The organism is Shewanella sp. SM87 (assembly GCF_025653705.1).
Taxonomy (GTDB): domain Bacteria; phylum Pseudomonadota; class Gammaproteobacteria; order Enterobacterales; family Shewanellaceae; genus Shewanella; species Shewanella oncorhynchi.
On the sequence record NZ_JAKKSC010000014.1, the window covers coordinates 1 to 57,671 of the forward strand.

46 protein-coding genes (1 of these 46 running past the window's edge) are annotated in these 57,671 nt (G+C 46.2%); 21 read left to right on the plus strand and 25 right to left on the minus strand.

Translation table 11 applies throughout. The features are described from left to right. The 4 genes from L5M11_RS12465 to cyaB form a co-directional block, all read left to right on the plus strand. Nucleotides 1-214 (plus strand): transposase (locus tag L5M11_RS12465; protein WP_263191153.1); only part of this gene is annotated, 214 nt, incomplete at its 5' end. 248 nt (nucleotides 215-462) lie between these two features. Beyond that, the gene (gene cydD, locus L5M11_RS12470; RefSeq protein ID WP_263192264.1) at nucleotides 463-2,412 is read left to right on the plus strand and encodes a heme ABC transporter permease/ATP-binding protein CydD; all 1,950 of its coding nucleotides are present in this window, start codon (nucleotides 463-465) and stop codon (nucleotides 2,410-2,412) included. Beyond that, entirely contained in the window at nucleotides 2,409-4,160 is a 1,752-nt protein-coding gene (gene cydC / locus L5M11_RS12475) for a heme ABC transporter ATP-binding protein/permease CydC (protein ID WP_263192267.1), read from the plus strand. Before cydD ends, cydC begins: the two co-directional genes overlap by 4 nt. A gap of 91 nt (nucleotides 4,161-4,251) precedes the next feature. Then, complete coding sequence (gene cyaB, locus L5M11_RS12480) at nucleotides 4,252-4,839, plus strand: class IV adenylate cyclase (protein WP_263175838.1); 588 nt, start codon at nucleotides 4,252-4,254, stop codon at nucleotides 4,837-4,839. Between the two features lie 312 nt (nucleotides 4,840-5,151). On the opposite strand, the gene L5M11_RS12485 is transcribed toward cyaB, so the two are convergent. Together L5M11_RS12485 and L5M11_RS12490 are read right to left on the minus strand one after the other, a co-directional pair. Further along, a complete protein-coding gene (locus tag L5M11_RS12485; RefSeq protein ID WP_006082937.1) occupies nucleotides 5,152-5,328 on the minus strand; it encodes a helix-turn-helix domain-containing protein in 177 nt (58 codons plus the stop codon). A gap of 93 nt (nucleotides 5,329-5,421) precedes the next feature. Further along, nucleotides 5,422-6,165 (minus strand): DUF599 domain-containing protein, encoded by a 744-nt coding sequence (locus tag L5M11_RS12490; RefSeq protein WP_131524297.1) that lies wholly within the window; start codon nucleotides 6,163-6,165, stop codon nucleotides 5,422-5,424. 348 nt (nucleotides 6,166-6,513) lie between these two features. Between L5M11_RS12490 and L5M11_RS12495 the strand changes: the two genes are divergently transcribed. From L5M11_RS12495 to L5M11_RS12505, 3 genes are read left to right on the plus strand one after another with little or no spacing between them, the layout of a single operon-like run. Beyond that, nucleotides 6,514-8,076, plus strand: coding sequence for an OmpA family protein (locus L5M11_RS12495; RefSeq protein WP_263146494.1), 1,563 nt, complete (start codon nucleotides 6,514-6,516; stop codon nucleotides 8,074-8,076). A 22-nt stretch (nucleotides 8,077-8,098) separates the two neighbouring features. Next, complete coding sequence (locus L5M11_RS12500) at nucleotides 8,099-9,709, plus strand: hypothetical protein (RefSeq protein ID WP_263142684.1); 1,611 nt, start codon at nucleotides 8,099-8,101, stop codon at nucleotides 9,707-9,709. Nucleotides 9,710-9,747: 38 nt separating this feature from the next. Beyond that, complete coding sequence (locus L5M11_RS12505) at nucleotides 9,748-10,560, plus strand: hypothetical protein (RefSeq protein ID WP_219251955.1); 813 nt, start codon at nucleotides 9,748-9,750, stop codon at nucleotides 10,558-10,560. Nucleotides 10,561-10,704: 144 nt separating this feature from the next. On the opposite strand, the gene putA is transcribed toward L5M11_RS12505, so the two are convergent. From putA to L5M11_RS12525, 4 genes are all read right to left on the minus strand, one after another. Continuing rightward, nucleotides 10,705-13,899, minus strand: a complete 3,195-nt coding sequence (gene putA / locus L5M11_RS12510) for a bifunctional proline dehydrogenase/L-glutamate gamma-semialdehyde dehydrogenase PutA (RefSeq protein ID WP_263192269.1) — start codon at nucleotides 13,897-13,899, stop codon at nucleotides 10,705-10,707. Between the two features lie 257 nt (nucleotides 13,900-14,156). Beyond that, the gene (locus L5M11_RS12515) at nucleotides 14,157-14,708 is read right to left on the minus strand and encodes a TIGR04211 family SH3 domain-containing protein (protein WP_105251551.1); all 552 of its coding nucleotides are present in this window, start codon (nucleotides 14,706-14,708) and stop codon (nucleotides 14,157-14,159) included. A gap of 224 nt (nucleotides 14,709-14,932) precedes the next feature. After that, nucleotides 14,933-16,222 carry an inorganic phosphate transporter gene (locus L5M11_RS12520; RefSeq protein WP_113939029.1) on the minus strand — a complete coding sequence of 430 codons (1,290 nt, stop codon included), beginning with the start codon at nucleotides 16,220-16,222 and terminating at the stop codon, nucleotides 14,933-14,935. A 26-nt stretch (nucleotides 16,223-16,248) separates the two neighbouring features. Continuing rightward, nucleotides 16,249-16,929, minus strand: coding sequence for a TIGR00153 family protein (locus L5M11_RS12525; RefSeq protein WP_105251552.1), 681 nt, complete (start codon nucleotides 16,927-16,929; stop codon nucleotides 16,249-16,251). 231 nt (nucleotides 16,930-17,160) lie between these two features. Here L5M11_RS12525 and L5M11_RS12530 point away from each other — a divergent pair, with 231 nt between their 5' ends. Then, complete coding sequence (locus L5M11_RS12530; RefSeq protein ID WP_263175832.1) at nucleotides 17,161-18,657, plus strand: inorganic triphosphatase; 1,497 nt, start codon at nucleotides 17,161-17,163, stop codon at nucleotides 18,655-18,657. Between the two features lie 83 nt (nucleotides 18,658-18,740). Here the strand turns inward: L5M11_RS12530 and L5M11_RS12535 are convergent, their stop codons facing one another. The 8 genes from L5M11_RS12535 to L5M11_RS12570 all read right to left on the minus strand — a co-directional run bounded on the left by L5M11_RS12535 (nucleotide 18,741) and on the right by L5M11_RS12570 (nucleotide 25,775). After that, complete coding sequence (locus tag L5M11_RS12535; protein ID WP_263192270.1) at nucleotides 18,741-19,565, minus strand: ion transporter; 825 nt, start codon at nucleotides 19,563-19,565, stop codon at nucleotides 18,741-18,743. 155 nt (nucleotides 19,566-19,720) lie between these two features. Further along, nucleotides 19,721-20,050, minus strand: coding sequence for a hypothetical protein (locus tag L5M11_RS12540; protein ID WP_028761837.1), 330 nt, complete (start codon nucleotides 20,048-20,050; stop codon nucleotides 19,721-19,723). A 101-nt stretch (nucleotides 20,051-20,151) separates the two neighbouring features. Next, entirely contained in the window at nucleotides 20,152-20,805 is a 654-nt protein-coding gene (locus L5M11_RS12545) for a DUF4178 domain-containing protein (protein ID WP_263142678.1), read from the minus strand. A 163-nt stretch (nucleotides 20,806-20,968) separates the two neighbouring features. Continuing rightward, on the minus strand, nucleotides 20,969-21,658 hold the full coding sequence (locus L5M11_RS12550) for a PspA/IM30 family protein (RefSeq protein ID WP_028761835.1): 690 nt from the start codon (nucleotides 21,656-21,658) through the stop codon (nucleotides 20,969-20,971). Nucleotides 21,659-21,669: 11 nt separating this feature from the next. Then, on the minus strand, nucleotides 21,670-22,083 hold the full coding sequence (locus L5M11_RS12555; RefSeq protein ID WP_105251554.1) for a YjfI family protein: 414 nt from the start codon (nucleotides 22,081-22,083) through the stop codon (nucleotides 21,670-21,672). 78 nt (nucleotides 22,084-22,161) lie between these two features. Continuing rightward, the gene (locus L5M11_RS12560; protein WP_219233820.1) at nucleotides 22,162-23,886 is read right to left on the minus strand and encodes a polyamine aminopropyltransferase; all 1,725 of its coding nucleotides are present in this window, start codon (nucleotides 23,884-23,886) and stop codon (nucleotides 22,162-22,164) included. A 4-nt stretch (nucleotides 23,887-23,890) separates the two neighbouring features. Beyond that, nucleotides 23,891-24,790 (minus strand): DUF350 domain-containing protein, encoded by a 900-nt coding sequence (locus L5M11_RS12565; RefSeq protein WP_113939026.1) that lies wholly within the window; start codon nucleotides 24,788-24,790, stop codon nucleotides 23,891-23,893. Between the two features lie 13 nt (nucleotides 24,791-24,803). Next, nucleotides 24,804-25,775, minus strand: a complete 972-nt coding sequence (locus L5M11_RS12570; protein WP_105251557.1) for a hypothetical protein — start codon at nucleotides 25,773-25,775, stop codon at nucleotides 24,804-24,806. A gap of 238 nt (nucleotides 25,776-26,013) precedes the next feature. Between L5M11_RS12570 and glnE the strand changes: the two genes are divergently transcribed. Together glnE and L5M11_RS12580 are read left to right on the plus strand one after the other, a co-directional pair. Next, on the plus strand, nucleotides 26,014-28,869 hold the full coding sequence (gene glnE, locus L5M11_RS12575) for a bifunctional [glutamate--ammonia ligase]-adenylyl-L-tyrosine phosphorylase/[glutamate--ammonia-ligase] adenylyltransferase (protein WP_263192272.1): 2,856 nt from the start codon (nucleotides 26,014-26,016) through the stop codon (nucleotides 28,867-28,869). Between the two features lie 104 nt (nucleotides 28,870-28,973). Continuing rightward, nucleotides 28,974-29,945: a sensor domain-containing diguanylate cyclase gene (locus tag L5M11_RS12580; RefSeq protein ID WP_263192274.1), complete on the plus strand. Its 972-nt coding sequence runs from the start codon at nucleotides 28,974-28,976 to the stop codon at nucleotides 29,943-29,945. A 76-nt stretch (nucleotides 29,946-30,021) separates the two neighbouring features. Here L5M11_RS12580 and L5M11_RS12585 read toward each other — a convergent pair whose 3' ends face one another. Beyond that, nucleotides 30,022-30,981 carry a sodium-dependent bicarbonate transport family permease gene (locus tag L5M11_RS12585; protein WP_263192276.1) on the minus strand — a complete coding sequence of 320 codons (960 nt, stop codon included), beginning with the start codon at nucleotides 30,979-30,981 and terminating at the stop codon, nucleotides 30,022-30,024. 138 nt (nucleotides 30,982-31,119) lie between these two features. On the opposite strand from L5M11_RS12585, the gene L5M11_RS12590 reads away from it, so the two are divergent. Further along, nucleotides 31,120-32,118 carry a LysR family transcriptional regulator gene (locus L5M11_RS12590; RefSeq protein WP_173242949.1) on the plus strand — a complete coding sequence of 333 codons (999 nt, stop codon included), beginning with the start codon at nucleotides 31,120-31,122 and terminating at the stop codon, nucleotides 32,116-32,118. A 124-nt stretch (nucleotides 32,119-32,242) separates the two neighbouring features. On the opposite strand, the gene L5M11_RS12595 is transcribed toward L5M11_RS12590, so the two are convergent. From L5M11_RS12595 to zapE, 3 genes are all read right to left on the minus strand, one after another. Further along, nucleotides 32,243-33,394, minus strand: coding sequence for a methyl-accepting chemotaxis protein (locus L5M11_RS12595; RefSeq protein WP_263192277.1), 1,152 nt, complete (start codon nucleotides 33,392-33,394; stop codon nucleotides 32,243-32,245). Next, nucleotides 33,391-33,867, minus strand: coding sequence for an MCP four helix bundle domain-containing protein (locus L5M11_RS12600; RefSeq protein WP_263185863.1), 477 nt, complete (start codon nucleotides 33,865-33,867; stop codon nucleotides 33,391-33,393). The genes L5M11_RS12595 and L5M11_RS12600 overlap by 4 nt, the downstream gene beginning before the upstream one ends. A gap of 586 nt (nucleotides 33,868-34,453) precedes the next feature. Beyond that, complete coding sequence (gene zapE / locus L5M11_RS12605) at nucleotides 34,454-35,740, minus strand: cell division protein ZapE (protein ID WP_263185864.1); 1,287 nt, start codon at nucleotides 35,738-35,740, stop codon at nucleotides 34,454-34,456. 281 nt (nucleotides 35,741-36,021) lie between these two features. On the opposite strand from zapE, the gene L5M11_RS12610 reads away from it, so the two are divergent. Continuing rightward, on the plus strand, nucleotides 36,022-36,819 hold the full coding sequence (locus L5M11_RS12610) for a polymer-forming cytoskeletal protein (RefSeq protein ID WP_263185895.1): 798 nt from the start codon (nucleotides 36,022-36,024) through the stop codon (nucleotides 36,817-36,819). A 44-nt stretch (nucleotides 36,820-36,863) separates the two neighbouring features. On the opposite strand, the gene L5M11_RS12615 is transcribed toward L5M11_RS12610, so the two are convergent. Both L5M11_RS12615 and L5M11_RS12620 read right to left on the minus strand, forming a co-directional pair. Continuing rightward, nucleotides 36,864-38,429 carry a M16 family metallopeptidase gene (locus tag L5M11_RS12615; RefSeq protein WP_263192279.1) on the minus strand — a complete coding sequence of 522 codons (1,566 nt, stop codon included), beginning with the start codon at nucleotides 38,427-38,429 and terminating at the stop codon, nucleotides 36,864-36,866. Then, the gene (locus L5M11_RS12620; protein WP_263192282.1) at nucleotides 38,426-39,844 is read right to left on the minus strand and encodes a M16 family metallopeptidase; all 1,419 of its coding nucleotides are present in this window, start codon (nucleotides 39,842-39,844) and stop codon (nucleotides 38,426-38,428) included. Before L5M11_RS12620 ends, L5M11_RS12615 begins: the two co-directional genes overlap by 4 nt. A gap of 216 nt (nucleotides 39,845-40,060) precedes the next feature. Here L5M11_RS12620 and L5M11_RS12625 point away from each other — a divergent pair, with 216 nt between their 5' ends. Next, a complete protein-coding gene (locus L5M11_RS12625) occupies nucleotides 40,061-40,888 on the plus strand; it encodes a M14 family metallocarboxypeptidase (protein ID WP_105251567.1) in 828 nt (275 codons plus the stop codon). 92 nt (nucleotides 40,889-40,980) lie between these two features. On the opposite strand, the gene L5M11_RS12630 is transcribed toward L5M11_RS12625, so the two are convergent. Then, nucleotides 40,981-41,895 carry a L,D-transpeptidase family protein gene (locus tag L5M11_RS12630; RefSeq protein ID WP_105251568.1) on the minus strand — a complete coding sequence of 305 codons (915 nt, stop codon included), beginning with the start codon at nucleotides 41,893-41,895 and terminating at the stop codon, nucleotides 40,981-40,983. Between the two features lie 885 nt (nucleotides 41,896-42,780). Here L5M11_RS12630 and L5M11_RS12635 point away from each other — a divergent pair. Then, a complete protein-coding gene (locus tag L5M11_RS12635) occupies nucleotides 42,781-44,511 on the plus strand; it encodes a potassium/proton antiporter (protein WP_105251569.1) in 1,731 nt (576 codons plus the stop codon). 90 nt (nucleotides 44,512-44,601) lie between these two features. On the opposite strand, the gene L5M11_RS12640 is transcribed toward L5M11_RS12635, so the two are convergent. Next, nucleotides 44,602-45,528 carry an LpxL/LpxP family Kdo(2)-lipid IV(A) lauroyl/palmitoleoyl acyltransferase gene (locus L5M11_RS12640; RefSeq protein WP_168822581.1) on the minus strand — a complete coding sequence of 309 codons (927 nt, stop codon included), beginning with the start codon at nucleotides 45,526-45,528 and terminating at the stop codon, nucleotides 44,602-44,604. Nucleotides 45,529-45,631: 103 nt separating this feature from the next. Here L5M11_RS12640 and hldE point away from each other — a divergent pair, with 103 nt between their 5' ends. The 4 genes from hldE (at nucleotide 45,632) to L5M11_RS12660 (ending at nucleotide 49,270) form a co-directional block, all read left to right on the plus strand. Beyond that, entirely contained in the window at nucleotides 45,632-47,062 is a 1,431-nt protein-coding gene (gene hldE / locus L5M11_RS12645; protein WP_028761811.1) for a bifunctional D-glycero-beta-D-manno-heptose-7-phosphate kinase/D-glycero-beta-D-manno-heptose 1-phosphate adenylyltransferase HldE, read from the plus strand. Beyond that, a complete protein-coding gene (locus L5M11_RS12650) occupies nucleotides 47,059-47,886 on the plus strand; it encodes a hypothetical protein (RefSeq protein WP_168822583.1) in 828 nt (275 codons plus the stop codon). The genes hldE and L5M11_RS12650 overlap by 4 nt, the downstream gene beginning before the upstream one ends. 151 nt (nucleotides 47,887-48,037) lie before the next feature. Further along, nucleotides 48,038-48,517, plus strand: coding sequence for a TetR family transcriptional regulator (locus tag L5M11_RS12655; RefSeq protein ID WP_263175820.1), 480 nt, complete (start codon nucleotides 48,038-48,040; stop codon nucleotides 48,515-48,517). A gap of 168 nt (nucleotides 48,518-48,685) precedes the next feature. Next, on the plus strand, nucleotides 48,686-49,270 hold the full coding sequence (locus L5M11_RS12660; protein ID WP_131524277.1) for a hypothetical protein: 585 nt from the start codon (nucleotides 48,686-48,688) through the stop codon (nucleotides 49,268-49,270). A 195-nt stretch (nucleotides 49,271-49,465) separates the two neighbouring features. On the opposite strand, the gene L5M11_RS12665 is transcribed toward L5M11_RS12660, so the two are convergent. The 3 genes from L5M11_RS12665 to L5M11_RS12675 all read right to left on the minus strand — a co-directional run bounded on the left by L5M11_RS12665 (nucleotide 49,466) and on the right by L5M11_RS12675 (nucleotide 53,090). After that, a complete protein-coding gene (locus L5M11_RS12665; RefSeq protein WP_173496775.1) occupies nucleotides 49,466-49,846 on the minus strand; it encodes a hypothetical protein in 381 nt (126 codons plus the stop codon). Between the two features lie 221 nt (nucleotides 49,847-50,067). Then, nucleotides 50,068-51,552 (minus strand): Re/Si-specific NAD(P)(+) transhydrogenase subunit beta, encoded by a 1,485-nt coding sequence (gene pntB / locus L5M11_RS12670; RefSeq protein WP_105251576.1) that lies wholly within the window; start codon nucleotides 51,550-51,552, stop codon nucleotides 50,068-50,070. Between the two features lie 11 nt (nucleotides 51,553-51,563). After that, complete coding sequence (locus tag L5M11_RS12675; protein WP_263192284.1) at nucleotides 51,564-53,090, minus strand: Re/Si-specific NAD(P)(+) transhydrogenase subunit alpha; 1,527 nt, start codon at nucleotides 53,088-53,090, stop codon at nucleotides 51,564-51,566. A gap of 419 nt (nucleotides 53,091-53,509) precedes the next feature. Here L5M11_RS12675 and L5M11_RS12680 point away from each other — a divergent pair, with 419 nt between their 5' ends. The 3 genes from L5M11_RS12680 to L5M11_RS12690 all read left to right on the plus strand — a co-directional run. Beyond that, a complete protein-coding gene (locus tag L5M11_RS12680; RefSeq protein ID WP_263192285.1) occupies nucleotides 53,510-55,309 on the plus strand; it encodes an assimilatory sulfite reductase (NADPH) flavoprotein subunit in 1,800 nt (599 codons plus the stop codon). Nucleotides 55,310-55,408: 99 nt separating this feature from the next. Further along, a complete protein-coding gene (gene cysI / locus L5M11_RS12685) occupies nucleotides 55,409-57,106 on the plus strand; it encodes an assimilatory sulfite reductase (NADPH) hemoprotein subunit (protein ID WP_263192286.1) in 1,698 nt (565 codons plus the stop codon). Further along, on the plus strand, nucleotides 57,099-57,671 hold the 5' portion of the coding sequence (locus tag L5M11_RS12690; RefSeq protein ID WP_263192287.1) for a phosphoadenylyl-sulfate reductase. Its footprint extends 210 nt past the window's final position; 573 of the gene's 783 nt are visible here — the first part of the coding sequence; it begins with the start codon at nucleotides 57,099-57,101; its stop codon lies beyond the right edge, outside the window. Before cysI ends, L5M11_RS12690 begins: the two co-directional genes overlap by 8 nt.

Here is a 57,671-nt window from a genome sequence, read left to right on the forward strand (position 1 = left end):
CGGGAAATCTGTTATTCCAAGGCGCCGCTATAAGAATACACCTCAAGAAAGAGTCGATTGGTGCTTATATCGGTATCGACATTTAGTGGAGAATGCTTTTGGAAGAATTAAGCACTATCGAGCAATATCAACAAGATATGACAAGCTAGCAAGAAATTACGCCAGTATGGTGTCACTGGCGTTTATGTTAATGTGGCTGCCGATATATTGCTGAACAACATTTGTACAGCAAAGATCAACAGACCCTAGGTAAAGTTCCGTTAACTCCTAGATTTATTTATCTTTAGCTCGTTTTTGTGAGTCCGCTAGCAAAAGTCTGTGATAGGGTTTCATCTGTTGTAGATGCCTGCGATACTGCGTCCCTATCGGAACTTTTTAGCTGTTGCAAGCCCCTTAAACTGAATTATTATCGATAGTCGATCCCCGCTACGAGTCGCTTAATTGTTTTCTTGTTGGAGCACCATGGATAAGTCGTTAGAAAAATCCCTTCTCGTTTGGCTTAAAGCCCAGAAAAAAGCCTGTGGCCTGTTCCTTAAATTGTTGTTATGGCTTGGGATGATAAGCGCCGTCGCTATGGTGGCGCAGGCTTATATTATCGCGACGATTCTGGATGGCGTGATCATAGGGCAAGTTATACCGCTAACTGACAATGCCCAAACGATCAGTTCCAGCGTGAATATTGATACCTATACACCTCATTTTATTGCGCTAATTGCCTTGATGTTACTGCGTGCTTTGCTGGCTTATGGGCGTGAACGCGCCAGTTTTGAGGCGGGTAAGCGTCTACGTGGCCATATTCGCGCGGCAGTGATGGACAAGTTGACTAAGCTAGGTCCGGCATTTATTAAAGGTAAACCCGCAGGGAGTTGGGCAAGCATAGTCTTAGAGCAAGTCGAAGATTTACAAGATTTTTATGCCAGATACCTTCCGCAAATCAGCCTTGCTGGTTTTATTCCCGTACTCATTTTAGCGGCGGTATTCCCGATTAACTGGGCGGCAGGCTTAATCCTGTTACTCACAGCGCCATTAATCCCTATGTTTATGATCTTAGTTGGCATGGGCGCTGCCGATGCTAACCGCAAAAACTTCAGTGCGCTTGCAAGATTGAGCGGCCATTTTATGGATAGATTAAAAGGCTTAAGCACGTTGAAACTTTTTCACCGTGGTGATGCCGAGCTTAAGGTGATCGCGAGTGCTTCAGAAGAGTTTCGTAGCCGCACTATGTCGGTGCTACGCATGGCATTTTTAAGCTCGGCAGTCTTAGAGTTTTTTGCCGCGGTATCGATTGCAGTATTGGCGGTTTACTTTGGTTTCAGTTACTTAGGTCACTTAGATTTTGGCTATTATGGCGCCCATGCCAATATTAGTTCAAGTACAGATCCTGACATGGGCGGTATTCCTTTCAGCTTATTTACTGGGCTATTTATTCTGATTTTAGCTCCTGAGTTTTATCAACCGCTGCGCGACATGGGGACTCATTACCATGCTAAGGCGCAGGCTATAGGCGCGGCAGAAGCTTTGATTACCTTGCTCGAACATCCGGAACCTGAATTTGCCGGCCACGTCCGTATCAATAGCATAGAGACGCTGAGTGCCGACAATCTTGAGGTGTTCAGTGTCGATGGCACGCGTTTACTTGGCCCGCTGAGTTTTGAGTTAAAAGAGGGTGAACGCTTAGCCTTAGTTGGCCCGAGTGGAGCGGGTAAAACCAGTTTACTCAATGCCTTATTGGGATTTTTACCCTACAAGGGCCATTTGTTGATTAATGGCCATGAGTTATCCGCATTAGACTTAGCCCATTGGCGACAGCACTTAGCTTGGCTTGGACAGGAACCGCAGTTATTTCACGGCACTGTGCGGGATAACGTGGCCTTAGCCGACCCCACTCTGCCCGACGATACGCTGTGGCACTTACTGGCAGAGGCCAATATCAGCGACTTCGTTAAGGCGCAGCCATTGGGTTTAGATGCCCCAGTCGGTGAACAATCCTCCGGTTTATCCGTTGGCCAAGCTCAACGTATTGCTTTAGCAAGGGTGCTTGGGCAGCAAGCGAGTTTGTTTGTCCTTGATGAACCCACAGCCAGTTTAGATAGCCAGAGTGAACAGGCGGTGAGTTCTGCGCTGAATCGGGCCATGACGGGTAAAATGTACATTATGGTGACCCATAGATTAGATCATTTAGATCAAATGGATACTATTCTTGTGCTCGATAAAGGCTTGATAGTACAGCGGGGCGACTTTACCACTTTGTCTAACACGCACGGCTTATTCCAAACCTTGCTGCGTGAGAATATTGAGTCCGTGGCGGATATTGAACTTGTACCGTTATCGGTCAGTGGCAGTGATACGCAGCTTGATAGTGACACTCCGGTCGATATTGCCGCCGAGCCAACTAAAGGAGAGGCCCAATGAAAGTGCTAATCCCCTTTATTCGATTGTTCTCGCGCCAATGGCTGATGATGTCCGTGGGCTTGCTGCTGACCATTATTACCTTGATGGCTGGCATAGGTTTACTGTCACTTTCGGGCTGGTTTCTTTCTGCTACTGCGGTCGCGGGTTTGACGATAATCACGGCGCAGTCCTTTAACTTTTTCACTCCCGCTGGCGGGGTACGTTTCTTATCAATTGCCCGTACTGCCAGTCGTTATGGCGAGCGTTTAGCGACCCATGAGGCGACCTTTAAGCTGCTGACAGAGCTTCGCGTTTGGGCGTGGCGTAAACTCTTGCCGCTCAGTGCTAAAAATCTGCAGGGGCTACGCCGTGGCGACATGCTTAATCGCTTAGTTGCCGATATCGATACCCTAGATCATCTATATCTGCGACTGCTCACGCCTATGGCTGCATCACTGCTGATGACTGGGCTCTTGTATCTATTTCTCGCTTGGTTCGATGCCAAACTTGCCCTCAGTCTTTGCCTGTTTTTAGTCGCCATTTGGCTGGTGATGCCACTGCTATTTTATCGCCTTGGACACGCGCCGAGCCGGACTATGCTCGAAACCAAGCGTCATTATCGGGTGCAGTTGTTAGATATGCTGCAAGGCCAAGCCGAACTCAGCCTATTTGGCGCCAACGACAGATTCAGGCAAAAACTGAATGATGCGCAGACAGAGCTGTTTCGCAGCCAAAGTGCGATGGCCAATATCACTGCGCTCAGCCAAGCCATGTTGATCCTCTCCACTGGTTCAGCCTTGATCATGATGCTGTATTTAGCCGCTCAAGGCGTGGGTGATGCGGTGCCGCCGGGCCCCATGTTTGCGCTTATGGTGTTTGCCACTATGGCCTGCGTTGAGATGATGATGCCGATTGCGGGCGCGTTTCAGCATTTGTCAGGCTGCGTATTGGCGGCGACACGGATTAATGAAATCACCGAACAAGAGGCCGATATTCAATTTGTTGCCGATACTGGCCTGAGGGCAAAATCTGGCGCCTTACAGATTGAAGATATCCACTTTGGTTATCGAGATGATCAACACGTGCTGCAAGGCTTGTCCCTTGAGATAAAAGCGGGGCAAAAAGTCGCGTTACTTGGGCCAACGGGTTGCGGTAAGTCGAGTTTACTGGCGCTGATTACCCGCGAATGGCAAGCGCAGCAAGGGCACATCAAGCTCGATGGTCTTCCTCTTTCAGATTACAGCGAGCGCGGCCTTAGGGATGCGATAACTGTGATTAGCCAACGCATCTATTTGTTTGCGGGCACCTTGCGGGAAAATTTAGTATTAGCGCTACCTGTTATCGAAGGTGAGAAACGCACGGCCCACGACGGACGCTTGATTGATGTGTTACAGCGGGTTGGACTTGGCGCTTTACTCACCGGTGATAAGCCGCTGGATATGTGGATTGGTGAAGGTGGACGTCAGCTTTCGGGTGGCGAGCAGCGCCGTATTGGTGTAGCAAGAGCACTGCTGCGTGATGCGCCGCTGCTATTGCTTGATGAGCCAACAGAAGGGCTAGATAAACGCACCGAGCGAGAGATTTTAAGTTTACTATTTGAGTTTGCTCAGGATAAAACCTTGCTGATGATTAGCCATCGTTTAACGGCTATGGCGAAGATGGATCAAATTCATTTACTCGGTCAGGGGAGGATTATTGCGTCTGGTACTCACCAGAGCTTAATTGAAGACAGTGTAGAGTATCAGGCCTTGTACCACAGACTTGCTTAAGGTTTTGGATTTAATCTTTTGGAATTAAGGCGTTGGCGCTTAATATTATAAATAGCGATATATTTTACCCATTAAAAGCGGATATGAATCTATGAACCCTGCGATGCCAGAAGCATTAGCCCCACAAATTAATGCTCATTTTAATGGTAAGTTTGAGGTCGAGCTTAAATATCGCTTATTGGATCGCCACGATTTTTTCGCTGCCTTACAAATGAGAAATCCCGAGGTCATGCTCGAAGATAACCTTGAGCATGACTGTTACTTTGATCTGCCATCACAGTCACTTAAAGGTGAGCACAAGAGCTTGTGTATCCGTGAGATGCAGCCATCGGGGATAATGCTGTGGATAGTGAAAGGGCCAGAAAAAGACCGCTGTGAAGCCGTGAATATCACTGAAGCAACAAAAGCAAAAAGTATGCTGCATACCTTAGGTTATGAGTGTGTACTGGAAATTAAAAAGCGCCGCAGTATCTATTTTCTGGGTGAATTTCATCTAACAATCGATCATATCGAAGGTTTAGGGGATTTTGCTGAACTCGCGATTATGACCAATGATGAAACCCTATTGCCTAAATATGAAGTGCAATTGCAACAACTCGCCGCCGATTTGGGTTTAAGTGAAACGCAGCGGGAGTGGTTATCCTATCGGCAGTTGCAGCAGGCTTTAAATAATAAGTAATGGATTGAATTTTTTGGATTAACAGCTTGAGGTTTAATAGCTTAAAGTTCCATAGCTTAAGTTTAATGGCTTGCACCGCTAAATTCGGCTAACCAATCCTTCGAAACAAACCGCTATAGCTCAGTTCAAATCCCTTTGAGCGTCACTGTCCATATCGCATTCACTGCCTGTTTTAACTTGCTATCGACGACTTAAACTTAAGCAGCATACTTAAATTCGAGTATCACATTTCAATTCAAGCCACCTTTACAAATTCAAACGGCTTAAATACTGATGACTCAGTTTTATTTGCCGTGAGTTACTTGATGCGTTTTAGCCTAAGCGTTGTGAAAAGGCGAGGTAGCGTTTAACTTCCGCTTCAGGGAATTTTAATTCGTCACCATCTTGAACACTTGAGAGTAAATTCTCCCGAGCGAAGCGTTTGATGGTCGCTGGTGTTTTATCTAGCATTTTGCACACTTCATCTAAGGTTAATAAGTTATCGCTCATGGCACTCTCCCAGTAATTCAATAGAAACATGACCCAAAGAGTATAGAACAATAATTCCAATCAAGATGACGCCAGCGGCCTAAACCGCCAAGGCTATGATTCTATTTTATGGTTGCGGGCGGTTTCTCGCACTTGGCTCTCTATTTGGAGATGGCCTTTCGCTGCCGTGATCGCCAGAACGGCACGGGACTTGAACTCGCGGCGATATAAGGTTGCTACCACAAATAAGCTGGCCGAGATAAAGAGTATCGGGTGTACAAACCAGCACAATACCGCCATTGAAAAGTAATAGGCGCGTAAACCATAGTTATAGGAGTGTGCCGCTTGATCTTGCACTGTCGCCATTTGTCTTGCATAGGCTTTGAGATTGTCATTTGAGCCATCGGTGTCCAGAGGACCCGCGCCTATCATCACGTTCACAAAGCCGTATTGACGCATTGACCAAGTAAACTGGAAGAAGGCCATCACAAAAATGCCGACTAGCAGAGCTAACTTGACTTGCACCAGCGCATGATTCGGTGGCGTAGCGAAGGGAATCGTCGCAATAACACTTTCTAGTCGTTCAACTTGCGCAAATAAGGTCAGTACACCCGCAAGCACAAACAGCGTGGTCGAGGCAAAAAAGGCAATATTGCGTTCTAAGTTGGCCAGTAGTGCCGCATCACCCACGCGCACACCGCGGGTCATCACCTCAAGCATCCAGTAAATTCTATGCTTATGCAGACCACGGGCAATACAGTCTGTATCTCTCGCCTTGCTACGGGCAAAGGCGGTGTAGCCAGCCCAAGAAACGATAAACCACACCAATGCAGAAATATCTAACAACGAAAATGTCATAGCCACCTTAGTAAAATGTAATATGGGGAGAAAGAGAGAGATTAGTCATGTGCAGATTATGAGGTCTATGAAAGATTTGGTGCAACTGAGAAACGATTCCCAGTAATGATTTTTTTGCATAGTGATTGTGATTTCACATTAGGATAAAACTGTTTTATGACAACTCCTGTGTCAGTCGCTTAAATATCTTCGATATAAAGTTGCTCACAAATTTCAGCCTTAATTAATATTTTGGTTACATCAGTATCAACTTTAGATTGACTTTTTAGGGCTAATTCCTTCTAATCCTTAACTTAATTTATTGCATCTAAAATTCAATTTTGAATTTTTAAAAAGTTAGGGATGACTATGAAGTCAAATTTGAAATCCATATCGCTCGCAGTTGCTGGCGTATTAGCGCTTAGCAGTTGTGCCATCACTCAATCTGTTGAAGATAATAAAGAAACTGTTATTGGTTGTGCTATTGGTACTGGTTTAGGTGTACTGATTGGGAATTATTTAGGTGGCAATGAAGGTATGCTTTATGGCGGTGCCGCTGGTGCTGCGATTGGTTGTACCGTTGGTTATGATTTTCAGCAAAAACGCGAAGCATTAGAACAGTTAGCGAAAACAGAAAATCTTGATATTCAATTTACTTCAATCAGCGCTTCAAAAGCATCAGATGAACAACAAAGTAGCTTACTGATCAGTTCAACCGAACAAACCATGTCGAAGGAAGATTCAGAAAAGTACGCTAATTATCAAGTTGTGGGTATGGCTGCGACAGTTTCGAGTAATAGTGAAGTGATGTTTGCTTCTGGAGCTTCAGAGGCGACGCCACAAGCTAAACAAAAATTTCAAAAACTCGCCGCTATCTATAAAGACTCTAAACAAAACATTTTGATTACAGGTCATACAGATGCCAGTGGTGCTGAATCGTTAAATCAAGAGCTTAGCGAAGCGAGAGCGCGTTATGTGGCAACCCTCTTTAATCAAGCTGGCATTCCGACTGAGCGATTATTCTTCCAAGGTGCAGGGGAGTCACAGCCTGTTGCAGCTAATAGTGATGACGCTGGCAAAGCAAAAAATCGTCGAGTAGAAATTATTGAAATTGACGGTAAACCGGATCAATTACTGGCTTATTCATACAAACAGAAGGCAAATTTGAGTTATTTATCCCGCCGATCGCAGGATAAAGTGGCAGCAGCCAAGCCTACTAATCAAGTGGAAAAGCAGCCTACAACTCAGCCAACTAAACCGAGCACTTCTCGCCTTGAACCAGCTCAAATACAAATGACGGAGTCGGAAATCGTCAAGTTACTTGAGCCAGTGAAACTGCAAAAAGCCTTGGTAGATTTTGGTGGTAAGAAAATGCTCGACCCATCGACAAACTTTACCCAGTTAGTGGGTGCTAAAAAAGAGAGCGGTTTTGCATTATTTAGCAAGGCGTATGCATCTGAAGTCTCTAGCCTAAATTGCGCCGTTGAGGGACCGAGAGTCACGGGGGACGTGAAGAGTTTAGCCACAGGTGAGAGCTATAATCGTAAGGATTACAACACAGCAGATTATTTACCGGGTATGAATGGTACTGCTTGGGGTTATAAAGTGAATGGCCATTATATTGGTTTGACCCCTGTTGCTGTGATTAAGGACAGTGGCACTGCTGTTTCTGCGCCTAAAGTGAATATTTGGAAGAATTACAAAGGTTCAAGTAAAGATGATCCAAATTATCAGCTTACGAGCCATGTAGAGACTTATTATGGTGATAAAGGCTTGTTATATCGTGTTTTTACAACGGAAAAAGACTCTCCTGTGCGCTGTATAGATGTGGTGATGCCAATCGATCGTTCAGCGACCGCGATTGCTGGCAAGTTGTACTACGAGAAGAATAAAACGGTTTATGAAGCCGATTTTGAACCCAAATTGTTATAAGCAATGTGCTTAGGAGCGGTAAATGGATTTTGTGTCTATGTTATTTAATGAGTATCGCACGTTAGTGTCGCTGTTACTTTCGTTGATGGTATTAGTGGTCATTATTACGGTTTGGTGGGATAAGGTCAGTTTCTGGTGGCTTAATACATGGTATGCCTTTCCGGTAATCGGTAAGGAGAGTCGCTTAGCGAAAGATTATGAAACCCAAGTTAAGATTTACGATAAGGATTGGTTGAATACTGAAGTCGCACTGTGTACTGATTTTGCCGCTCATTATGAGAAAGTGAATAAGGACGAGGAGCTTTTCAGTAAAAGCCAAGACTATTTAGGTAAAGTGACAGAAAATGGTCGTAACAACTTACATATTTTGGGGTGGATATTGATTGCCGCTTTAGTGTTTGTTGAAGCAATGGGATTTAGTTACGTTCTTTCAGGTTTCACGATTCCCGGAGCATCGGAAAAACTACAGCAGCAAGGTGCTGTGGGTATCGCCTTCATAATCTCGGTTTTACTGGTAGGTTTAACTCACTTTACTGGACATGAGCTGCATGCTAACTCGCTCATTAAAAAGGCCAAGGTCTGGTGGAAGAATGCTAAAAACCGCGACAAATCGACGCCAGAACTGGCACCTAATACTCGCATTAATTTAGATAAAACCTTTGAGGATGATAATGAGCCTCAATATAAGCAACTCATTAATCGGATCTCTACTAACGCAGAGGTTAAGCCCCGTTATTTCATCACCACGGTTACTGCTATTGCGATCCTAGTTATTGCAGTATTGGCAACCTATGTGCGTGGTCAAGTGCTTGAAAAAATGCACATTGATGAAGTCAATATTCAGCAAACGAGTGGATTGTATCAAGAACAAGACCCCTATGCTGAAGCACCTCCAGCACTCTTACTGGATGAGTCTAAAAGTGCAGGTGATAAAGCAAAGGATGACGTGTGGGATCGTGAACAGAAAGGCGGTTGGGGAACTTTTATTTTTCTTGCTTTCTTATTCATCCTATTACAGATTTTCGGTATTTTAATTGGTTTTAAAACCGGATTTGCTGGCAAACATTCTAAAGATGCGCGTAAAGAAATTGGCAACTTTAAAAGTGAGCGTGAGTTTAAGACGCATTATTCTCGTTTAAAGCAGCAAGTTGCGCGTGTAGCCCAGAAGCGCCTAACTAACTTGCAGCAAAGAATGAATCAAAAAGCCGAAACTAATTGCCAAGATCCTAAGGTGCTAGAGGTGTTAGAGGCCTGTGGTGAGCGTTCATTCCTGACGTATATGGAAGATTTAGGTAATGCCGAAAATCGATATGATCAATCGGTACGTTTACGTGAGCATCAAACATTAGCCAGCCATCAGGCGATGAAAAGTGCCGCTGTGGTGGCAACGTCTCATATTGTTGAGGTAGAAACTTCCGAAGCACCAGAGGCGATGGAAGCAAGATTGAAAGCCGAGCTTGTTGCTGAAGCGAATGCTAAAAAAGCTGCAGAGGCCGAAACGCCAGAACAAGCTGAACAACGTATTCGACAAGAGCTGCTTGCTGAAATAACTCAGCAAAAAAAGGTTGTTGAAACGGAAGAACAGATGCGCGATCGTTTACGCAAAGAGATACTTGGAGAGTTAAGTTCATGACAGGAATGACAAAGCTTGCTAAGTTGGTGGTTACTGGCTTGTTTGGCACTTTAGCTATTTCTATGTGTTTGCCTGCGATGGCCGCTGAGAGAAATGATATTAAAAGTTGCTACGAGTTTGCCAAAATTGATCCACTAACAGCAAAGACAGTTTCTGGCCGACATTTGTTTGTGGCGATCGATGGTACTTTTTCTCCGGACATAAATATTAAACAGTTAGTTCATGAGAAAGTGCATCTCTTCCTACAAGCTGGGGATAAAATCACTATCATTAGCTTTAGTGCTTATGTAAAAGATTTTTATACCGATGTTTTGTTTAGTGGCAGGCTGGATACTGATATTGCTGACAGGGATGACGTATCGAAGAAAAATCTAATGGCTTTTGATAATTGCATGAATAAGCAGGCTCAGTTCGTTAGAAGTAAAATTGATGCCCATATAAAACATGCTTTTAAACCTAATGATGTGGATTTGCCTAAAACTGAAATCCTCAGTAATTTATCTCAGGTTATTGCGCCGCAAGTGGCTGCCGATACCGAAGGACGCCGAGTATTGTTACTTGTGTCCGATATGGTTGAAAATTCAGATGTGACCAGCTTTTACAGTAAAAACACCTTAAAAGTTATCGAACCTGAGCAAGAAATGCTAAAAATACAAAAAGCGAACATGCTGAGTGATTTTAAGCAGGCAGATATTTACGTATTAGGTGCGGGTTGGGTTCCTGCTACATCAAAAGGATTTAGAGGCGGTCAAGTAATGTTGCCGTTGAAACAGTTTTGGCAGCAGTATTTTGAGTCCTCCCATGCTGAACTTAAAGGTTTTGGTCAACCCGTATTAATGACGGATATGTAATGACTGGGATTTTAATTAAGTTGTTACGTCATAGATAAGTACCGTTTTAGACTCTAATAAAAAAGCCAGACTCAGTCTGGCTTTTTTATTGTTATCGCGATGGCTAAAGATGCATCGCGATATTCTAAAGCAAGTTCAGTGTACTTATTCTTCGCTATCACCGAGTGACAGTAGGGTCGCATTACCACCAATAGCTGTGATGTTGTTGGTGCGAGTCTTTTCAGTCACAAAACGGGTTAAGTAGTGTGGGCCACCGGCTTTAGGACCTGTGCCTGACAGACCTTGACCGCCGAAAGGCTGTACGCCCACCACAGCACCGATTTGGTTACGGTTAATGTAGACGTTACCCACGTTCACTTTGTCGGCAACTTCCAAGGCATGGCCTTCGTTACGGCTGTGGATACCTAAGGTTAAGCCAAAGCCTGTGCTGTTGATCTCGTTGATCACTTGGCTTAGCTCTGCTGCCTTGTAGCGAATAATGTGCAGGATTGGGCCAAAGTGTTCTTTCTCAAGCACTTTAATCGAATCGATTTCAACCGCCGTTGGCGAAACAAAGTGACCGTTTTCAGTGCCAGCAGGCAGCGGCATTTGCTTGATAAGCTTACCGACTTGCTTGATATGGTCGATGTGCGCATCTAAGTTGGCTTTGGCGGTGGCGTCAATCACTGGGCCTACGTCAGTTTTCACTGAGCTTGGGTTGCCAATCACTAACTCATCCATCGCGCCTTGCAGGACTTCGATCACGCGATCTGCGATGTCTTCCTGTAGGAAGAGTACACGCAGCGCCGAGCAGCGTTGGCCCGCGCTGGTGAATGATGATGAAACCACATCGTTAACCACTTGCTCGGGTTGAGAGGTTGAGTCCACTACCATGGCATTCTGACCGCCCGTTTCGGCGATTAATGGAATAATCGCGCCTTCGCGGTTGGCGAGTGTGCGGTTAATCAGTTTTGCAGTGCCAGTTGAACCGGTAAAACACACGCCACCGATACGTTCATCGGCCGTAATTGCGCTACCGACAGTTGCACCAGTACCTGGTAAGAATTGCAGCACCTCGACAGGAATACCCGCTTGATGAGCGAGTTGCACCGCACGGTAACCAATAATCGAGGTTTGCTCCGCGGGTTTTGCGATGACTGTATTACCCGCCGCTAATGCCGCAGACACTTGACCGAGGAAGATGGCCAATGGGAAGTTCCATGGGCTGATACACACGAATACGCCGCGGCCTTGAAGGAACAGTTCGTTCAGTTCACCCGTTGGGCCTGGAAGCAGTTCAGGTTTTGCCATCATCTTCTTGGCTTGTACTGCGTAGTAACGACAGAAATCAACAGCTTCACGTACTTCGTCGATACCGTCTTGAATGCTCTTGCCCGCTTCACGGGTGCATAGGGCGATCAATTCTTCGCGGTTTTCTTCTAATAAATCGGCCAATTTTTGCAGTGCAGATGCACGGGTTTCCACTGGTGTGCGTGCCCAAGAGGCAAATGCTGCTTCAGCAGACGCGACGGCGGCTTCGATTGCAGCTTTGTCGGCGAAGGCGACTTGACCTACGGTTTGGGTAGTGTCGTATGGGCTAACAACCGTTTTATGTTCGCCAGTTAAGGTTTTACCGTTAACCAGAGGGCCCGCTTGCCATTGGGTATTTTTAAACTGTTCTAGTGCCGCGAAAAATGGCTCAGATTCGGAAATGATGTTCATATTGAGTCCCTTGGAATTTTTGCGATCGCTACCGAAAATATCGGCAGGTAAAACTATTCTGTTGTTAGCCAGGGTTTTGTAACCCGTCAGTGTTGTTAGCGGATGTACCACTAATGACTCGATGGGGGTTTTAGGATCGACCAGTTTGTGGACGAATGAAGTATTCGCGCCATTTTCCAGCAGGCGACGAACTAAGTAGGGCAGTAGATCTTTATGGGCACCGATAGGCGCATAAATACGTACCGCTTTAGCACCGGCTTCAGCCAGAATAGTGTCGTACAGTTCTTGTCCCATGCCGTGTAAGCGTTGGAACTCATGGTTACGATCGCCCGCCATATCGGAAATTGCCGCCACGGTTTGCGCATTGTGGCTAGCAAATTGTGGGTAGATAGCACCGCGAGTCGCATCCGATAACAAGTAACGGGCGCAGGCGAGGTAAGAAACGTCAGTACCGGCTTTGCGAGTGTAGAGTGGATAAGCGGCTTCGCCAGCTTGTTGCGCCCACTTAAGTTCGCTATCCCAATAGGCACCTTTTACCAGACGCACTGGGATTTCATCCCCTTGATCTTTCGCTAGACGCGTTAACCAAACCAGTACGGGCAGGGCACGCTTAGAGTAGGCTTGTACGACTATGCCGAGTAATCCCCAGCCTTTAGTTGCTTCAGCATTAAACAGTTTTTGGAACAGTTTTAGTGATAACTCGAGGCGATCGACTTCTTCAGCATCGATAGATATACCGATATTTAAGCCACGTGCCAGTTTAATCAGACGAATCACTGTGTCGTACAGTTCAGTCAAGACGCGGTCTTCATTGGCCACTTCGTAACGTGGGTGCAATGCCGATAGCTTGATGGAGATTGTTGGGCGCGGTGATTCATTTTCGTTATAGCTTTGAGCACCGAGCTCAGTGATCGCATTGGCATAATCGGTATAGTATTTCTCGGCATCTTTGCGAGTTAACGCCGCTTCGCCCAGCATGTCGTATGAATGGGTATAACCTAACTTACGTTTGTCTTCGCTGTTTTTTAGGGCTTCTTTCATGTTGCGGCCCAGTACGAACTGCTTACCCATGATCTTCATCGCTGCCATCATGGCTTGACGGATCACAGGTTCACCGAGGCGATTCACTAAGCGGCTCAGCAAGTTGCTTGGGGTGCCATCGAGTTTTTTATCGAGTTTAACGATTTTACCTGTGAGCATTAAGCCCCAGGTCGATGCGTTAACTAGCACTGAGTCACTCTTGCTCATGTGCTCATCCCACTTAGCGCCTGAAAGCTTATCTTCAATCAGCGCATCGGCAGTGGCCGCATCGGGAATTCGTAGTAAAGCTTCGGCTAAACACATCAGGATAATGCCTTCCTGTGTTTCTAAGCTGTACTGTTGCAGGAAGGCATCTATGCCGACCATCAAACCTTTTTTATCGAATTGACGAACCTTATTGACCAGTTCGTGGGCACGACGAGTGACGCGCTCTATGGCTTCATCACTTGAGGGAACTAGTTTGATCAGCTCTGACAAGTATTGTTCTTCATCGACAATGTAGTTGTCGCTGACTGCTTTGAACAGTTCGTCGAGATTGGCAGAATCGTAGCGGCCTGCCAGCACTTCACTCGCTTTGAACATAGTTATCGCTTCCATCTTGGCCGTTATTGGGGCGCTATTGTTGAAACAAATTGGGAGGCGCCAAACGCATTTGATATTTTGTATACAATATGAAGGTTTGCGCGCGCAGATTATACAACCAAAATGTGACGGACAACACTATAGCTTGAAAGATTGTGAAGCTTGTTTGATTAGCTTGTTAATAAGTCGATGTAACGCTTGATTGACAAAAAAGCCAGTGTTTGAAAACACTGGCTTTTGGAAGGTAAATTAAGACTTTTTGTGTGCCAGACTCACATCCAACGTTTTTTATTGCGACGTTGTGGTCTAGGTAAATACACTAAAATAATGCCTAGGATTAAGCCCATGCCTGCGATTAATCCACCTTGGCGCCAAAGTTCAAAACGTTCGTCTTGAGCGGTGCGATCTACCGCATTTTTCAGTTGATCACGTTCTTGAGTCGTTTTAGCTAGATTGGTTTCTAACTCGCTTAGTTTAGCCTTTAATTCGAGCAGTTCGCCGGCATGATTATCTGTTGAACTTGATACTTCTGCTAACTTAGCTTTGGCCTGTGCGAGTTCAGTTGTTAACGCAGGGACTTGCTCACGGAAACTTTGAGTCGAACTGATCAAGTTGGTTTGTACCCAACCTTCACGGCCTTTATGGTCGATTATTTTGGAGTAATCACCTTGAGTTTCGTTGAGCAGTGTCACAGGTTGACCCGCTTCAATTGATCCAACAATTCGAAACTCAGTACCAGGGCCACCTAAAAGATACAGAAACACGTTATCCGAGATGTAGCGGGATTGGCCTTCGGCCAGCAGGTTGGAAGACAGCAAGATCATTCCTACCAGAGTCAGGAGTCTAAACACTTTTGTATTCTCATCAACGAAATAGTCTGCACATGCTAGGGATTTGAGGCCTGTAATGCAAGAGGGAAGTCATAGACTTCCCTCAACTTTACGGCATCCATGCTATGACCATTCCAATTTAATTCAATCTTTCCTACGACCTTCTAGTCCTAGGCGCTAATACTGCTTAATGTCAGCAACACATTTAGCGAGACTTCTTAATTAAAAATACCTTTAATCATATAGAAGAAGATGATTGATAGGCCAGCACCTGCTGGTAAGGTCACAACCCAAGATACGACTATATTACGTACCACACCAATGTTAATCGCTGCGATACCACGGGCCATACCTACACCTAATACCGCACCCACTAAGGTTTGTGTGGTAGAAATAGGTAAACCAGTGCTAGAAGCAATAACTACAGTCGTTGCCGCGGCTAATTCTGCCGCAAAACCACGACTTGGCGTCAAGTGAGTGATGTTTTTTCCGATAGTTTGCATAACGCGCTGACCAAAAATCGCCAGACCCATCACAATACCTACGGCACCCAAAGGTAAAATCCACCAGACTAGAGGTGATTTCGCTGCAATCTCACCACCGCTATTGACGACAGAAACAACCGCCGCTAATGGACCAATCGCATTTGCTACATCGTTTGAACCATGGGCAAAAGCCATACAACAAGCAGTCAAAACCATCAGGATCGCAAACACTTTTTCAACGTTTTTGAACTGGGTTTGACGATCTGCTTTATCACTCATTTGTAAGCGTGAAATGGCGATTTTACCTAAGATACCAACTACAGCAGCAATAGCACCTGCGAGTAGGTAAGACTCGGTAACTGAGAAATGCAGACCAACATGGGATAAGCCTTTCATAATCGTCATTAATGACATGATGAAACCAGCAAATGCCATATAGAAAGGTACGAAACGCTTAGCATTACTCAATGGATCGTCAGTGTTGAAAATGAGTTTTTGAGTGCTTTGGAAGAGGATGAATGCCATAAAGCCCGAAATAGCGGGGGTTACGATCCAAGAGCCTACAATCCCGCCTACTTTATCCCATGAGACTGAATCTGCACCAACACCCACGGCGGCGAAGCCAATAATGGCACCGACGATGGAGTGAGTCGTTGATACTGGCCAGCCAAGAGCCGATGCGACGACAAGCCAAATACCTGCTGCCAACAATGATCCTATCATGCCGTAAACCAGCAATTCAGGAGTTGCAGTGAAATAGCTAGAATCAATAATACCGCTACGAATTGTATTGGTAACTTCGCCCCCAGCTAAAAATGCACCGGAAAACTCAAAGATCATTGCGATAATAATCGCTTGTTTAATTGTAATTGCGTTTGAACCTACAGAGGTTCCCATCGCATTGGCGACGTCATTCGCCCCAATACCCCATGCCATGAGAAAACCAAATGCAGCCGCAATGGCAATAAGCCACGGGCCATTGGTGACTAAGACGTTAGCCACCTCAATACCTGCATCAACCATATTGATACCTTGATAACCTTAATTTGTTAAACGCGAGCCAGCATAAGCTCAAGACGCGAACCGACGCGTTCGGCAAGATCTGCAAGACCACCGACCCATTCAATCGTTTTGTAGAGGAACATCACATCGACAGGATTCAATTCAGATTCCATAGCGAATAACTGACGGCGTAACTGAATTTGTAGATCGTCAGTATCTTCTTCGATGATATCGAGTTCGTTGATCATTTTTGCCACTAAGTCGACTTCACGGCCACGGAAACCTGTTTCTAACAGATCTTCGAGTTCATTAATGACTTGTTTTGCTAGTGCTACCGCATCGATACAGCGTTGTAGATAAGCAATAAATGGGACTTGCATGACCTGAGGGATTAACAGCTGACGGCCGATAACACGACCGGAAATATCTTTGGCTTTGTTGGCTATCTTGTCTTGTTGAGTTAAAAGTTCCAATAAATCTGTACGTTCTACTGGCATAAATAAACCGCTTGGCAGAGTCAGACGGATTTCACGCTTCAGTGAATCTGCTTGCTTCTCGGCTAAACTAATTTGCTTACGTAATTGAACTGCACTGTCCCAGTTACCTGTGATAGTGGCTTCGAAAAAGGGGACGAGTAACGATGCGCAATCGTGTACTTTGTCCATGTGCTCTTGAAGAGGCTTAATTGGCGATTTTGCAAACACGCCCAAAATAGAGTTTACTGGCATTGCCGTTTACCTATTTAGATTGTTCCATTATTGGAAAAAGCGGGCGCATGTTAACCTATGCGTCCGCGTATTGAAACTGTGTTTTTTCAGAAAAAACGACAGGTTTATTCTAACGGGTTATATACCAACTGCAAAACCAAATCCTACGGGATTTTTATGACACATTTGTGACATTATGAACTAAAGATGACGCATCGATGAATATTTGATGACAAAGTGAGCGGTTACGCAATGAATGCTGAGATTGAATTAAAACTGTTTTTCCTGCCGATATATCAAGAATCCCTGATAAATAAGTTAGATAGTCTCGATAATGCCGTACCTCAAGGTCAACGTCGTTTGGCGAATGGTTACTTCGACACCCCTGACTTGCAATTACGTCAGTGGGACATGGGATTGCGGGTGCGCGGTTACGATGCGCACCGAGAGCAGACCATAAAAACCGCAGGACAAGTCGTGGGCGGCATTCATTCGCGGCCCGAATACAATGTGACTATCCAATCCGATAGCCCAGACTTAAGTCTATTTCCTACCAGCATTTGGCCCGTTGATGCCGATTTAGCGGCAACTCAAGCTCAGTTAACTTGTATATTTCACACCGATTTTCATCGTCGCGCTTGGCATGTTCAGATTGATAACAGCGTGGTCGAAGTGGCGTTAGACATAGGTGAAATCACCGCCAATGGCCAGCAAGAAGCCCTGTGTGAGCTCGAGTTTGAACTCCTCAGTGGCGGTACTGAGGCGCTACTTAAGCTGGCGATGCAAGTGGCGAGCGTGGTGCCCGTGCGTTTAGGTAAGGCCAGTAAAGCGCAGCGGGGCTATCGATTGGCGGGCAAGGCTAAGCCGCTCGATTTAAAAGCATTGGAATTTCTGCCACTGGCCGAGTCACACGATTCTTCTTCACAGGATTTAAGTGCAAACTGCCAAATCCTGCTTGAAACCGCCCTTGAGCGCTGGCAATTATTAGAGAGCATGATTGCAGAGGAAAGCGACCCTGAAGCCTGTGTTGCACTATGGTGGCGGATGCGCGCCTGTATTCGTTTGCTGCGCATGACCTTAAATCAGTTCGAATTATTGAATGTGACACTGTCTAGCCAATTTATGCTGATTGAAAAGCAGCTCGATTTTATTGAGCAGGCACAGGCGTTGACCGCTTTGCTTGGTAGCCAAAGAGGCTTATTTGCTAAACTTGGCCAACATGCCCAAGTTAAGGCGCGACTTCTGGCGCAACTGACAGAGATTAATCTGACGGAACGCTTACTCTCCCTATGGCAACAGACCGAATATGGTCAATTACAGCTGGCTATTGTTGAACTGTTGCTAAAGATCAGTGCTGGTGAAGTGGACATCACCCATCAGCCTGGTTTACGCCAGCATGCCGATCGTGCTCAGCAAGCTTCTTGGGTGGCGATAATTGAGGTCATGCCACTCAATAGCGTCATGACAGCGGCGAATTATCTACAAGTGGCCACAGTGTTGGATGCGAGCATTCTTGTGGGTCATGCCTACGGCAGTTTATATGAGGCGAAATCACGGGACGCATTTCGTGCACCTTGGCAAGATCTCGCGCTTGGGATTAAAACTTTAGCTTGTTATCGCGCCTTACAGGATGCGAGTCGGGAGTTAGATATCAATTTAGCTGAGTGGCTGGAAGACAAGCAGCAGAGTTTGTTGTTTGCTATGGAATCGACACGCCGTAACGCGATGCAACAGCAGGTCTACTGGTAGTATTACTTTTTATCGCTGATAAACGGAAAAGGCTCAATCTAAAATAGATTGAGCCTTTTCATTAGTCCGTTTTCGCAACAAAGTCAGCTATTTTTTGTTTCGATAGCCTGCTTAAGTTCCGCAATTTGAGCCAGCATTTGCGCTTGATTTTGTTCTATTTTTTGTTGGTTCTCTTTCATTCTCGCTAAGGCTAATTCAAGCTCTGATTTGATTTCGGCTTTATGCGCATCTTGGCGTTCTTGGCGTTCAGATTCATCTGGCGCGACAAATACCGATGCCATATAACCTGAAATCACCCCAAAAAAACTCACACCGCTGACAATGACCACGCCACCTATGATGTGGCCTGCTGTGCTTACAGGATAATAATCGCCGTAGCCGACGGTAGAGATAGTGACTAATGCCCACCAAATCGCTTGCTCAGCGGTCTGGATATTGGCGCCTTCGGTGCCGCTTTCGACGATGAGCATAATGACGGAAGCTAATGTTAGAATCGTCACCATAGCAACCAGTAAACTGGCTAAGGTGGCTTGTTTACGTTGTTTTACCAGTGGGAGCAGCAGTGAGCGACTCATGCGGATCAGGCGTATTACCCGTAGGATTTGAAAAAGCCGTGCCATACGTAGGGCTTCAATCGCCGGAATACTGGCAATAAAATCAATCCAATGGTGTTTAATGAAAAAGCGTTTATCGCGAGCACGGATCAACCCAACAAAGAAGTTGATCATAAAAATCATGCAAATACTGGTATCGACAAAGAAGAGCAAGCGGTAGGTTTCGCTATCTAGGCGGCCGAAGGTCATGACAAGTACTATGATCACCGACAGCAAGGACAATAGCATCATCGCCATTTCGAATGGAGAAGGAGTGCCAAGGGTGCGAAGCGACCATGGGGTTTTATCTGTCATGCCAAACATGATCCCTGTTAAGTGCGGCGAATATCACTACTAAAGTAAAAGACTTTAGGCTGTGAGTAAATTGACTGAGTTAATAAAAGGGCTATATATCGATTAATCGCGCCAGCCAATGGTAAGAAGGGTTGGCGCTTGAGATCTGCGTTGCTTTAGGTTTCATCAACAAAGTGGACTAAATCGTCGAGTACGCGGCGTTTAATTTCTAGCTGTGAATCGGCACTTAAACCATATTTCTCTGCCAGTTGCACATAGTCATCTGCATTGAGTGACACGGTAAGGCGCGGACGCGTTGGCCGTTTCGATACGCTAAGACCTAAAATAGTGCGAATTTGATCAGAAGGGCTAACGCCTGCATCTAACGCGGCTTTACGAATAGAGTATTGAAATTTTTCATCGAGATCGAAGGCAACCTGTGTCGCCTTAGCGGCTTGTTGGTTCTTTAACCATTGCTCGGGCAGAGGGTGTTTGGTTTTACTCATGGCGTATTACCTATTGCTATCAACCGTTTCTAGCGCTTATCTGTGAGATTGTATTGGGATTATTGATAAAGTGCGAGCACGCACTTTATCTTATTTTTGTGTTATTTCGCCGGCCAGTATTCCCGAATATCCGTTAGCGGGCGATATAGGGTCAAGACGACATCTGTATCACCCCCTTCGTAGACTTCCACTTCGACGGCGCAGCTTTCATTGTCATCAAGTAATAAATAGTACTCAAAGGGCTCACCTGTGGCGCCATTGGCATCCTGTGGCGGCTTTTGGCCACGATAATCCTGACGATGGAAATAGCCAAAAGCGGCAAAAGTCACTTGGTGGTATTGTTTTCCAAGCCATTGTTCAAGTTGTTCAGCTAAGTCGGCCGGTAATACTTGCGTAGTTAACTCGGCATGACCCGGTTCCTCGAACAGGGCGCTGAATTGCTCGAGATTGAATAATTGCTCCACTTGGGCGCGGGAAACCTTCATCGAAAAGGCGAGATAGGTTTCGTCGTCTTCTTCAATGCTCAAAAAGAGAGTATCGCTACCATGTCCCTTGAGTAACCACTCGGAGTGTTGTTTACGTTCCGACTCGTAAGTATGTACGGCTTCGACTCTTAATTGTTGACCACGGAGTTGTGGTGGCAGGGCAAAACTATCATCAATTGAGATCATGTCGCCGACATTGAGCTGGGACGGGTGATTGAGCTCGCGCTGTGGCGGGGCTTTCTTACCAAAAATACTATTGAAAAATCCCATAGTGACTCCTGCTGACTATGCTCGCGTGCGGCCTCATATTGATTGGCTGCGGATATTCACGGGCAATAGTGATCATTTTTATTTAATGAGGATGAAACAAAAAATGCCGAGGTCAGTAGGGGGTGATGATCCCACTGAGACTCGGCATTCGGTCAATCATTGCTTAGCTTTTACGTGCTTTGATTCGATCTAGCACTGCATTTGCGTTTGACTTTTGCTCACCAATACCCGCTTCGGCTAGTTTGGCTTGCAACGACTTATCACTGTTTTCATCGGCTAAGGTTTCAGCCGCTTTTAAACGGTCGTCAAATTGTTGCTGACGTGCCTTGATACGTTCTAGTGAATCTTTAGCGTTCAGCAGCTTAGAGTTGCTAGACGCGAACGAGTCAGTAATGGTTGCCGTCGCTTTTTGCACGCTTTCAGTGGTTTTAACCATGCTCAACTGACGTTGATAATCAGACAGTTGGCGTTCGGTTTTCTTCACTAAGTCTTTCAAGCGTGCAGCATGGGCGCTAAAGCTGTCGTTGGCGCTTTGTTGTTCAGACAACTCTTGATCTAACTGAGCAATCTTTTCAGCAATTTCAATCGCTAATGCTTCATTGCCTTTGTCTAATGCTTGAGTCGCATAACCTTCGTGTTCTGCAATCGAACGTTTCAGACGGTCGATTTCACGGCTGGCTTGCATTTCTTTTGCCATGACATCGGTCAGTTCACGTTTAGCATTGGTTAAATGCTTTTCTGCATCACGGATTTCCTGTTCGAAAATACGGGTTGAGTTTGCGTCAACGATGCTTTGGCCAACTTCGGTGGCACCACCGCGAAACGCTGTTAAAATTTTATTCAGAATGCCCATTTTGTGGCTCCTTATTTCAGATAGTCGACCAATTCATCAATAACTTCTAAACAGTTATCAGATAAAACTGCTAATTCTTGCTCGATTTCGAGCATGCTAGATTGTAGTGATAGCGCACCGTAAACCACGTATTTGTCATCAATTTTTGCAAAAGCTGACAAGGGCATTGGAATGTTGAGCTCTAGCATGGTTTCAAACATTTCACTGCGACGTTCTTGATTTACTTCGTTCTCGCCCCACAGGTAGCTGATGCAAAGTACTTGGTTGTCCGTTACCGATACAAATACCGGGATTTCTTCACGGCCGACCACATTCACTTGCAACACTTCGACTTCACCATCGATTGGATAACAATCAAATTGAAAGCCAGTTTGGCTGTTGTTGCCAAGACTGTTGAGGTGATTGGCAATGGTATGGATATTCATATTTGTCCTTATTGACATATTATGTCTGTGTTCAAAGATAGCACCGAGACATAATATGTCAAGTACTATCTCATCCTATTAAAAAAGATCCAGTCCTTGATTCTCGGACCAATCTTGCAAATGGTAGTGATACAGCTGCAATGAACCCAATTCATTGGGTTTTATGTTGGCGGCATCTTGATAAAAATTGGCTGGAAACTCAAAGGCGCCATCCACTAAACCTAAAGTGAGCCAGTCATCTTTGATGGGCAATTCAGTTAACTTCGCTAATCTGTGTTGTGCATCGAGTCCGCCTAAGGTTGCAATACTCCAGCCCCATTCGCCAAAACTGGGCACATTATGATGGTACTGCTTGACGTCAAATCCCGCCAATGCCAAGGTTTTTGCTACCGAAATAAAGGCCTTAGGGGCATGGTAAGGCGATGTCGACTGTACAGTCAGAGCGCCATCACTGCTCATAAGTTCCTTTAATTTACGGTAGAAATAGTCCGAATACAGCTTATTAAGATCGGGATGGCTCGGATCGGGCAAGTCTACGATAATCGCATCGTATTTCACGCCTGTGGCAATCAGTTTATCGACACCATTAAATGCATCGTCGTTGATCACTGTGACACGGGGATCGTTCAGTGCGTTGCCATTGAGCGCCAACATAGCGCGACTGAGACTATCGGGCATATCTGTATCGGGCGATTTAAATAATTGCACTAGGCCCACATCGAGATCGAGCAGCGTGACTTGTTCAGGCTCCCAGCGCAGTACTTGTTTGAGACCGAGTCCATCACCGCCGCCAATGATCAGCACCTTGTTGTGACGGGCACTGGCCGCGAGCGTAGGATGAACGAGAAACGTATGGTAGATGTGCTCGTCTATGCTAGAAAATTGTAAGCGACCATTGATGTATAAAGCATAAACGGGCGGCAGACCGTTACCGCGCAACCGCTCGGTGAAGGTCAGCTGTTGGAAACGTGTCGCCTTGGCGTAAACCACTTTGTCTTTATAGAGCAAATTATTGAATTCTTGCTCCCAGCGTGGGCCGTGGATTGCTAATACTAGTAAGACGCCAGTCACGATAAAATGCCCACTCAAAAGCAGTTTAGGGCGGCGGATTTTAGGCCAGAATCGCCAGATAAACACAAAACCTGCCAATAGATTGAAACTGGCGGTTAAGGCGGCGGCGAGTTGGATATCGATGGCGAGCATAAAGCCAACCCAAATTGCGGCACCTATGCCTGCGCCTATGTAATCAGCTCCGTAAATGGTGCCCGCGTTATGCAGTAAATGCTCGTCGGAAAGGGATTGGCGAACCCTAGCAATCAGCGGGATTTCCATACCAATCATCAGGCCCAATAACACACCCCACACATAGGGTAAGTATTCGCTGAGTTTTTGCAGCGAGCCTATCATGCCACCTTCGGGCAGTTGATCTGGCGGTAAACCTAAGGTGTTAGCAATGATCAATGGTAGTTGTTGACCAAAACCAATCACCGCTGCTGTGATTAAAATGGCGAGTGAGCCACAGAGTGCAACTGTGAGTTCTAAGATCACAAAACCGGTAAAGGCATCACGGATCTTACGCGCGGCGAAGGCACCTAGTCCCATGGAGACAATCATTAAGCCTATCATGGTGTAAATGGCGGCTTCTAATGCGCCTAAAATGCGGCCCGCATAGTGGGATAAAAGATATTCGTAGATCAGGCCGCAACCTGCTAATACGGCCATAATGCCCAATAAGAGAACATCGTCGAACCAACCTAGGCGGCTAGGTTTAGCCGCCGAGGGAGTTAAGCTAATTTCTTGCATTCGATTAAGCCATCAGTGCCGTAAGAATAAGTGCGATAGCGATACTGATCGCCATTTCTACTGCGGCGATACCGATATTGTGTTGTCTTTCCACTTCATCGGCTAAATCGATACGGGCCAATACCAGTTTCTTCACGACGAACAGCAGTAAGGAGAGTGCGATCAGCATAATGACTGAGAACACTAACCAACCGATCACGTTAGTCACATAAGCCGTTGGATTATAAATAATAAAGTGACTGGCGGCATTAAAGCTCAGTGCCATAGCAATCATATAACCCGCATGGCGTAGCGCTAACGCTGTATGACCTTGGGCTAAGGCTTGCTGCATAGACGAGTCTTGGTTGCGGCTTGCGAAACGGTTTTCACGCCAGCGCGTGAGTAGCACTAACATCAACTGAGAAATCGCAAAGGCGCTGAAGATGGCAATGAAGGTATCGACCGTTAAATCTTCTGCCCACAGCAAGACGGAGCGAATGATAATGGCGGTAGCAATAGCAACGCTGGCATCGACGATAGCGACGGACACATTACCTTTGATGATTTGCTCGTTTTTATCAAACTCATTTAGCGCTATTTTATCGTGGAGAAAACGGCCGAGTTTAATCAGTACTAAACCGAATAAACCATAGCAGCTCATGCCAATCGCTTCGGTAAGATAAGAGTGTGCCGCAGCGCCTGTGATAGCGCCAGTAAGCACTATGCCTAGGGCGGCAACTGCGCCAGCGGTACTTATGCCAAAGGCAAAGTTATCCCGCTCTGCCAGCTCCTTACTGCTATTGACCTTTACACTCCAACCTTGCAAATAACGCATTAGCGTTAGCAAAATTACGGCTATGGTGAGATCGATAGCCAGAATGATGGCTAGCTCTGGTGTGATACCGAAATCCTGAAATAATGTCATTGGAAATCCTTAGTTACTTGCCCCGGCGCACACTGCGGGTCGTGCGATTGCTGGAATTGCGGAAACTGCTGTCTTTAGCATAGTTAGATCGAAACTTACTGTTCGAACTCTTGCTCGCACTTGTCGTGCTGGCCTTAGGTGCGCTGGTACTTTCACGGGATAACGCCGTGCCACCAGTTCGCGGTTTAGCATAAGGGCTGTCAAAGCGCTTGCCTTGTGAGTCGAAACGTTTTTTCGTTTGTTCGAAGGTCTTATTTTGCGCATCCGCTTGTTTGGGTGAGGTATAGCGATAACGACCTACGTCATTGTAATAGCTATAACCTCGGTTACCCGACCAACGATCGTAGGAAACTGGGCGATTGAAGACATTCGAAAACATCGAATACATGCCATACCAAGCCCAAAACGAAGTGCCGCTCGAGTCGGTTTGCCAGTTGCCGTAAGAGGGATTACCAACTAATTGACTGCCTGGACCAAAATCTTCACCGCCATTGGCTAATGTTGCGGCCTCACGGCTAATCGCATTTACGCGAGCCAGTTTGCCGTCGGACATATCGGCGACCACGTTGACGGGATCAGACAACATATCGTTAAACAGACTGGGATCTGCGGCTTGATAAAGATTTTCTGCTTCGGCCAGCTGTTGATCGAGATCAGCAAAGTTACTCGCCACTTTCGACTCATCTAAACGACGTTTTAGCGAGGTATACATGGGACCTTGAGTACCAGAATCCTTTGCTAATTCATCGAGTAAGGGTGCTAAATCGGGTTTCTGTTGCTTTAGCAGTGTCGTGTATTGTTTTAAGAGATTAGCGTTACGCAACTGGCCGTCATCGATCATCGTCGTGAGCGTAGCGAGTCGTTGCTGTGTGAGTTGTTGATACTTCGCGATTTTATCCGGTCTGTCATCGCCACAACCCGTCAGCGATAGCGAAACGGCTAAAAAAAGTATCGATGTGAGAACACGGGTTAGCATTCCTGCCATGTTTTCTCCAAAAGGTAATGAAATAAAACTCAAATACTTGCAGGCAATAATAATCCGCTTGCCCAATATGCCTGCCGCGCAGGTTATAGTACCCTTAAATGCCACAGATAAAAGTGTAAACCTTTATTTGTGTGTTACATCAGGTAGCTGCAAGTCTCGTCGAACATAACATGATGTGGCGTCAATCTATATCATTTACGACATAATATGTCGATAGCTAAATTTGTTAGGGATTATTATGACCATGCAAAAAGACAGTAATAAGTCATTGTCTATTCTTATTAATCAAACCGCTGAACGCAATTGGCTGCGATTAGAGGAAGCATGGTCCGAAGGACTTGCGCAATTAACGCCTGCTCAGCAGCAAGAACTCAAAACGGTTTTGGGACTCAGTGATTATGTGACGGCTCAACTATGCCGACATCCCGAGTGGATCGCTATGCTGTTTGCGGGCGAGTTAAGCCTGATTGATCGTAAAAACTTTGATGTTGATTTACATGAAGAACTGGCTAGCACGACCACTGAGGAGATGGCTAAAACCACCCTGCGACGGTTTCGTAACTATCAAATGGTGCGTTTAGCTTGGCGTGACTTTTTAGACTATGCCAGTTTAGAGGAATCCTTGCTTGATCTGTCGGCGCTCGCCGAAGCGTTAGTGATCTGCGCCCGCGATTGGCTCTATAAAGATATGTGCGCTCAATATGGCACGCCTATGGACAAAGAAGGGAATCCGCAACCGCTACTGATTTTAGGCATGGGTAAGTTAGGCGGCCGCGAGCTTAATTTCTCCTCCGATATCGATTTGATTTTCACGTTTCCTGAGCATGGCGAAACCGTCGGCGGTCGTCGCAGTTTAGACAATCAACAATTCTTTATCCGCATGGGGCAAAGGTTAGTGAACTTGCTCGATCAAGTCACTGTCGATGGTTTCGTGTTCCGCGTGGATATGCGTTTGCGTCCCTACGGTGAAAGTGGCCCCTTGGTGGTGAGTTTTAGCGGTCTTGAGGATTATTACCAAGAACAAGGACGAGACTGGGAGCGTTATGCCATGGTCAAGGCGCGTGCGCTCGGGCCTTGGAACCATTTCTCCGATGAACTACACAGCCTCCTGAGACCCTTTGTGTATCGCCGTTATATCGACTTTTCGGCAATTGAATCCCTGCGGAAAATGAAGCAACTCATCGCGCAAGAAGTGCGGCGCCGTCATTTGACCGACAATATTAAACTCGGTGCAGGCGGTATTCGTGAGGTCGAGTTCGTGGTGCAAAGTTTTCAATTGATCCGTGGCGGCCGTGAGCCTGCGTTGCGTCAGCAGAGTTTATTCGGTGCTATCGATACGCTTTACAGCTTAGGGCAGTTTGAATATTTGGCGGTGGATGAGCTTAAACATAGTTATTTACTGCTGCGCCGGGTTGAGAATCTGCTGCAAGCCATTGACGATAAACAAACTCAAACCTTACCGAATAATCCACTGGATTGGGCGCGATTGTGCCATGTACTCGATATGGCCAATGAGATTGATTTACGCACTCATATTGAAGCGGCAATGAGCAAAATCCATCGTCATTTTAAAGCCACAGTGGGCGGCGAAGAAGGCGAAGAAAAAGCTGAACATTGGACGACGCAGCTGTGGAACATGCAAGACCTTGATGATGGGATCGCGTTGTTGGCCGAACAGCAAATTGATGATGACAAGCTGTGCCCTATGCTCAGCAGTTGGCGCGAAACAGTGACTAAGCGTTCCATTGGTCCACGCGGGCGAGAAACCTTAGATAAATTAATGCCAAGATTATTGGAAGAATTGATTAATCAACAGAGTCCATCGTCAGCTTTTGAGCCCGTGTCTAAGGTGCTGGAGCAGATTTTAACTCGCACCACTTACCTTGAGCTTTTGTGTGAAAACCCCGGCGCGCGGCAGCAGTTGGTGAGCTTGTGTTGCGCCAGTCCTTGGATTGCCGCGCAGTTGGCTAAATTTCCCATGTTGCTCGATGAGCTTATCGATCCGTCGCAGCTCTATGACACGACCTCCATCGACGATTATCCGAGCGAGCTGCGTCAGTACATGATGCGCGTGCCCGAGGATGATATGGAGCAGCAGATGGAAGCGCTGCGACAATTTAAGCTTTCACAACAACTTAAAATCGCCGCCGCCGATGTCACGGGTGTTTTACCCGTGATGCAAGTGAGCGATCACTTAACTTTTTTAGCCGAAGCTATTATCGAACAAGTGGTGATGCAGGCGTGGCAACAGGTTTCAGTGCGCCATGGGGTGCCCGCTCACCTTGAGGGTAGTGACACAGGCTTTGCCGTTGTCGGTTATGGCAAGCTCGGCGGGATAGAGTTGGGTTACGGCTCCGATCTCGATTTAGTCTTCCTGTGTGAAAACAAAGCAGATAACAGCCAGACCAATGGTGAACGGCCGATTGAAGTTGGTCATTTTTACCTCAAACTCGCCCAGCGAATTCTACATTTGTTCTCGACTCGTACCACTTCGGGGGAGTTGTATGAAGTGGATATGCGACTGCGCCCATCAGGCGCCTCCGGTTTGATGGTCAGTGAGATTGAGCGTTTTGGCGAATACCAAGCTAATGAGGCGTGGACTTGGGAGCATCAAGCTTTAGTTCGCTCGCGTTTTGTTTTTGGTGACAATAGCTTAGCGGTTAAATTCAGCCATATTCGCGCTTCAGTATTGGAAAAGCCCCGTGATAAAGCTGAGCTGCAAAAAGCGGTACGTGAGATGCGTCAGAAGATGCGCGATCACTTGCTTAAAGTCAGTGATGGCATGTTTGATTTAAAGCAGAGTCCAGGCGGGATTGCCGATATTGAGTTTATTGCCCAGTACTTAGTGCTGGCTAATGCCCACGAGTATCCAGAGCTAACGATTTGGTCCGACAATGTACGGATTTTTGGTGTGTTAGCTGAGCTTGAACTTTTGCCAATGATGAGTGCCCAGCATTTAACTCAGACCTATTGCTTACTACGGGATGAAAATCATCGACTTACTCTGCAACAAAAGGCGGGGCAGCTACCAGTGTCAGAGGTAGAAGAGCATGCTGAGCGGGTGTTAAACATTTATCGTGCTGTGCTTGAATAGTGCAGTCTTTAAGGGGATTAAGGCTGATACGAATTTCAGCCTTAACACCGCAAGAATACACCATTTAGGCTAGAGTTTAATGAGAGCAGTTAGCTGAGAGTGCCATGCAATTACCTACAATTCCTGAAAACGAGCTGCAACGCTTGGCCACATTACGCGCACTTAATGTGCTCGATACCGATGCCGAGGAACGTTTCGATCGTATTACTCGGCTTACGCGCAGAATTTTCTCCTTGCCCATCTGTGTTGTGACCTTAGTGGATGCCGAACGGCAATGGTTTAAATCACGCCAAGGATTGGAGGTGACTGAAACACCTCGGGAAATTTCATTTTGTGGACATGCGATCAATCATGACGGCATTTTCATCGTGAACGACGCCCTCAAAGATCCCCGCTTTAGTGACAATCCTCTGGTGACTGAGCAGCCGCACATTCGCTTTTACGCCGGCTATCCTCTCACCATTCACGAGCAATATCGGGTGGGTACTTTGTGTTTAATCGGTACTGAACCGCGGGATTTTACGGCTGAAGACATTGAAACCTTAACGGATTTAGGACAAATGGTAGAGGCTGAATTACTCTCTATCGCGCAAAATACCTTAGATCCCTTGACGGCTATTTCGAATCGACGTGGTTTTGAATTACTGGCCCATCAGTCAATGGCGAGTTGTCGACGTACCGAATCTGAGGCGGCCTTAGTTTTCTTCGATCTCGACTTTTTTAAGGAAGTGAATGACAGCTTTGGTCACCTAAAGGGCGATCAGGTGTTATATGATTTTGCCCATATCTTAATGACCGCTTTTAGGGAGTCGGATGTGATCGCAAGGCTTGGCGGCGATGAGTTTGTGGTGCTGCTAAGTTTTGTGCATAGAGATACAGTCAATCGGGTTATCGAGCGTTTTAAGCAGTTACTGGAGCAATATAATCAACAGCATCCTAAGCAACATAGATTGGCGACCAGCATAGGTATCGCCCATTGGACACCGGATTCAGATATGAGCTTAGAGGATCTGTTAGATTCCGCCGATAAAGCTATGTATCAGAATAAAGCTACACATCATAGTGATGCATCTTAAATTGTTTACGCTTATGCCAATGAAAAGGTGGCAATAATGTCTCCCTTTTCATTGGACTTTATTCGGCGAAGAAGTACTAAGCTGTAATGAGCGTTACCCAATGTTGATATAAGGGTAAGCCAATTAGCACGTTAACCGGAAATGTGATCCCGAGTGAGGCTAGCATAGCCAGCCCTATATTGGCTTCGGGGATTGCGGCACGAATGGCAGCTGGCGCTGCGATATAAGATGCGCTGGCACTTAATGCCGCTAACACTAAAATGCTGCCTGAAGGTAAGTCCAGCCAAACACCTACACCAATACCACACCAAGCCAATACAAAGGGCGCTACGGCGGCAAACACTAATAAGCGCCACTGTTTAAGTGGTAGCGGCAAACACACTTTGGCCGTTACTAAGCCCATTTCCAGTAAAAATAATGCCAGTAAAGTTTTGAACCCGCCTAGTAGCACAGGTGTAAGCGGCGCAAGTCCCGTTGGGCCATAAAGCCAACCTATCACCACACCGCCAAGGAGTAAGACAACGCCGCGGCTGGTTAAGGCTTCGTGCAACACGCTTGATTGATTTTCATTTTTGGGTGATGTTTCAATTGCTTTTTTGGCACTTAAGTATCTGTGTAACCAGAGCATTACGACAATAGCAGGTAGTTCCAGCAGCACGAGATACAGGGTCGTTTCTGGCCTTAAGATCAGCCCAGATTTTTCAACCATAGCCATCACCACCGCAAATGTTCCCGCACTGACGGAGCCGTAATGGGCGGCAATACTAATGGCATCGGTATGGCCAATGCGAACCAGCTGGGTTAGTACAGGGTATAAGGCCAAGGGGATAATCAAACCTAAGGCAACAACCGCTAATAGCTCAGTGATCACTAAGTTTTGAGTGTGACCGTGGAGCGCCATTCCGCCCTTTAAACCTAAGGTAAGCATTAACAGTATGGATAGGGTTTCGTAGATCGCGGGTGGGACTTTAAGATCTGATTTCACTAGGCCAGCTAACAGGCCTAAGGCGAAAAAGGCAATGACAATATCGGGCATTGGTATCTCATTAAGTTTGACTTTTAAGCGGTGCAAAACGCGCTTGTTTGTCGGGTGATCCTGATGGCTGGTGATTTTGGACCTAATTGGTTATATTGAAAAATAAATTGTTTACCACCTAGGTATAGATAATTGTCTATGGATAAGCGTTCGTCATCGACTCAGCTTAAATTGCGGCATTTGAGTTTTCGGTTACTGCAGGTGTATGTGCAAGTGGTGCGGTTAGGTAATATTTCCGCAGCGGCGAGGGCATTGCATTTAACTCAACCCACAGTGTCATTACAGCTTAAAAAACTGGCCGATGTGTTGGGCGAGCCATTACTCGAGAGTCGTGATGGCCGCATGTTACCGACCTTGATTGGTAATGAGTTGTACCGCGCAGCCTGCGATACCTTGAGTCGTTTTGAGGATTTCGATGCTTTTATGCAGCAGGCTAAAGGTGGCAGTGTCGGTCACATTAATATCGGTATTGTCACTACCGCAAAATACGTGTTACCACGGATTTTAGGGGCATTTTATCGGCAGTTTCCACAGGTTAAAGTGACCTTAAATATTGGTAACCGTGCCCATGTATTAGGCAGATTTGAACGTCAAGAAGATGATTTATACCTGTTCAGTCATCCTCCAAGTGGCGATAACGTGTTATCTGCACGCATCATCAAAAATCCGCTGCAACTGATTGCACCAAAGGAGCATTGGGCTGTGGGTCGTGAACAAGTGAATTTTAACGAGCTTAAAAATGAGCGTTTTATCGTTCGCGAACCGGGGTCAGCCACCCGCTTAATGTTCGAGTCTTGGTGCAGCGGCCAAGGCATCACGCTCGGTGACACTATGCAAATCGAGAGTAATGAGGCGATACGCTTGAGCGTCGCGTCGGGCTTAGGTTTGTCGGTGATTTCGGCGCATACCTTGCAAGAAGGGCGCGAAAAACCTGCAATTCTAACTGTTACGGGGTTTCCGCTCGAAAGTAACTGGTATCTAGTTGGCCGTAAAGATCGCCGTTTGCCCTATGCCGCCATGCAACTGGTGGACTTTATGGCGGCGCATTTGGTCGAGTGTATCGAGCCAGAATGGGTTGCCACTGATATCAGTGAACTGGCTATGCACTTTAATCATGCACCGCAAACTCGGTCCTAGCACTCTTGAGTCTTGCTTGTATTATGGAATGCTTTATTAAACTAGATCATAGCGTTATGCATTGAGGGTAACGGTTTAACACATCTTGTGCCATTACCCTCTGATTCCATTATAAAGTGATACTCTAGACTTTAAATCGCGTCAGTAGATTGTTCAGTTCAACGGCGAGTCTTGAGAGCTCATGTGCTGAGGCACTGGTTTGCTGTGCCCCCGCAGCACTTTGGCTGGCAAGATCACTAATATTCACAATGTTTTTATCGACCTCACGTGCGACTTTCGCTTGCTCTTCGGCGGCGCTTGCAATGACCATGTTGCTGTTATTCATCGTACTGATTTGGCGATTAATCGTGTTTAATGCATCCCCTGCCAATCTTGCGACTGAGAGTGCCTGTTCAGCCTTTTGGCCGCTGTGCTGCATCGATTGCACAGCCGTTTCGGTGCCGTGCTGGATTTTGTTAATCATGTCTTCAATTTCACGGGTCGAGGACTGAGTGCGATGGGCTAGGGCACGAACTTCATCAGCAACAACCGCAAAACCACGGCCTGTATCGCCCGCTCGCGCCGCTTCAATGGCTGCGTTTAAGGCCAGTAAATTTGTTTGCTCAGCAATGGCGCGGATCACATCGAGAACTTTACCTATATCCCTCGCTTGAATCGCTAAGGTTTGAACAACCTGTGAACTTTGCGTTACATCCTGATTCATGTCGATAATAGCTGCGACAGTCTGATCTACCTGTTTTTTACCTAATTCGGTACTGCGGGCGGTTTCTTCAAAGGCTTCTGAAGCGAGCACCGCCGTATTGGCAACTTCATCTACTGCCGAACTCATTTCGGTAATCGCAGTTGCCGCTTGCTGTATTTCATCATTTTGTTGCTGTATGCCGCGGGAAGCATCTTCAGTGACTGAATTGAGTTCTTCGGCGGCGGAGGCGAGCTGGCTAGAGGAGTTTGCTATATGGGATAAAGTGTCGCGCAGGTTTTGCTGCATTTCAGCTAATGATTGCATCAGTTGACTGGTTTCATCTTTACCCTCTGTGCTGATTTTCTGCGTTAAATCCCCCCTTGCGACTGCTACTGAAATGCCTACAGCTTCCTTCATTGGCTGCACGATACTGCGAGTTAAAAATATTGCCACTACAAATGCAGCGATTAAGGAGCCCACTATCATAATGCTGTTTAGCCATTTACTCTCGTCGTAGGCTTGTGCAGTTATTTGACCTTGTTCCTTTGCATATTCAGTATTCAAGCTGCCAATGCTAATGAGCGTCTTTGTCATTTTTCGGCTTGCACTATCATGACATCATCCATGATCCGTTTAGCTTCGGCTGCATCATTCGCCTGTAGCTTGCTGATCATCTCATCTTGATGCTTTAAATATAGATCAAGGCTGCCACTAAATTCTTGATAAAGCTCCTGCTCACCTGGCAGGCTAATTAAAGGCTCATAGTTTTTTTGATCCGTTTTAATACTCTGGCGGATTTGCCTTAATGTATCGAGTCCTTTGTTAAGTTCTGCTGCCGAATTTGCTAATAACAGGCGAAATGTAAACACCCTAGCGCGCATCACATTGAGGTTGATGCTCGACAGACTGACCAGCGTAGGTAGGGTATTATCTTCAATTTCTTCTGCAGTGGATCGCATGGATGACATCGTCTGTAATGACATGATTCCTTGAAGTAGCAACACAAGAGCAAGTAATCCAAACGCAGCAATTAATCGTGAGCCAATCTTAAATTGTCGTAACCACATAAGTTAATCGTCCCTGTATTTAAAAGAGTTCCGTTTAAGGCTGTTCTTAATATTTTCTAGCGAATATTTCGAACTAAGTTAAGTGTCATGGCGCTTAGTCAGAATCATGAGTCTTTAGTTGATTGCATAAACTATAGATTATATTTTTGAGCTTTTATGTTGCAGGTTGTAAATTTGATCGATTTAAACCTATAGGCTGTAAATTAGAACAATTGAAACTAAGTTACACCGTACCTTAAAACTCAAGGTTAGCAACAGCTAGAAGCAAATTGAACGTAATGAGTCATTTAGTTGTGTGGATTGAATCGATTATGGCAGATGGATTTTCTACTTTATGTATTTGATTTTTAATTATTATAATGTTTTTTCTGTACTAGTTTGTCTATGATTGCAGATTTTCAATTTAGGTACTTATTCATCTTTCTAGGCTTGTATCTGCAAATAGCGTATTTGACTTGTTATATTCTGAATGCATGAATTATCTTGTCACTAATTGTTCCTCGAATTTTTATCGTGATGGCTAACTTCTTGCTTATCAATATTAGGGTTTTGGTCTAACTCAACAGAGCGATAAATCGCTAATGTTTTACGGCCATTCACTTCGACTCATTTCTATTAATCGACTGTAGGTGCGGCGGAATTCAAAACTGAGTGCGCCACCTTGATAGAGTTCATTCAGTGGCACGTCGCAGCTGAGATATAAGCTGACATTTTGATCGTATAACTCATCAATCAAGCTAATAAAGCGCCGTGCTGGGTCGTCGTTGGCCGCATAGGAGAGTTTGCGCTCGCCCGTGGCTGCGGCTTGGTTATCACCTGTACCGTCTTCTGTGCCGCGGGCACGGATCCAGCTTTTCACTTCGCCACCTAATTTGGGAACGCCGCTTACCATTAAGATCTTAAATCGACTGGCGATTTCGATGTAATCGAGTTGGGATCTCGGGCCGTCACATAGGGCATAAAAATCGAACCAAGCGACTGAGTTGCCTGTTGGTGCTATAGCGGCGCGGATCACTGGAATTTCACGGTTGCAGATGGTGAGGCTAGTATTACTCATTCTGCTATCACTAATGCCAATAGCGCTCATATTGGGTGTATTTGGCGTTAACCTATTCACTAGCTTGTCAAAAATCTGCTCAAAATCGAGTGTTCCGGTAATGCCGATATTGCGGGAAATCGAGGCGTTAACTTCAGCGCTATCAATGTCAATCTCGTTGTTTAATGAAGCATTGATGGCGTGCATCCTATGGTCTTGGTTGCCATTGAGATGCAGCATTTGAGTGTGTGTTTGCAGCAGTTGGATGCAAGGTAAAAATCTGTGCCTAGCTAGGCCGTTCTCATATAAGCGCTCAATAGGAATATTTGAGGTGGCGACCAGCACCACACCTTGTTTGAATAGGCATTCAAAGAGCCCTGCGAGTATCATGGCATCGCCAATATCCGAGACAAAAAACTCATCGAAACACAGCACCTTGCACTCTTTTGCGAGATTTTTAGCTATGAGAGTTAACGGATCTCGTTTACCCGAATGCTCGCGTAATGCTTGGTGAATCCGCGCCATAAATCGGTGAAAATGCAGTCTTAACTTACCTTCACTCGGCAAACAATCGAAAAACAAATCCATCAGAAACGTTTTGCCCCTCCCCACATCGCCCCACAGATACAGACCTTTGATTGCTTGTTTGTTGATAAGGGGAAAGTGTGCTGAATGTGGCTGTAGCATCAACTGCTTAAATAGTACATCGAGCGCCAACACCGCCTGTTGCTGCGCGGGATCGTCAATGAGATCTATGCACACCTTGGCGCGATACGCTTCAAGTGGTGTCACGATTGGGGTTATCGATTGCGAGCTAGCGGAGTTTGAATGTGCCATGTCGGGGTCTCGTTGGCGGTTTGTTTTCGGTGTTTGCTGCTAGTGTGTTCTTTAGCTTTGTTTTAGTGCGATATCAACACTCACCTTTTTGAGGCATCCTGTTACTCATATTCAGGTACTCGGGAGCCATATGGCAAGATGCGCAGGGTAACATAGTCGCTGGCGTGACTTAAGTCCCGCTCTGGAGCTTAGGTCAAATACTAAGCGAAACCAGTGCTTTATTCTCGAGGACTTTTACCATAACATCTTTGTCACAAAAATAATGATATGGAATGAATCCTATGGCGAGTAAGGGCAATGGCATTACGGTTATCAGTGCACAAACCTTGATTGAGGGCGACATTCAGTTAGAGAGCGCGGCATTCATTGCGGGTAAATTGCAGGGCAAGGTTAGATCAGCAGGACAAATTAAGATCGAACTTGGCGGCGAAATCTCTGGTGAAGTCAGTTGTAATGAGCTACGTGTTTGTGGCGTATTTCGCGGAAGAGTCTGTTGTAATAAGTTGATTATTAACAGTTCTGGTGTGGTTGACGGTGAAGTCGCCAGTCATCAGATGGAGATTTACGAAGGTGGGCAGTTTATTGGTCAGCGCATTAAAGGTCCTGAACTCGATGCCTTGCCGGACATGCTACAAGCACTCGCGCCAATAGCTCAACGCTCGGATGCGCATTTATATGCCAGTGAAAGCACTTTGCTAAGAGGTGATCATCTGGCGATTCGCCCTTGGCTGTATGTTGCAGTGGCAACTGTCGTCATAGCGTTAGGTTTTAGTTTTGGGCCCGAGCAATTGCGTGAGTGGTTACCGAATCTTAGTAACAGCCCGCTGAAAACTGAGGCGTCTCCGGCAATCGAGGGGCTTAAGGCAGTAAATGGTATGGCTCCTGATCAACCTGCTACGCTAAATAGCGCGAATGCTGACAATATGGCGGTATTACCGGCAGATGATCCTGATCCGCAGATCATGCAGCAGGATTCGGCGATGGAAGATTTACAACAAATGGAACAAGGCCATGAACAGATGACGCTGGGTGATAATGGCGCACCGCCAGCCAGCGACAGTGCGACCAATAAGCTCTAATCTGTCGATCGCGCATTTGAATCTTTTAGAAGGATTATTTGGCTTTAGTTGTCAGTTAGGCCAACCTTGACCCTTTCAAACTGCCACTCTGTTAGCTTGGTTTTTAAGTCAGGAAGAATTCGATCAACATCGCCCCGCAAAATAATCAATGGATTACCACTAAAAGCCGCGTTTGCTAACTGTTGTAGCCTTTCGGGTGTTAGAGCCTGTAATCCTGCATTTAGCTGCTGAACTTCAATTTGAGTTAATCCTGTCGCAACTTGGTGGATATATTGGTTTTCACGTTGAATGCTGTTGTCTTGGCTGAGCAAATCTTCACCGATCAAATAGGTTTTAAGTGCATCGATTTCACCTTGGCTAGCACCTTGCGTCTTAACGAGTGTTAGGTGATCGAGTATGCCCACCACAAACGCGCCCGTATTTTCTATGGCTGTACTGCCATAAAACTTGATACTGCTGGACAGCGGTGCATTGGCGCACTGGCCATAAATGCCATAGGTGAGGCCGCGTTTTTCCCGTAAATCATAGTAGAGTCTGCCCGAAAAACTGCGGCCCATGAGTGCGGATAAACTGCGACAGCTTAAGGCGACTTCCTGTGGGTTCAGTTGCTGCTGAGTTGATGCATCACTTAGGACATGATCTATGGCATAACCTAGGCGGACTTGGGTTTGCACGCTGCCCGGCGCATCAATAAGGTAAATCCGCTTGATTTGCTGAGGCTTTACTGTCTCTGGTTTATCCGCTTTCGGCACTGAATTAGGCAATAATGGCCACAGTTTAAGGCTAGCTTGAAGGTCAAATTTAGCGTTATTTGCCAAAGAGTTGGGTAGAAAAAGATGCCACTGTGCTTGTGTTACCGCCTGCTGTTGGATTTGTTGTAGTTGCCTTAGGCTGAGTGAATCGAACAATGCATTATTATTGATCACTCTATTGTAGGGATGTTCTGGGCCGAGCAGTTTATCGCGCCACACTTTATCTATCTCGGCGCCACTAAAGGCGTTTAAGTGTTTATTGAGCTTGAGTTGACGGCGAATATTGTCGACATCGACGGGGGCGGTTGTCGCATCAACAAAGGCATCTGGCTGCCAAAATTGCAGTAGTAAGCCGTAGATATGGTTAACATCGTCGGGGCAAGTGAGGCTTAAATTAATGCTGTGCAAGCTGACACGCATATTGAAAGTCTCAAGACAGGGATCTGCGCGGCTAATGGCAAGTGCGCGGGCCTTTTCTTGAAAGGTAATCTGTAAAATATCAGGATTATTGAAGGGAACTTGCGGGCTCACTGCCGCTAAACTGACCCTGTTGCTCACACTGCTATTAATTTGAAGTGAGGCAAGGCGATGTAACTGATAGGGTAAATCCAATTCGGTATGGACTTCATCGGTAAAAATTTCATCCGTTACGGGGATAATGACGCTGCTTTTGGGTAAATGATTGTTCAAAGAGCTAGGCAAAGAATGGGCTAAAGAGTTTGGCGTTTCAAAATGGGCCAAACTCGGCGGTTCGCTCGGCGTGAAGACGATTTGCGTCTGCTGGCAGGCGTTTAGTGATAAAGCCACAGCGCAGAACATTAAGCCTTGTAGCTGCTTTGACATTGTCTGAGTCGTCATAATACCGCATCCTCTAAACTGTCACTCATATCGTTAGGCAGCCATTCCAGTAGCGTTTTACCCCAGCGAATATACCAAGGTGGCAGTAGGTCGACTCGGACATAATCTTGGTTGAAATACCGTTTTGCGACGCTTTGGATATCGTCGGCCGTGACTGCGTTGATCCGTTGCCACTGCGCGGTAAAGGGATGGTCTTTATCTTGAGGCGACGTTGCGGAAAGCTTGATGGCTAAGGCCTGTGTGTCATCCAGTTGTTGTAATTGATTGTTTAACCACACTTGTTTAAGTGTGCAAAGACTTGCTTCATCCAGAGCATCTTGCTGCGTTTGTGCCACAAGTCCCAATACTTTTTGCACTAAGGCATCGAGTGAGGTCCGTGCCCGTGGAACCAAGACGATATTCGCTATGCCGTGATTTTCTAACTCAAAGGGCAGGGAGTAGCTGAGCATTTGTTCGGGATTATGCAGACTGAGTTTAGCGAGTGCACTGGCGGTGTTTTGAAATAAATAGCCTTCTAGCAGCCGAATTGCCGCAGCATCGGGGTGATCTTTACCTACGGTATGCCAAGCGAGCAGTAATCCGGGCCAAGGTCCGCGCTCATCAACTAACTCAGCATGTACTTGTTTAGGCTGGATTGTTAACTCAGAAAATTCAGGTTCAGCAATCGTTGGCCTAGACCAAGCCGCAAAATTTTGCTCAATCCATTGTCGGGTTTGTGGGCTTAGTTTGCCGACAAGGGAAAGCTGCATCGCATCGGGACGATAATAAGCACGGTGAAAGGCTGTTAGGTTTTCTGGTGTGGCTTGCAAGATATCTTCGCGACTGCCAATAATACCGTGACCGTAGGGAGTGCCTTTTACTTGCTCGAGTAAAAACGCCATCGCGCTGCGGATATAGGGCTGATTATCTATGGTTTGTGCCATTTCCTGCAGTACGGTTTCCTGCTGATTTTTAACCGTAGTGGCGTTAAGGCTAGGGCGGATAAAGCGATCGGCTTCAAGATATAAGCCCAGTTCTAATGCTTGGTTTGGCAGCGTCACATAGTAGTTGGTGTAGTCAAAATGCGTGCTGGCATTAAAACGTGCACCTAAAGCACTGAACTGCTGAGCATAGGTATCGCCGGGGGCATTTTCACTCCCTTTAAACAACATGTGCTCAAACAGATGGGCGTAACCACTCTGACCTTGGGCTTCGTTGCGGGCGCCTAAATTAAATTGGCTGGCGACTGTGACTGTTTGTTTATCTGCCATGGGCAGTAATCGCACTGTCAGGCCATTTTGTAGCGTATAGGTCTCTATATTCGCTTCGATCGCATATAAGGCTTGTGCATCTTGCTCGGCGCGACATTGGGCCTGTAGCGTATGACTGAAAACACTGGCCGAAAGGGCGATAAAAAAGGTGATTTGAGTTTTCATAAGTGCGTCCTGCCGAGCTTATTTTTTAATTTGTCAAATGTCTTACTCAAGCTGGATACCATTAACGACAGGCAATTGATACATTCGCAGGTATCGATACAGATTGCACCACTGTCGACGACTGCTCGGATTTCATCGAAATCAGTTGAATAGCATTCAGTTTTTGAAAAGAACTGCTATGATGGCACAGTTCTTTTTCTGGCATAAGTACAAGATATGGTAAGCAGATCTCCGTTCGAATCCTTTCAGTGGAAAAGCGATATTTTTAACTGTGAAAGCACTGATATTGATAATTTCTATCTGCTGCTTGAGCAGGAAATGACCCGTTTGGGCATGGTTGAGAAAACATTGGGTGAAGTGGGTAAATACGATGTTAGCTTGTATCAGTCACCGGCCGCTAAGTCAGGCTTACCTTCTTTATTGATCAGCACAGGATTTCATGGCGAAGAATCTGCAGGCCCATGGGGTTTGTTGCATTTTTTGAGTGAAGCTTCAGCAGACCTATTTGAACGGGTGAACTTGAGTTTATTGCCTCTCGTCAATCCTACTGGATTCAGTCGTGGTCATAGATTTAATAAATACGGCGAAAACCCAAATCGTGGTTTTGTATTTGAGAACGGTAAACCTAAAGCGAATGAACATACATCGGTTGAAGGTAAGCTATTGTTAGAGCACGCACAGTTACTGCTTGCTGCGAGTCGAGACGGTATTTTAACTTGCCATGAAGATGTCTTGAGTCGTGAAGCCTATGTGTATTCTTTTGAGCCAAGCCAAGTGCCAGGACGTTTTAGTCTCGATCTACGCGATACTTTAGGTGGTTATTTCCCGATTGCGGTAGACGGTGAGATTGATGGGTGTCCTGTTAAGGATGGTTTGATCTTCAATCATTTTGATACGTCTTTTGAAGCTTGTTTAGTACGAAGTGGTGCTCGTGTCGGTGCTTGTACTGAAACGCCTGCGTTGCAAAACTTCGATCAACGCGTATTAGCAAACAGTGCCGCTATGACTCACTTCTTGGCCCTGTGTGCACCTTTATGTGATTGATATTTTAGTCTATTACGTTAGTGAATAGCCTGACATGACAAAAAAATACCCGCAGATTGCGGGTATTTTTTTAGGTGATATTCGCCAGTGAATTATTGATTAATTCGCATTGGCACACCAGTACGTTCATCGAGTAGCTTCTTGATCACAGAAGAATCAGTGTCAGCTTTAGCGATAAACTTAGCGATCTCTTTTGGCAGTGATATCGCAACGGGCTCATTTGATTCAAACTCCGCCACAGTGCGAGACAATGGTTGATGCACGGCTAAGTAGCGTTTACCGTCTGGCTCTTCGGTTGCTTTAATCGGCTGGTTCACAAATTGTACTCGGGTTCCCACTGGTACAGTCTTGAATAGATGCTCGATATCTTCATGGCGTAAACGCACACAACCTTGACTGACACGCAAACCAATACCGAAACTCGCGTTAGTACCGTGAATCGCATACAAGTTGCCGATATACAGCGCATACAGTCCCATAGGGTTATCTGGACCGGCTGGCCATACCGCAGGCAGGATTTCACCTTTAGCAGCATATTCTTTACGAATGCGCGGTGTGGGTGTCCAAGTTGGATTCGCACGCTTGCGTTGTACAGTGGTCACCCAGTTTTCTGGTGTGTCTTTACCAATTTGGCCAATACCAATAGGCAACACTTCAACAGTCTTTTTGCCTTTTGGATAGTAATATAAACGCATTTCAGCCACGTTGATCACTATGCCTTCACGGGGAGCGTTTGGCAGGATCAATTGCAATGGAATGATCAGTTGGCTACCTGGTTTTGGCAGAAATGGATCCACACCTGGGTTAGCTTCGAGTAGGTTACTGAGACCAAGCTGGTATTTGGCTGCGATATCTTCGAGAGTGTGTTTACCCTCTGGAACCGTATAATACTGGTTCTCGCCAATTAGCCTGCTTTGGGCGGCTGGTAAAGGATATTCCGTTGCTAAAGCGGACAGACTAGGGAAAACCAAAGTCAATAATAAAGCTGTGGTGCGAAGCATACTCATAAGCGGATACTACGATTCCTGTTAATAAAAAAGCGTGTTTAACGCAGCTTTCTCTCTTAAAACGAGAGCGGCAATTTGACGAGCAAAATGCACTGGCGCGCGAAGCTCGCATCCTTCCTTATTTTGGACATTATTTCAACTGAAATATGATCAGTACGGCGTATTTATCGCTTAATTTTTTGTTTTAACGGTTTTCCTTGGCGGCGTCAATTGTCAGTATTTAGTCTTGTCGTTAAAACCTGCTGTACTCAATTGTCTTGTGTATGTCTTCCTGCTTGATGAAAAATATTTGCAGTGTTAACCAATCTAAAACGTGTCTGTTTGAATGGCGAGCATGTATGGCGTTACTGGAACTGAATTGATTTGTTTTGGAAAACAGTGTGTGGTCCTTTTCTCACAAGGCTATTGCTCATCGGATAAAGTGAGTTTAAATCATCTCATTGGCAAATAAATGGAGTTAAAACAATTAGCTTAAGGATAATGTTCAAATATTCACCCTTTACACGACATTATTTTATCTGACACTAAATTGGTCATGATACCGTTAGTTTATACAGGTTTGTGAGCTGAGTTTTGCTTGAATGATTTGAGTTTACGTTCAGTTTGTTATTTTTAACTATTTGATATTTATTTCTTTTAATTCTTATTAAGTCGTGTGGAGATGTTCTGCTATCCTTTAGGTTTTACGTTAGCCTTTATCTAAAGGTTAATAGAAAGTTGTTTTTATGACATTTTTTATGTAGATGATTGAAATTTAATATTTAACGCTCCAATAATTCGATATTTTTGTGCTAATATAAAATCATAAAATTGTGAGTTGAGTCATTTTTAACCTCGGTGATTTGTCTATCGTTTAACTAAACAACCTGTATTAAGGAGGCGTTTGTGGATGCAGATTCCATCAATAGTTTTTTTCTGATTGGCGCCTTGCTTACAGCAGTGAGTGTTTTACTGAGTCCTATGTCTTCCCGTTTGGGCATCCCTATTTTATTGATTTTCCTCGCTGTGGGTATTTTGGCTGGCGAAGATGGACTTGGTGGAATCCAGTTTGATGATTATTCAACTTCCTATTTAGTCAGTAACTTAGCCTTAGCGATTATTTTACTCGATGGCGGTATGCGCACCCGCGTTGCTAGTTTTAGGGTGGCGCTATGGCCTGCATTATCGTTGGCGACCTTTGGCGTTGCCATTACGACCAGTATCACCGGCATGATGGCCGCATGGTTGTTCGACTTGCATTGGTTGCAAGGTTTGCTGGTGGGCGCGATTGTGGGCTCGACCGATGCCGCTGCGGTATTTTCCCTGCTTAAAGGGCGTAGCCTTAACGAGCGGGTTGGTGCGACCTTAGAAATTGAGTCCGGCAGTAACGATCCCATGGCGGTATTCTTAACCGTAACCTTGATTGCCATTCTTGCCAATGTCGACAGTGAGTTGTCCTTCAGCTTTATGCTTATTAGCTTTATTAAGCAATTTGGTCTGGGGATCTGTTTAGGTTTAGGCGGCGGCTGGATGCTGTGGAAGCTCGTCAATTTAAGCAAGTTAGCTGATGGTCTGTACTCTATTTTAGTTTTAAGCGGTGGTCTGATTATTTATGCTGCGTCCAACAAACTGGGTGGTAGTGGTATTCTGTCGATTTACTTAGTGGGTCTGTTCCTCGGCAATAAGCCAACCCGTGGCCGTCATGCGATTTTGAACGTACTGGATGGTATGACTTGGGTCAGTCAAATCGGCATGTTCCTCGTATTAGGGTTATTGCTTACCCCTTCAGATTTAGTCGATATCATGATCCCAGGTTTTGCTCTGGCATTCGGAATGATTTTATTTGCTCGCCCTGTCGCCGTATGGATCAGTCTATTGCCATTTAAGAGCTTTAGCAGTCGCGACCGCTGGTTTATTTCTTGGGTGGGGTTACGCGGCGCTGTGCCTATCATCTTAGCAGTATTCCCTATGATGGCGGGCTTACCGGGTGCTCAGTTGTACTTCAACTTAGCCTTCTTCGTTGTATTAGTGTCGTTGCTGGTTCAAGGTGCATCTTTGACCACAGCAGCGCGTTTAGCTAAGGTGGAACTGCCCCCAAAGCCGTTACCCGTTTCGCGCTCGGGAGTTGAAATTTACCCGAGCAGCGAATGGGAAGTGTTTGTCTATCGTTTGAGTGAAAGTAAGTGGTGTATTGGTGAGCCGCTAAAGCGCTTAGCTATGCCAGATGGGACACGGATTGCGGCGGTATTTAGGGATGACACTTTACTGCATCCATCGGGTAGCACTCGCCTCGAAGCGGGCGATATACTCTGTGTGCTGGGTCAGGAGAAAAGTTTAGAAGCCTTGAGTAACCTCTTTAGCCAAGCGCCAGAAAATAAAGAAGTACAACGATTCTTCGGTGATTTCTTTATTGAAACAGACGTTAAGCTTGCGGATCTCGCGCCTATTTATGGTTTGAGTTTAGATAATCTCGCTGATGATATGACAGTCGCAGACCTTGTGGTATCTCAGCTTGGCGCCAATCCTGTACTTGGGGATCAATTCCACTGGCAGTCTTTGCATTGGGTGGTGGCGGGGTTATATGAAGGCAAAGTCACTAACGTAGGTATTCGTTTACCGACTGAGAATGCGCTCTAATCTTATGTGCTAGATGGCCCTTACTATCGAAAGTTACTATAAAAATGCCAGCTTATTTGCTGGCATTTTTGTATTCAAAAACTGGATGAGTTACTGATATAAAGATTTGTCTGTTGGGTCGGGACGGGTTTTAAAGCGGCGATGCAACCACATATATTGGGCGCGGTTTTTATCTATGATGGATTCGATAATCTTGTTACCGCGAATGGCATCGGCTAATTCATCTTCGCCGGGGAAATTATCCAGCGGTGGCATCACTTCAATTCGATAGCCTTTATCATCTGTAGTACGTTCCACAAAAAAAGGTAGGACTTTGGCTTTGCCGAGTTTAGCTAACGTGGTGGCACCGGTAATCGTTGCCGCATCTGGCATGGCATAAAATGGGATAAATACCGCACTGGAACGGCCAAAGTCTTGATCGGCCGTGTACCAAATCACATCGGGATTGCGTAGGCAGCGTATCATTTGGCGCAAGTCGCGTTTAGAAACAAGACCTTTATTCGAGCGTAAACGGCCTTTGACCTGCAGGTATTCCATCACAGGATTATTGTGTGGGCGATAAACCCCCACGCCGGGTTGGAATTGGCCGAAGATACGTGCGCCCATTTCCAGCGGTAAACAATGCACGGCAAAGAGGATAACTCCGTGGCCAGCATTTAACGTGTCTTGTACGTGTTCTTCGCCTTTGATACTCATGTGCTGCTGCACTTTTTCATCGGGCCACCACCATGCATTGATGGTATCGAAAATGGCTTTGCCCGTTTCTTCAAAGTTACGCGTGAGTAAATCTTCTCGCTGTGCTTCCGTCATTTCAGGGAAACAGAGGGTCAAGTTACGGCGCGCTGTGTGGGTGCGGCCAGCTGCGAATTTCATCACTAAGCGACCCAATCCCTTACCCAGCGTCATCTGCCAAGGAAGCGGTAGAAGTTGAGTTAAACGCATCAAAAATACGCCAAACCACATGGGCCAATGCTTAGGATGATATAAAGAAGATGAAAACTCGGCTTTCTCGACCACAAAAATACTCACTACTTTTGAAAATTACTGCTCATTCTAACTCAATTTTTGCTGAAAATTAGGTACAATCACGGTTTAATTTCTGCATAAAGATAAGAGCACTATGAAGGTTTCTCTGCCAGCATTTGAAAAAGCCAGAGTGTTAGTCGTCGGCGATGTGATGTTAGACCGCTATTGGGTTGGCCCTACGGGACGTATCTCCCCTGAAGCCCCCGTACCTGTGGTGAAGATTAATCAAGTCGAAGACAGACCCGGCGGCGCGGCCAACGTGGCGCTCAATATCGCGACCTTAGGAGGGCAAGTCCAACTTGCCGGGCTCGTCGGCCAAGATGATACTGCCCATGCCCTAACGCTCGGTGTGCAAACTTTAGGGGTTGAACCCCAATGGTTAAGTATTGCTGATAAACCAACCATCACTAAGTTGCGGGTGTTATCACGAAATCAGCAGCTTATCCGCCTCGATTTCGAAGAAGCCTTCGACAAGGCCGATAGCGTGCGTTTATTGAAACAATCCGAGGCCTTACTCGATTCTGTCGATGTTGTGGTGTTGTCCGACTATGCAAAGGGCGCTATCGATCAGCCGCGAGATTTTATTGCATTAGCGCGTTCGAAAGGTGTGATGGTATTAGTCGATCCTAAGGGCAGTGACTTTGGTCGTTATCATGGCGCGTCGCTAATTACCCCAAATATGAGCGAGTTTGAAGCAGTTGTTGGCACTGTGACCTCTGAAGCCGACCTGCTGGAAAAAGCCCGTGGCTTACTCAAGCAACATCATTTTGATGCCATTTTAGTCACCCGCTCTGAAAAGGGCATGACCTTAGTGACCGCTAATGCGCCTGAGTTGCACATTCCTACCGTTGCCCGTGAAGTCTATGATGTGACGGGTGCTGGCGATACTGTGATTTCAGCCTTAGCAACCTCATTAGCCGCGGGCGCCGATTTACCGCAGGCTTGCGCAATTGCGAACACCGCCGCTGGCGTTGTGGTAGGTAAACTTGGCACTTCTACCGTGAGCCGCATTGAGCTTATTGAAGCCCTAGCTTTGCACCATGGAGAATCGGGTTTTGGGGTGGTGAGTGAAGATCAACTGGCCTACGCCTTAGAGCAAGCCAAACTACGCGGTGAACGTGTGGTGATGACTAATGGTTGCTTTGATATTTTACATGCGGGCCACGTGAGCTATCTTAAACAGGCGAAAGCTTTGGGCGATCGTTTGATCGTCGCGGTAAATGATGATGCCTCGGTTAAACGCCTCAAGGGTGAAGGCCGTCCAGTTAATCAGGTTGATCGTCGTATGGCTGTGCTCGCTGGCTTAGCTTCTGTCGATTGGGTTGTGCCTTTTAGTGAAGATACGCCGCAGCGCATCATTACTCGATTGCTGCCAAATCTACTGGTTAAAGGCGGCGACTATAAGCTTGAAGATATCGCGGGTGGCGCTGAAGTGATTGCCGCAGGTGGCCAAGTGCAAGTGCTGGGCTTTGAGGATGGCATATCAACGACAGCGATTATACAAAATATCATGGCGAATCAGTGAGCTTAGTCGCTCTGGCATTCGCATCTAGCCTGACTTGGACGCCCATTGCCGATAAGCAGGCTTTGATTTGCCCTTTACCAGAGCTTGGCACTTGCTTGGCATTATTGCCAGAGCAAGTGTTGGCGCAGCTTCCTGCAACACTCGAACAATTTAGGCTTGATTTAGGCCGCAGAAGTGCCATGGTCATACCCGTCGATGACAATAAGATTGCGGGCCTAGTCTTAGTGAATGAGCAGCGGACACCGCAAGTACAGTTAGCCAGTGTCGATATGGTGACCTACCAATTACCTTTGCTTGAACAGCCGCAATTAACCCTATGGCATGAGCTCGGTCATTTGGAGAACCTTGCTCTGCAAGGCTCTGTGTTACCGACTCACTTGAGTGCATATCAACATGAATGGCTAGCTGACATTTATTTGGTTTGGCGTATCGCACGGGAGAAAAATGATTTTGCCTTGGCGTGGCAGCAATACCACAGACGCAATCTTGATGCATTAACAAGCCCGCAATACTTGTCGCATTGGAGTTCGCCAATGTTGATACAAGTGTTGCATCGATACGATGTTGCTCAAGTGGCTAAATTTGCCGAATATCGGGACTTTTTAACGAATTTTTACCCTAAAGCCGAGCAATTAGAGCCGAGATTATTAGGTGAGTATTCGAGCTTAATGCAACGCACTTTTGGCGCGAGTGTATTGCAACCCCTTCCTGAATATCTATTTTGGCGAAAAGCTGATCTTGGACACTATCTCCAACCGACGTTCGTTTTACTCATGGGCGAAGAAAAAGCACATAACTGGTTGGTACAAAATTCAATGTTATGAATGTGTTAATTAAATCGGTGGTGAAGCCTGTTTTAAACTGAACCCTAGCTGAACAAAAGTGAAATACGCTGGTTACGGCCCAGTGAACAGCAGTAATCCCTGAGCGGCTTTGGTAAGCTTTCCCCCTAAAAATAAGAGGGGAGACATTACTATGGCTAAGCGCTCGCGAGTACAAACTGAGCAAACCATAAATCAAATTATGGATGAAGCGTTAAGACAAATTTTGACTATCGGCTTTGAGACTATGTCTTATACTACGTTATCTGAAGCAACGGGTATTAGTCGCACAGGTATTAGTCACCATTTTCCACGCAAAAGCGATTTTCTTGTTCGTTTAGATAGTCGTATCGGCAATCTATTTGTTGCTGCGCTGGATTTTTCTAGCCAAGAGGCATTGGAAACATCCTGGATGCAGGCAATGCAGGAAGAGCATTACCGCGCAGTATTAAGACTGTTCTTTAGTCTTTGTGGTGGTGCGAATAATGAAATTACCCTCTTTAGAGCGGTGAGTACAGCGCGTCAGCAAGCGATTGCTGAGTTAGGCTTAGCGGGCGATCGCACGATCAACCACCTATTAGGCCGTACAGCTGTGATGTTGCTATCCAATTTTGATTTGGCAAAAGCAGCATAATAGACTGACCAATGAATATAAAAATGGAGCCAGATGGCTCCTTTTTTGTGGGTAAAAATCGTGATTTGTACTGAGGTAAGTCATACCCCAATAGTGTAGGATGACCACTCAATAATGATTTAAGTTAGTGATATTGCCTTGTACTCTTGATTTGACAGGATAAAACATATGGATATGACCCCCATCTCTAATGAGGCAGATATGCCTAAACGCACCATTAAGCTTGATAACACTGAGCTTATCAAAACCAGTTTTTGGGTGAGTCAGATTTTTATAATCATTGCGACTGTTGTTGGCGTGTATTTAGCCGCGCAAGAAGGGTTGTCACAGGCAATTAAATTTGATGCCCTGAGCAATATGCAGAATAACTATCATCTGCGTCATGCCCTATATGACGAAGTGAGTGACAATGTTGAAATCTTGAGTCATTACGCTGACACAGTTGAGACTGTGAGTAGTAATAGTTTAGTGAAAATGCATCCGCAGATGGGATTATTTGTCTGGGATAACATGCGCTATTCTGCCAATGCGCTAGAAACACCGAGTGATATTTTGTCTGATATTCGTCGTTTGTATTTAGAGTCTGAGAAGATCATTAGTAATATTGAAACCCGTCACTATAGCGTTTCTTACGGTAAGGATCAGTTGCAAAATGTATTGAGTAAAATCAAAGAAGATACTTTGCCAAAACTCAAAACGAATTATGAAACCCTGTCAAAAGAGCTTAAAGATAACGATATTGCCGTCGACTAACGTATCTTGGCTTAGCTCCCCCCAAACATCAGGGGTCATTCTTATCCCTGATGTTTGAATCCATTGATGAATTCAGTGTTGCTGACAACACTTCTGCATGATCTGCTTTAGTCCCCATTATTTTATGGCACTTAAGCTAATGATGAATCTAGTCAGATTTTCTCCGTCGGTATTTATCATCAAAACCTTGTTGAGTTAGCTTAATTCCTGTCGATAGGCTTGAGTTAATTTTTGCTGTTGTAGATAGATGCGAATCGCCAAGAAGGTTAATGCGGCAGCAATCACGGCGCTGATTGCGTGGTGGAAGACTAAGTGACTTATCAGGAATGTGGGCAAGTCTTCAAAGCTGTCGATAAGGAAAAGCTTAGTGATTAAGCCGATATAGACGAGAAGATGCAGAGCCGCGCCAGTGATAAAGAGTCGTTTAAATTTATCAATCAGTTTGATATCTAACTTGATATTAAACCATCGACAAAATAGGTACCCACTCAGGCCGATGATAATCGATATCCAGCCAAGCCCGAGTAATGAGGTTTTGATTAATACGGCAGATAGGATAAACAGCCCAAGCAACATTTCTTATTTCCTTAAACCAGCTTTAGATTTAACTTACTGTTTTAGCTTACATTAAACGTATCAGCATTTGGGGCAGATAAGCCTCGCATCATATTGGCGCAGAGACTAGCTTAATAGGCTTAAAAAAATGTGAAAAGAAAGGGAGCCATTGGCTCCCTTCATTTCTTTAGAATAGTGTTTATCGCCTAAACGATTTTTACTCTGTTGATATTAAATCAAGCTCAAAGTGCCTTTAAAATGGCTTCAACACTGGCCTTAGCATCCCCAAACAACATTTGGGTATTTTCTTTGAAGAACAGTGGGTTTTGCACGCCGGCATAACCTGTGTTCATCGAACGTTTAAAGCCGATCACGTTTTGCGCTTTCCATACTTCCAGCACTGGCATACCTGCGATTGGACTGCCTGGATCTTCCATTGCCGCGGGGTTAACCGTGTCGTTGGCGCCGATAACGAGCACAACATCTGTGTCTTTAAAGTCTTCGTTGATTTCGTCCATTTCGAGCACGATATCGTAGGGGACTTTCGCTTCAGCGAGCAGTACGTTCATATGGCCTGGTAATCGACCTGCAACTGGATGGATACCAAAACGCACTTTCACGCCGCGATCACGTAGTTTTTGAGTGATTTCCGCAACAGGATATTGCGCCTGCGCCACTGCCATACCGTAACCCGGAGTGATGATGACTGAAGTGGCATTTTTCAGCATATCCGCCACATCTTCGGCGTTGGTTTCACGGTATTCACCCATTTCTTCATCGGCAGTCGAGGCCACACCATCTGTACCAAAACCACCTGCGATAACTGAAATAAACGAGCGATTCATGGCCTTACACATGATGTAAGACAGAATAGCACCCGATGAACCCACTAACGCGCCGACCACAATCAAGAGGTCGTTCGACAACATAAAGCCTGCCGCTGCCGCTGCCCAACCTGAGTAGGAGTTCAGCATAGACACAACCACTGGCATATCCGCGCCGCCAATGGATGCCACTAAATGCCAGCCAAAGGCGAAGGCAATCAAGGTCATCAACAGCAGTGCTGGCATAGTGCCGCCTGTCTGTACGAAGTATACCAACAGGGCGAAAGACACTAGCACTGCGACTAGGTTCAGCTTGTGGCGATGTGGCAGCATCAGAGGTTTAGATGAAATCAGTCCGCGTAACTTACAAAAGGCAACGATAGAACCCGTAAAGGTCACCGCACCAATGAAGATCCCGAGGAAGACTTCGACCAAGTGAATGTTAAGCATAGCGCCAGTGAGGTGCTCTTTGCTGGCGGTCTTCACCGCTTCACTTAGCGCATCTTGTACTGCGGCGAGGGTCGTATTGATATCACCACCGACAGCCACCACGACTTGTGAGACTTCCTGTGGGTGTAAGTCGATAAAACTGTTGAAACCCACTAATACCGCGGCCATACCCACAAAGCTGTGCAATATAGCAACCAGTTCAGGCATTTCAGTCATTTCGACTTTTAGTGCTAAACGGATACCAATCGCGCCGCCAATCACCATAGCGATTAAGATCCACGCAATTCCGTTAGTATCGGGGTTGAAAATGGTAGCCAGTAGGGCGATTGCCATACCTAAGATACCGAATAAATTGCCGTGTTTTGCCGTCTCTTGCTTCGACAGTCCCGCGAGACTGAAGATGAAGAGAATGGCGGCAATAATGTAAGCTGCTGTTACCAGTCCTTGAGACACGTTAAACCCCCTTAATCCTTACGGAACATCTTCAGCATGCGCTGAGTGACGGTAAAGCCACCGAAGATGTTAATACTGGCGATCAGCACGGCGATAAACGCCAGTACAGTGACCAAAGTTGAACCCTGACCGATTTGCAGTAGGGCGCCGACCACGATAATGCCCGAAATCGCGTTAGTGACTGACATTAGAGGCGTATGCAGTGAGTGGGATACGTTCCATACCACGTAATAGCCAACAACGCAGGACAGCAAGAATACTGTGAAATGCGACAGGAACTCTGGTGGTGCTACCGATGCCACGGCAGCAAATCCTGCAACGCCTAAGGCGGCGAGCACGTATTTGAGCTTAGATGGTGCCTTCGGAGTGGTATTTTTCGGCTCGATTTTCGCCGCTGGTTTTGCTGGCGCCGCAGAAACAGAAATCGGTGGTGGCGGGAAGGTCACTTCACCTTCTTTAATCACTGTCATATTGCGCATGACTACATCATCAAAGTTGATGCTGGCTGTGCCGTCCTTTTCTTTACACATTAACTTCATCAGGTTGACTAAGTTAGTGCCGTAAAGCTGTGAGGATTGCGCCGGTAGACGACCGGGAAGGTCGGTATAACCAATCACTTTTACGCCGTTAGGAGTAACAAACAGCTCACCCGATTGCGTGTATTCGCAGTTACCACCCGTCGCAGCGGCTAAATCGACGATCACTGAGCCGCTCTTCATGCTATCAACCATGGCTTTGGTGATGAGCTTAGGCGCTGGACGACCAGGGATTAGCGCTGTGGTGATGATGATATCGACTTCTTTGGCTTGTTCGGCAAACAGTGCCATTTCGGCGGCAATAAATTCATCCGACATGGTTTTAGCATAACCGTCCGATGAACCACCTTCCTCGTTACCAAAATCCAGTTTAAGGAATTGGCCGCCCATAGATTCGATTTGCTCGGCCACTTCTAAGCGGGTATCGAAGGCGCGCACTATGGCGCCAAGCGATCCTGCTGTACCAATGGCGGCAAGGCCAGCTACACCAGCACCAATGACTAACACTTTGGCGGGCGGTACTTTACCAGCAGCGGTAATTTGGCCTGTGAAGAAACGGCCAAATTGATGTGCGGCTTCAACAACGGCGCGATATCCACCAATGTTTGCCATAGAGGAGAGGGCATCAAGTGACTGGGCACGGGAGATGCGTGGCACCATGTCCATTGCCATCACGTTGATCTTACGTTTAGCTAACTTCGCAACCAGCTCAGGGTTTTGTGCGGGCCAAATAAAGCTGACGATAGTCGCCCCGTCTTTGATTTGTTCAATTTCGGCGTCGCTTGGCGCATTGACCTTAAAGATCAGATCGGCTTGCCAAACGTTTGTTGTCACCTTCGCGCCCGCAGCTTCAAAAGCTGCATCATCGAAACTTGACAGTTGACCCGCATTGGCCTCAATAACAACTTCAAAGCCGAGTTTTTTAAGCTGCTCAACGGTGGCTGGGGTCGCGGCGACCCTAGTTTCACCGGCGAGACTTTCTCTCGGTATTCCAATCTGCATGACTACTCCCTGATGGTTTATATAATCGTTCCGCCTGCTGTTCTTCCTTCATCGTACTCAACTGCAAAATCTGTCGTCACCAGCGTTTATTCGGCGGGTGATTCGAGTCAGTTAGGGCATTCAATCTAGGATGGACACTTTTTGTTTTTAAAACAAACTATTCTGTGGGCAACAGAAATTATTGTTCGACAGGCTCATGACCATTGTGGCAATACTTTAGCTTGGCACAAGTGCATATTTCTCAAGCAGGCCGTTTCTGCACTGGTCGGATCAAAAACTTTTAACCAGTGCACACTTTTGTAGCTTAAATTTTGCACTTTGTATATTCCAAAATGGAATTAAAAATCCTATTTTATTCTTTTTTGCTTTTCTTAAACCGCGATAAGCTTGTGGACATTACACTGTCATAGGGCCGTCTCATGTTGTTAAAAGAACTTTCATCGCTGGCTTCGCCATTGTCTCAAGGACAAGTCGAGAAGCTAAAACAACTCACTTCTGAGTTAAGTGCTGTGCAATTGGCCTGGGTGAGTGGCTATCTTGCTGCTACAGCTAATGCGGGCCAATTAGCGCCCGTCGCGCAGGCGCAAACGGCTCAAACTGTGACTATCCTCTATGGCAGCCAAACTGGTAATGGCCGTGGTGTCGCCAAAGCGCTCGCCGATAAGGCGCAAGCGCAAGGTTATGCGGTCAATCTGGCTTCAATGGGCGAATACAATGTTCGCCAATTAAAGCAAGAAGCTGTGCTTTTATTGGTGGTCAGCACCCATGGTGAAGGTGAAGCGCCGGATGATGCGATTGAATTACACAAGTTTTTAGCATCGAAACGTGCCCCTAAGTTAGACAATCTACATTACTCTGTGCTTGCGCTGGGGGATTCTAGCTATGAATTTTTCTGCCAAACCGGTAAAGACTTCGATGCCCGCCTAGCAGCACTCGGTGCTAAATCACTGTTACCTTTAATTGAATGTGATGTGGATTATGAAGCTGCCGCTGGCCAGTGGCACGCCGATGTATTAGAGGCCGTTAAGCCGCTAATCGAAACCTCGTCCGCCAGTGTGGTATCCATCGGCACCGCTAAAGCGATTGGCGAAAGTGAATTTACTAAGCAAAACCCCTATAGCGCCGAAGTGCTTGTGAGCCAAAAAATTACCGGCCGTGGATCAGACCGAGATGTGCGCCATGTTGAAATCGACCTTGGCGACTCAGGCTTAACCTATCAAGCGGGTGATGCCCTTGGTGTGTGGTTTAGTAATAACGAAGTCTTAGTCGATGAAGTCTTAGCGGGTTTGTCATTAGCCGCCGATGAGTTAGTCACCCTTGGTACTGAATCCTTGTCCCTTAAGCAGGCTTTGGTTGATAAGAAAGAATTGACTCAGTTATACCCTGGATTAGTCAAAGCATGGGCCGAATTGAGCGGCAGCGCAGAACTGCTGGCATTGAGCGAAGATAAAGAACAAGTGCGCCACTTTATCCTTAAGCATCAATTTGCCGATTTAGTCACTCAGTATCCGTTATCAAATAACTCAGTAACCTTAAATGCAGCAAAACTGCTTGAGCTACTGCGTCCATTAACGCCAAGACTTTACTCTATCGCCTCAAGTCAAAGCGAAGTCGAAACAGAAGTCCACTTAACTGTGGCCTTAGTGGCAGATGAGCGCCACGGCTCAGCACGTTTTGGCGGCGCGTCACACTTCTTAGCGTCTGCGCAGGAAGGCACGCAAGTTAAGGTTTATGTTGAGTCGAACAAGCATTTCCGTTTACCCGAAAATCCAGAAACACCGGTGATCATGGTGGGCCCTGGTACAGGTGTTGCGCCGTTCCGTGCCTTTATGCAGGAGCGCGTAGCCCAAGGTATTCAAGGCGATAGCTGGTTATTCTTCGGCAATCCACACTTTGAGCAGGATTTCTTGTATCAAACTGAGTGGCAACAGTATTTGAAAAATGGCGATCTCAGCCGTATCGACGTGGCGTTCTCACGCGATCAAGCCCATAAGATTTATGTGCAGCACCGCATTAAAGAGCAAGGCCAAGCCCTGTGGCAATGGTTGCAAAATGGCGCGCATCTTTATATTTGTGGTGATGCTGAACGTATGGCCAAAGATGTTCACCAAGCCTTGATTGAGGTGGCAGTCGAAGTCGGTGGTTTGAATACCGAAGCTGCCGAAGCCTATTTTGAAACCCTGCGCAGCGATAAACGTTACCAAAAAGACGTGTATTAATCTCAACCGTTGCACAGATAAGAAACGCATAAGAATAGCCAAAGCTGCACACGTGATGACCTGTGCAGCCAGCTAACCCAATTTTAAGAGGCAGTTGCCATGAGTGAGCAAAAATTAGCGTTAAACGAATACCTAAAGACCGACAGTGATTACCTGCGAGGGACCATCAAAGAAGGTTTAGATTCTTCTGTGACTGGCAGTTTCAGTGACGGCGATCAGCAGCTGATCAAATTTCATGGCTTCTACCAGCAGGATGACCGCGATTTACGTAACGAACGTAAAGAGCAAAAACTCGAACCTTTATATAGTTTTATGTTGCGCGCCCGTGTACCCGGTGGTATTTGTTCTCCGCAGCAATGGTTAGGCGTAGACAAAATTGCTTCGACGCTCACCAGCTCGAACAGCATTCGTTTGACGACCCGTCAAACCTTCCAATACCACGGTATTCCTAAGCGTAACTTGAAGACCATTATTCAAGACTTAGATCGCGAAGCGCTGGATTCGATTGCTGCCTGTGGTGACGTTAACCGTAACGTGATGTGTAACCCCAATCCGATGGAATCGAAACTGCACGAGCAGGCCTATGCAGTGGCGAAACAACTGTCTGATCATCTATTACCCCACACTCGCGCCTACGCCGAAATTTGGTTAGATGAAGAAAAGTTACTCTCAACCGAAGATGAAACCGTCGAACCTGTGTATGGCAAAACCTATCTGCCACGTAAATTTAAAATGGCGGTAGCGGTTCCTCCCGATAACGATGTTGACGTTTACACTAACGATTTAGGCTTTATTGCTGTTGCCGAAAATGGCGAGTTGGTTGGCTTTAATTTAACGGCTGGCGGCGGCATGGGCTCGACCCATGGCGAAGTGGAAACCTTTCCACGCCTAGCAGACGACTTTGGTTTTATCAAAACTGAAGACGTGATGAAATTTGCCGAAGCTGTCATGACAGTGCAACGTGACTGGGGCAATCGCTCTAATCGTAAGCGCTCGCGCCTTAAATACACAATCGTTGACCACGGCTATGAGAAATTTAAAGCCGAAGTTGAACTGCGTGCTGGGGTGAAGTTTGAACCTAAGCGTGAGGTAGTGATTGGCGATCGCGGCGATCGTTATGGTTGGGTCGAAGGTGTTGATGGTAAGTGGCATTTAACCCTATTTATCGAAAGCGGTCGTATTAAAGATTTACCAGGCCAAACCCTGCAAACGGGGCTGCGTGAAATCGCTAAGATCCACAAGGGCGATTTCCGCATGACCTCGAATCAAAACATGATCATCGCAGGCGTCGCAGCGGAAGATAAAGCCACGATTGAAGGTTTAGCCCGTAAACATGGTCTGCTGGGCCAAGTGTTGACGCAAACTCGCGGTCACTCGATTGCCTGTGTGGCGTTGCCGACGTGTCCATTAGCGATGGCGGAAGCCGAGCGTTATTTCCCTGAGTTTATCGATCATATCGATGCGCTACAGGCAAAACACGGCATCAGCGAGCAAGCGATTGTGGTGCGTATGACGGGTTGTCCAAACGGTTGTGCCCGCCCATTTGCCGCTGAAATTGGTCTTGTGGGTAAGGCGCCGGGTCGTTATAACTTGTACTTAGGTGCAAGCTTTGAAGGGACTCGTCTGAACAAGATGCACAGAGAAAATATCCAAGAGGCGGACATTCTCGCCGAATTGGATGCCCTGTTTGGCCGCTACGCCGTTGAGCGTGATGCTGGCGAAACCTTCGGTAACTTCACCGTCCGCGTGGGCGTAGTGAAGGCGGTGATCGATGCCGCTAAGGATTTTCATGGCTGATATTGAGCAAAAAACCAGTGATAAAGTGCCGACTGTGGTCAGCGCTGCCGAACTCAAGGCATTATTGAGTGCGCCTAAGGCAGAGCAAGCGATAGAGCTTGAACGTATTAATCAGTTCTTAGGTGGATTAAGCGCACAAGAGCGAGTGCTATGGGGCTTAACTTATTTGCCCGGTAATCATGCGCTGTCCTCAAGCTTTGGGATCCAAGCCGCTGTAATGCTACATATGATGAGTCAGGCACAGGCGAATATTCCGGTTATTCTCACGGATACGGGTTATTTATTCCCTGAGACTTATCAGTTTATCGACGAGCTGACAGAGCGTTTATCGCTGAATTTAAAAGTGTACCAAGCAGTGATGACATCGGCATGGCAGGAGGCGCGATTTGGTCAGTTGTGGGAGCAAGGGGTAAACGGACTAGAGCAATACAACCGGTTAAACAAAGTTGAGCCTATGCAACGCGCTTTAGCCGAGCTTGAGGTCGGCACTTGGTTTGCAGGGCTTAGACGCAGCCAAGCCAGTACCCGTGAGGCGTTGCCGATACTGGCGATTCATGGCACGCGC

What these genes read in the sequence shown, in the direction of transcription:
- cydD (WP_263192264.1), top strand. Translation starts at nt 463, where the DNA reads ATGGATAAGTCGTTAGAAAAATCCCTTCTCGTTTGGCTTAAAGCCCAG.
- cydC (WP_263192267.1), top strand. Translation starts at nt 2,409, where the DNA reads ATGAAAGTGCTAATCCCCTTTATTCGATTGTTCTCGCGCCAATGGCTG.
- cyaB (WP_263175838.1), top strand. Translation starts at nt 4,252, where the DNA reads ATGAACCCTGCGATGCCAGAAGCATTAGCCCCACAAATTAATGCTCAT.
- L5M11_RS12485 (WP_006082937.1), bottom strand. Translation starts at nt 5,328, where the DNA reads ATGAGCGATAACTTATTAACCTTAGATGAAGTGTGCAAAATGCTAGAT.
- L5M11_RS12490 (WP_131524297.1), bottom strand. Translation starts at nt 6,165, where the DNA reads ATGACATTTTCGTTGTTAGATATTTCTGCATTGGTGTGGTTTATCGTT.
- L5M11_RS12495 (WP_263146494.1), top strand. Translation starts at nt 6,514, where the DNA reads ATGAAGTCAAATTTGAAATCCATATCGCTCGCAGTTGCTGGCGTATTA.
- L5M11_RS12500 (WP_263142684.1), top strand. Translation starts at nt 8,099, where the DNA reads ATGGATTTTGTGTCTATGTTATTTAATGAGTATCGCACGTTAGTGTCG.
- putA (WP_263192269.1), bottom strand. Translation starts at nt 13,899, where the DNA reads ATGGAAGCGATAACTATGTTCAAAGCGAGTGAAGTGCTGGCAGGCCGC.
- L5M11_RS12515 (WP_105251551.1), bottom strand. Translation starts at nt 14,708, where the DNA reads ATGATCTTGCTGTCTTCCAACCTGCTGGCCGAAGGCCAATCCCGCTAC.
- L5M11_RS12520 (WP_113939029.1), bottom strand. Translation starts at nt 16,222, where the DNA reads ATGGTTGATGCAGGTATTGAGGTGGCTAACGTCTTAGTCACCAATGGC.
- L5M11_RS12525 (WP_105251552.1), bottom strand. Translation starts at nt 16,929, where the DNA reads ATGCCAGTAAACTCTATTTTGGGCGTGTTTGCAAAATCGCCAATTAAG.
- L5M11_RS12530 (WP_263175832.1), top strand. Translation starts at nt 17,161, where the DNA reads ATGAATGCTGAGATTGAATTAAAACTGTTTTTCCTGCCGATATATCAA.
- L5M11_RS12535 (WP_263192270.1), bottom strand. Translation starts at nt 19,565, where the DNA reads ATGACAGATAAAACCCCATGGTCGCTTCGCACCCTTGGCACTCCTTCT.
- L5M11_RS12540 (WP_028761837.1), bottom strand. Translation starts at nt 20,050, where the DNA reads ATGAGTAAAACCAAACACCCTCTGCCCGAGCAATGGTTAAAGAACCAA.
- L5M11_RS12545 (WP_263142678.1), bottom strand. Translation starts at nt 20,805, where the DNA reads ATGGGATTTTTCAATAGTATTTTTGGTAAGAAAGCCCCGCCACAGCGC.
- L5M11_RS12550 (WP_028761835.1), bottom strand. Translation starts at nt 21,658, where the DNA reads ATGGGCATTCTGAATAAAATTTTAACAGCGTTTCGCGGTGGTGCCACC.
- L5M11_RS12555 (WP_105251554.1), bottom strand. Translation starts at nt 22,083, where the DNA reads ATGAATATCCATACCATTGCCAATCACCTCAACAGTCTTGGCAACAAC.
- L5M11_RS12560 (WP_219233820.1), bottom strand. Translation starts at nt 23,886, where the DNA reads ATGCAAGAAATTAGCTTAACTCCCTCGGCGGCTAAACCTAGCCGCCTA.
- L5M11_RS12565 (WP_113939026.1), bottom strand. Translation starts at nt 24,790, where the DNA reads ATGACATTATTTCAGGATTTCGGTATCACACCAGAGCTAGCCATCATT.
- L5M11_RS12570 (WP_105251557.1), bottom strand. Translation starts at nt 25,775, where the DNA reads ATGGCAGGAATGCTAACCCGTGTTCTCACATCGATACTTTTTTTAGCC.
- glnE (WP_263192272.1), top strand. Translation starts at nt 26,014, where the DNA reads ATGACCATGCAAAAAGACAGTAATAAGTCATTGTCTATTCTTATTAAT.
- L5M11_RS12580 (WP_263192274.1), top strand. Translation starts at nt 28,974, where the DNA reads ATGCAATTACCTACAATTCCTGAAAACGAGCTGCAACGCTTGGCCACA.
- L5M11_RS12585 (WP_263192276.1), bottom strand. Translation starts at nt 30,981, where the DNA reads ATGCCCGATATTGTCATTGCCTTTTTCGCCTTAGGCCTGTTAGCTGGC.
- L5M11_RS12590 (WP_173242949.1), top strand. Translation starts at nt 31,120, where the DNA reads ATGGATAAGCGTTCGTCATCGACTCAGCTTAAATTGCGGCATTTGAGT.
- L5M11_RS12595 (WP_263192277.1), bottom strand. Translation starts at nt 33,394, where the DNA reads ATGACAAAGACGCTCATTAGCATTGGCAGCTTGAATACTGAATATGCA.
- L5M11_RS12600 (WP_263185863.1), bottom strand. Translation starts at nt 33,867, where the DNA reads ATGTGGTTACGACAATTTAAGATTGGCTCACGATTAATTGCTGCGTTT.
- zapE (WP_263185864.1), bottom strand. Translation starts at nt 35,740, where the DNA reads ATGGCACATTCAAACTCCGCTAGCTCGCAATCGATAACCCCAATCGTG.
- L5M11_RS12610 (WP_263185895.1), top strand. Translation starts at nt 36,022, where the DNA reads ATGGCGAGTAAGGGCAATGGCATTACGGTTATCAGTGCACAAACCTTG.
- L5M11_RS12615 (WP_263192279.1), bottom strand. Translation starts at nt 38,429, where the DNA reads ATGACGACTCAGACAATGTCAAAGCAGCTACAAGGCTTAATGTTCTGC.
- L5M11_RS12620 (WP_263192282.1), bottom strand. Translation starts at nt 39,844, where the DNA reads ATGAAAACTCAAATCACCTTTTTTATCGCCCTTTCGGCCAGTGTTTTC.
- L5M11_RS12625 (WP_105251567.1), top strand. Translation starts at nt 40,061, where the DNA reads ATGGTAAGCAGATCTCCGTTCGAATCCTTTCAGTGGAAAAGCGATATT.
- L5M11_RS12630 (WP_105251568.1), bottom strand. Translation starts at nt 41,895, where the DNA reads ATGAGTATGCTTCGCACCACAGCTTTATTATTGACTTTGGTTTTCCCT.
- hldE (WP_028761811.1), top strand. Translation starts at nt 45,632, where the DNA reads ATGAAGGTTTCTCTGCCAGCATTTGAAAAAGCCAGAGTGTTAGTCGTC.
- L5M11_RS12655 (WP_263175820.1), top strand. Translation starts at nt 48,038, where the DNA reads ATGGCTAAGCGCTCGCGAGTACAAACTGAGCAAACCATAAATCAAATT.
- L5M11_RS12660 (WP_131524277.1), top strand. Translation starts at nt 48,686, where the DNA reads ATGGATATGACCCCCATCTCTAATGAGGCAGATATGCCTAAACGCACC.
- L5M11_RS12665 (WP_173496775.1), bottom strand. Translation starts at nt 49,846, where the DNA reads ATGTTGCTTGGGCTGTTTATCCTATCTGCCGTATTAATCAAAACCTCA.
- L5M11_RS12675 (WP_263192284.1), bottom strand. Translation starts at nt 53,090, where the DNA reads ATGCAGATTGGAATACCGAGAGAAAGTCTCGCCGGTGAAACTAGGGTC.
- L5M11_RS12680 (WP_263192285.1), top strand. Translation starts at nt 53,510, where the DNA reads ATGTTGTTAAAAGAACTTTCATCGCTGGCTTCGCCATTGTCTCAAGGA.
- cysI (WP_263192286.1), top strand. Translation starts at nt 55,409, where the DNA reads ATGAGTGAGCAAAAATTAGCGTTAAACGAATACCTAAAGACCGACAGT.